The following is a 55,743-nucleotide window of genomic DNA, read 5'->3' as shown; positions in this document are numbered from 1 at the left end:
GCCCGGGTTCTCCGACAGCAGCTTCAATGTCGATCCGATGCCGGCCATCGTGGTGTCCACGCCGGCGCGGAAAAAGGTGCGCACATGCGGCGCCGCCGTGCCGGGGTCGAACTCGCCCGCATCCTCCGCCAGGTAGATCTTCTCGCCGAAGCCACCGGGCAGCATGTACTCGCGCTGCAGCACCTGCGCGTACCACTCCATGATCGGCGCCGTCCGCTCCGTGGCGCGTTTCAGCCGCTCGTTGTTCGGCCCGAGCTGGTTGAAGTTGAGCTCGCCGGTCTGCTTGATGCGCTCGGGCGGCACGTCGACACCCAGAACTTCGGGGAAGGCCTGCAGCACGAACGCTTCCGAAATGTCGGCCACGCCATCGACACGGCCCTTTGCCACCGCGCGCTCGGCCACTTCTTCGGCGCGCTGGGCGAACTTGTCGCGCCAGGTCTTGACCACCAGCGGCGACAGGATTTTCTGCAGGGCGGCGCGCACCCGGGTGTGGTCCGGCGGGTCGATCTCGGTGATCGGGCTGCGCGGCCGCCAGGCGCCGGGCTTGCGGATGTCGCTCAGGCCGACGCCTCCGGTCGTGCTGAAGCGCGCGTAGTCACTGGCAACGATACCGGCCTCCTCGTGCCGGCCCACCGCGTAATAGCTATGGGGCTGGATGAAGACGGCGGGCGCCATTTCGCGCAGGCGCACGAAGAAAGGGTAGGGATTGGCGATGTTCTCGTCTGAAAACGGGTCTTCGTCGAGCACCGGCGCATCGGGCGCGGCTTGGGCTAGCGTGGCGGTCATGGCTTCTCCTGTTGTTGGGGGCGATTCATTTGCCGTCGGGCAGCACATAGACAGAGGCGTCGCAGATGCGCCAGCCGTCGGCGGTGCGGCGAAACCGCAGGTCATAGTGGCCGAACATGGCGAACTTGCCGGGGCCTTCGCGCCAGTCGGTGATCAGAGCGCGAGCGTGGCCCACCGCGTCGTCGGCGTTCTCGCCCGGTTCGACGTAGAAATCGGTGAACTGGTGGTGCATGCGCTGGCGGAACTTCTTCTGCATCACATCCACCATCAGCTTGCCCAGCACCTCGCGGCCGCGCATGGTCTCGCGCGGCAGGCCCGAACCGCCCATCGAGGCGGGCGGCGAGTTCTCGCGGGTCCAGGTGGCATCGGGCGTGAACAGCTCGACGAACAGCGGGTCGCCGGCATCGGCCAGGTGGCCGTAGCGCGCAAAGAGGGAGCGGATCTCCAGTTCGTCGTCGACCGGCAGTCTCGGGAATCGCATGGTTTTGTCTCGATGAAAAAAATGGGCCTACCAGGTCACCATCAGCCGGCGCAGCGCGCGGAACGAGGTGTTGGGCGTGTAGGGGAATTCCTGGCCGGGCACAAGTGCGAGGCCGGGCAATCGCGCGGCCACGGCTTGCAGCATCACTTCGAGCTCGAGCCGCGCGAGCGGCGCGCCGAGGCAGAAATGGGTGCCCGCGCCGAATGACACCTGCTGTAGCGCATTGCGACGGCCGGGCGTGAATGTGTCCGGCGAGGGGAACTGATCCGGGTCGTGGTTGGCCGAGGCAAATGCGAGCAGCAAGCGGGCGCCGGCGGGGATCGAAACACCGTCGAGCACCACCGCCTCCTTGGCCTGGCGGCGCCAGGCCTGCACCGGTGGGTCGATCCGCAGCGCCTCCTCCACCACTTGGGCGAGCGGCTGCTCGCCACGGCAGACCTTGTTCCACAGGTTGCGGTCGGGCAACAGCACCTTGAACATGTTGATCGCGGCGCTGGACGTGGTCTCGTGGCCGGCGAACAGCAGGTTGAAGGCGACAGCCGCGATCTCATGCAGCGTGGCCTGGGCATCATCACCGGCGCGCAGCCGGATGAGATCGCTCAGATAATCGTCGGTTGGGTTCTCGAATTTCTGTTGAACCAGCGCTTGGGCATAGCGGTAGTACTCGACGGCGCCGGTGGACAGGGCGACCTGCTCGGCCTCGGTCGGGCGGCCCCAGGTCATGACCACGCGGCTGGAGGCCCAGTTCTTGACCTGCTGCACGTCTTGCGCCGGCACGCCCAGCAGCTTGAACAGCACCAACGCGGGCACGTCCCAGGTGAGGCCGGTCACGAGGTCGGTCGGCTTTGCGCCGGCGGCCAGCCGCCCCACATAGCCGTCGACCGTTTCCTGGATGAAAGGCCTCAAGGCCTGGATGCGCTCGCGCTGCAGCGGCGCGCCGAAGAAGGCGCGGTAGTGGGTGTGCGAGGGCGGATCGTTGTTGACCAGCAGTGGCGGAACGTTGAAGCCGGAGTCGGCGATGATGGCGCGGGCGTGCGGGCACAGCGGCGTCAGCGGGTCCGAGGCAATCTGGGCCGAGTAGCGCTGCACGTCGCGCAGCACGGCCTTGACCGTCTCGAACCGTGTGACCACCCAGGAACCGATGCGCGGCGAGAAGAACACCGGCTCGCTCTCGCGCAGCTCCGCCAGGATGGGATAGGGATCGACCACGTAGGTCGGATCGAACGGGTCGAAGCTGTCACTGGCCGGCGTAAGGGGTCCCTGCGCCTGGGATGAAGCTTCGGTGGAAAGCGGCCGCAATTGGAACTCCTTGGCCCAGGGGCCGGTACGGGTGCGTCCAGACTAGCCAGGGGCGGCCCGGCGGTCAGTCCCCCTCCCGGGGACGCGGGGGGAAACCCGTCCCACCCCAAGGGGACATACCGGGAGCCGCTGCCCTCCTATCCTGCCCCCATGCTGATGCAACAGATACTCAACGGAATTGTCGTGGGCAGCGTCTATGGCCTGTTCGCGCTCGGCTTCACCCTGCTGTTCGGCGTGAACCATGTCATGAATATGGCGCACGGCTCCGTGTTCATGTGGGGCGCGTTCGCCGGGTTGTACGCCGTCACCGCGCTGGAGGTGCCGATCGCCGTGGCCCTGCTGATCGGCATGCTGGCCGGCGGGCTGATCTCGGTGGCACTGGACATCTTCGCCTTCCGCCCTTTGCGGCGGCGCGGCGCGCCCGAGTTCTCGGCCATCGTGTCGTCCATTGGCGCTGACCTGATCCTGCTGGCGTTGGCGCAGAAGATTTCCAACACCGCCGTGATGCGCTTCCCCTTCGATGCATTCCCGGTGATCGTCTTCACCGTCTTCGGCCTGCGCATTCAGCTGCTGCAACTGGTAATCATCGCGCTGGTGGTGCTGATGGTGTTCGGGTTGGTGTTCTACCTGTACCGCACCAGCTTCGGCCAGCGCATCCGCGCCGTTGCCCATTCGGAGCAGACTTCGCGTCTGCTGGGCATCAACCCCGGCCCGGTCAACATGCAGGTGTTCTTCATCTCGGGCGCGCTGGCCGGCATGGCGGGCGTGCTGATCGGCCTGGTCTTCAACTCCGTCCACTTTGCCATGGGCGAGCCGCTGCTGCTACGCGCCTTCGTCATCATCATCCTCGGCGGGTTGGGCAGTATCCCCGGCGCGCTGATCGCCGGGCTGGCGATCGGCATCGTGCAGACGCTGAGCGTCGCCTACATTTCTTCCGGCGTCTCCGAGGCGATCGTTTTCCTGGCCCTCTTCGTCGTCATCGTGGTGCGCCCCACCGGGCTCTTCGGCCAGCCCACGGCGGCCATGCGGGTGCAGCGCGCATGATGAATTTTTTCTTCACTTACCAGTCGCTGTTCGACCACATCCTGGTCAATGCGCTGCTGGCCATGAGCCAGTACGTGGTGCTGCGCGCCGGCGTCTTTTCGCTGGGCAGCGCCGGCTTCGCCGCGCTCGGCGCCTACTGCACCGCTATCCTGATCACGGCGGCCGGCTGGCCGCCGGCTGCCGCTATCGCCGCCGGCACGGCGCTGGGCACCGCCGCGAGTGCGCTGCTGGCATTGCCGCTTGCGCGGCTGCGCGGCGTGTTCCAGGCCGTGGCGACGCTGGCCTTCGTGCAGATCGTGCTGTCGGCTACCCAAAACTGGGAGAGCCTGACCCACGGCGCACTCGGCATCAATGGCATTCCGCACGTCGCCAACACGCCCACGCTGCTTGCGGTGGTGGCGCTGGTCGTGGTGCTGCTCGTGAGCATGGGCCGCTTCAGCCTGGGCCGTGCGCTCGACGTCATCCGTGAGGACGAAACGGTGGCCGTCTCGCTCGGCATCTCGGTGCCGCACTACCAGCGTTTCGCCTTCATCCTTTCCGGCGCGCTGGCGGGGCTGTCGGGCGGCCTGCACGCGACCAGCAGCTACGCCATCACTCCCAGCGACTATGGCTTCGGCCTGCTGGTGGCGGCACTGGCCATGGTGGTGCTGGGCGGCCGCACCACCGTCTGGGGTGCCCTGGTGGGTGCCGTCGTGCTGGTCTCGCTGCCCGAACTGTTCCGCGTCTTCGCCGACTACCGCAACGTCGTGCAGGGCATCCTGCTGATGGTGGTCATCGTCTACCTGCCGCGTGGTGTGGCCGACACGTTGATCGCCACGATGCGCGACCGCCGATTGCGGCGCGCCGCGGCCCGTGCGCCGGTGCAGTCCGCTGCGCCGCCCGATCCGGGACCCGCGCCGCACCCCGGCCTGGCCCCCACGCGAGCGGGAGTGCGGCCATGAGTGCAACCCTGGTATTGGAAAACGTGGCACGCCATTTCGGTGGCGTGCCGGCCGTCGATGGCCTGAGCCTGTCCGTGCCGGCCGGACAGATCACCGGCCTGATCGGCCCCAACGGCGCGGGCAAGACCACGGTGGTCAATCTCATCACCGGCTTGCTGCACCTGACCTCGGGCCGCGTGCTGCTGGACGGCAAGGACGTGTCGCGCTGCGAGGCGCCCGAACTGGCGCGCGCCGGCGTGGCCCGCACCTTCCAGAACATTCGATTGGTCCCCGATGCGAGCGTGCTGGACAACGTGCTGGCGGGTTTCCATCGCCATGAAAAGACCGGCCTGTGGGCCAACCTGCTGGGCCTGCCGTCGGCGCGGGCCGAAACCAGGCGCCTGAAGGACGAAGCGATGACGCTGCTGGAGCGCTTCGGCATGACGGCCCTGGCGCAGTACCGCGCCGGCGGCCTGTCGTATGGCCACCAGCGGCGCATCGAGATGATGCGCGCGCTGGCGATGCGGCCGCGCCTGCTGCTGCTGGACGAGCCGGTGGCCGGCATGAACGACGCCGAGGCCGAGAGCCTGGCCGGGATTTTTCGCAGCGTGGCGGCCGATGGCGTGGCGGTGCTGCTGATCGAGCACAACATGCGCTTCGTGATGTCGCTATGCTCCCGCCTCTATGTGGTGGCTGCCGGCCGCCTGATTGCCGAGGGCGAGCCCGAAGCCGTGGGCCGCGATCCCGTCGTGGTCGAAGCCTACCTGGGAGCCTGACTGTGCTGGAACTACGCAATGTCGACGTCCACTACCGCGGCATACAGGCGCTTCGCGGCGTCAGCCTGACGGTAAAGCAGGGCGAGATTTTCGCGCTGATCGGCCCCAACGGCGCGGGGAAGTCGAGCCTGGTCAACGCGCTGTCGGGCATCGTGCCATACGGCGGCGAAATCCTTTTCGAAGGCCAGCCGCTAGGCAAGTTGCCCGCCCACAAGCGCGCGCGGGCCGGCATCATCCAGGTGCCCGAGGGCCGACGCGTGATCGCGCCGCTGTCAGTGGCGGAGAACCTCGAGCTGGGCCGCCAGGCTGCCGGCGTGCGGGGCAGCGACGCGGGGGACCTGGAGCGCGTCCACACGCTCTTCCCCGTGTTGGCGGATCGCCGCAACCAGACGTCCGGATCCCTGTCCGGCGGCCAGCAACAAATGTTGGCGATCGGCCGGGCGCTGATGGGCCGCCCCAAGGTGCTGTTGCTGGACGAACCCAGCCTGGGCCTGGCGCCGGTGATCGTGAAGGAAGTGTTCAAGGCGCTGCAGCGCCTGAACCGCGAGGGTATGACGCTCCTGCTGGTCGAACAGAACGCGAAGCTGGCGCTGCAGACAGCCCATCGAGCGGCGGTGCTGGAGCAGGGCCGTGTCGTGCACGAAGGCGATGCGGGTGACCTGGCCAGCGACCCGGTGATTGCCGACCACTACTTCGGGCGCGCCGGCGCCATTGCCTGAAACTGCCGGTCTGACGCGGCGGTTCAGCTGTCCGCGTGGTAGACCGCGCTGCTGGCGCCGCCATCCACCGCCAGGACCTGCCCCGTGATGAAGCTGGCTTGCGGGCTGCACAAAAACAGCGCCGCCTGCGCCACCTCATCCGGCTGCCCCGCGCGACCCAGCGGCGTGGGGCCCACCGTGCGCGCATGAAAGCGCGGATCGGCCAGCGCAGCTTCGGTCAGCGGTGTGGCGATCACCCCTGGTGCGATGGCGTTCACACGGATGCCGTCGGCTGCGTAGTCAGTGGCGGCGTTGCGCGTCATGCCGACCATGCCGGCCTTGGCGGCCGAATACGCGCCATGGCCGGGGTAGCCGCGCAGGCCCAGCGTGGACGTGATGTTGAGGATGCAGCCGCCTGTTTGGGACAGTGCGGCATGCGCGTCGCGGCACAGGCGAAAGGCGCTAGTGAGATTCAGTGTCAGCCAGCGGTCCCATTCGGCGTCGCTGGTTTGCGCCAGTGGTGTGGGCGGGCCTTTGCCGGCGTTGTTGACCACGATGTCCAGCCGGCCGAACGCGGCCAGGGCGGCATCCACCATGGCGCGGGCGGCACCGTCGGCGGTGACGTCTTGCACCAGTGTCTGCAGGGCAGGGCACGTGGGCAGCGCGCCCGGCAGTGGGGTCGCACGGTCCACCGCCAGCACCTGCGCGCCCTCTTGCACAAACAGCAACGAAATGGCGCGGCCAATGCCCGACCCCGCGCCGGTAACGATGGCCGACTGGCCTGCAAGCCGACCCGCAGCCATCAGTGCACCCGGCGGGCCTGACCGGCCCAGAACGGCTCGCGCAGCACACGCTTGAGCAGCTTGCCCGAGGGGTTTCGCGGCAGCGCTGGCGCGAAGTCGACGCTCTTGGGACATTTGTAGGCGGCGATCTTGCCGCGCGTGAAGGCGATCACTTCTGCTTCGGTCAGCTGCTGGCCGGGGCGCACCACCACCACCGCCTTGACGGCCTCGCCCCACTTCGCATCGGGCACGCCGATCACCGCCGATTCGGCTATGGCGGGATGGTCGCCTAGCGCACGCTCGACTTCGGCGGGGTAGATGTTTTCGCCGCCCGAGATGATCATGTCCTTCATGCGGTCTTGGATGAACAGGTAGCCGTCGATGTCGAAGTAACCCACGTCGCCCGTGTGGTACCAGCCATCGCGCAACGCGTCGGCGGTGGCTTCCGGACGGTTCCAGTAGCCCTTCATGATGGCCGGGCAGCGGATCAGGATTTCACCGGACTGGCCGGGCAGTGCCTCCCGCCCTTCGAGCGTGACGATGCGGACGTCGATGCCCGGCAGCACACGTCCGCACGATGACAGCCGTTCGGGCAGCGCGGGATTGTGGTCGGCCGGCTGCAGCGCGGTGCCGAGCGTGGTTGATTCGGTCATGCCGAACATCTGCAGGAAGACGGGGCCCATCACTTCGACAGCCCGCCGCAGCAAGGCGGGGGGGATCGGCGCGCCGCCGTAGGTCACTGTGTCCAGGTTCGAGAAGTCGGCCCCGGCGCAGCCGGGATGGTCCAGCAGGAACTGCATTACGGCTGGTACGAGGCCCAGCTTGGTCACTCGATGCTTCGCGAGTGCGTCCAGGATGAGCTGCGGCTGTGCCTCTCGCAGGATCACGAGGGTCCCGCCGACGTATGGCGTGTTCATGCCGTAGCTGACGCCGCCCGCGTGAAACAGCGGCAGCGGCACGACGCACACGTCGTTTTCGTTCCAGCGGCCCAGGTGGCCCGCCGCCGCATAGGAGAGCGCGGTGAGCTTATTGCGGTGGGTGAGCTCTGCACCTTTGGGCAGGCCGGTGGTGCCCGACGTGTAGAGTTGCAACGCCACCTCGTCCATGTCGGCGGGCAGATTCGGGTCGACGGCGCTGCTGCGGTCGCGCCAGGCGACAAAGTGCTCGCAGCCGTCCTGCGGCATGTCCATGGCGAGCACCGTCTGAAGGCCGGGCACCGCCTTGCGCAGGCCTTCGACGAGCGGCATGTAGTCCGCGCCGACGAACAGCACACGAGCTTCCGCGTCTTTCAGGATGAAGGCGATCTCCTCGGCGGCCAGCCGCCAGTTCACCGGCACCAGCACCATGCGCGCCTTCGCCGCGCCGAGATAGACGTCGAAGAAGCGGTCGCAGTTCTTGCCCAGGTAGGCCACCCGGCTCTGGGTCGGCAGGTTCATGGCCAGCAGTGCGTTCGCGACCTGGTTGGTCTGGCGGTCGAATGCCGCCCACGTGGTGGTGCGGTCCTCGAAAACGAGCGCGGGGTGGTCCGGCCGGCGTGCCGCGTGCACGCGGCAGAGATCGCCGAGGGTGCGGAAGCGCGAGTCGATGGTGGGAATGCTTGCGGTCATGCGGTCGATTTCAGCAGAGTTGAAGTGCGGGTGTCGTGTGCCAGCGCTTGCGCGGCCTGAGCGTACTCGCGTGCGAGCCGATCGACAAGGGCTTGGGTGTCCAGCACCTCCCGCACCGCGGCGATGCCCTGGCCCGCGCCCCAGATGTCGCGCCACGCTTTCGTGCCGTTCAGGACGCCGGGTTCGCGGGCGATGCCGTCCAGCTGGTCGGGGTCGAGTCCCTGCGCACGCACCGAGGGTCGCAGATAGTTGGCATGCACCCCCGAGAACAGGTCGGTGTAGACGATGTCGTCGGACGTTCCGTCCAGGATCATCTGGCGGTACTCGGGCGAGGCTTGCGCCTCGTGGGTGGCGATGAAGGCGGAACCGATGTAGGCGAAGTCCGCGCCGATGGCACGGCACGCCAGCATGCTGCGGCCCGTGGCGATGGCGCCGCTCAGCGCCAGCGGCCCGTCGAACCAGGCGCGGATTTCCTGCACCAGCGCGAAGGGGCTGCGGGTACCGGCGTGGCCGCCCGCGCCGGCCGCCACGGCGATCAGCCCGTCGGCGCCCTTGTCGATGGCCTTGCGCGCGAAGCCGTTGTTGATGACGTCGTGCAGCACGATCCCGCCCCAGGCGTGGACCGCATCGTTGATCTCCGGGCGTGCGCCCATGGATGTGATGACGATCGGCACGCGATGCTTCTCCAGCATGGCGAGGTCGTCGTCGAGCCGTGAGTTGCTGCGGTGCGCGATGAGGTTCACCGCCAGCGGGCCGGCAGGAGCGACGGGATGGTCATCGGCAGCGAGGGCGTCGCCAATCTGCGCCAGCCACTCGTCCAGCTGCGACGTGCTTCGCGCGTTCAGTGCCGGAATGGAACCCACGATGCCGGCGCGGCACTGCGCTATCACGAGCCGGGGCGAACTCACGATGAAGAGGGGCGCGGCGATCGCGGGCAGGTGCAGCCGGCGCAGAACCGATGGCAGGGGCGGACGTGGCTGTGTCATAGGTTCTCGGTCGTGGTTGCGGCGTCGTCCGGCCAGCCGGAGGGCAGGTTGCGCGACAAGGTGTCGGGAAACACGGCTGCGCGCTTGGCGAGGAAACTCGCGACGCCTTCCTGGACGTCGGCGCTGCGCGCGCGCGACACGAGCAGCGAGCTTTCGATGCGATGCGCTTCCTCGGGGCAGGTTGCTGCACCCATGCGCCACAGCAGTTGCCGCGTGAGCGCCACCGAGACAGGCGCCGTGGCGTCCGCGATCGCCCGGGCATGGGCCATCGCCTCGGGCAACACATCGGCCGGCGCATGCAGCGAGCGGACGAGCCCCGCGGCGAGTGCCTCCTGCGCATTGAACGTGCGACCCGTCAGGCACCAGTCCAGCGCGCGGTCCATGCCGACGACGCGCGGCAGGAACCAGCTGGAGGCACTCTCGGGCACGATGCCGCGTCGCGTGAAAGGCAGGCTGAAGCGCGCACCGTCGGCCGCGAAGCGCGCGTCCATGGCGAGCGTCATGGTGACGCCCACCCCGGCGGCCGAGCCGTTGATGGCAGCGAGTACCGGCTTGCGGCAGCGATGGATGCGCAGGGTGAGCACGCCGCCTGCGTCGGGCTCGGGCTGGTCCGTCGACACCCGCTCCGTCGTGGAAGCGAACGGGCTGTCGCTGCCGGACAGGTCGGCGCCCGCGCAGAACGCACGCCCGGCGCCGGTGACGACGATGACGCGCACGCCGTCGTCGTTGTTGGCCCGGTCGATCAGCGCCACGAGTGCGTGGATCATGGCCAGCGTCATCGCATTGAGCTGGTCCGGGCGGTTGAGGGTGACCGTGGCCACCCGGTCATCCACCTCGTACAGCAGCGTGCCGTCGCTCATGTCGCGCGCGTCACGCTTCGCGGTAATGGCCGCCCGTGGCCGCGAGTTCCCGCAGCGCGGGGGGCACCGCGAAACGCTCGCCATGGCGCCGGGCGAGTTCGTCGCATCGCTGGACAAAGCGCGCCGGACCCACGGTGTCGATGTAGCCGAGCACGCCGCCCAGCACGGACGGGAAACCCCAGCCGAGGAGCGAGCCCACATCGGCATCGCGCTCGGTGACGATGCCTTCGGCCACGCAGCGCGCCGCCTCGAGCGACTGCGCCATCATCAGCCGGTCGCGCACTTCATCCACCGTGGGTTGCTCTTTCGCTAGCGGGAAGTGTTCCGCCAGGCCGGGCCACAGGCGCTTCTGCCCGTCGGCCGGGTACTCGTAGAAGCCCTGGCCGGCCTTGCGGCCGATGCGCCCCAGCTTCTCGACCATCGTGTCCATCACCGCGTCCTGAGGCTGGGGCCGGTACGCCGCGCCCTGGTCGATGCGCGCCTGCTTCAGCGCCTTGTGCAGCAGTTCGACCGAGAACTCGTCGATAAGCGCCAGCGGCGGCATTGGCATGCCGGCCATGCGTCCCGCGTTCTCGATCAGCGCGGGTTTGACGCCTTCGCCAAGCAGCGTCATTGCCTCGTAGGGAAACATGCCGAACGCGCGGTTGGCGTAGAAGGCCGGGCAGTCGTTCACCACGATCGGCGTCTTGCGGATGCGCTTGGCGAAGTCGAGCGCCTGCGCGATGGTCGCCTCGCTCGTCTTCGTGCCGCGGATCACTTCCACCAGCGGCATCTTTTCCACCGGCGAGAAGAAGTGCAGGCCGACGAACTGCGCCGGCCGCTGCGACACCTCGGCGAGCCCGGTGATGGGCAGCGTGGATGTGTTGGACGCGAAGATCGCGTCCGGGGCCATCGCAGCTTCGGCGCGGCGAGTGACTTCCGCCTTCACCGCTCGGTCTTCGAATACCGCCTCGATCACGATTTCGCAGCCGGCGAGATCGGCGTAGTCGGTGGATGCCTTCACGCGTGCCAGCGTGGCGTCGCGCTTGTCCTGCGCCATGCGGCCCTTCGCCACCTGCGCATCCATGATCTTCGCGCCATAGGCCTTGCCTTTTTCGGCCGCGTCGAGCGTCGTGTCGAGCAACACCACCTCCAGCCCGGCGACCGCGCTCACGTGCGCAAGCCCAGCGCCCATCATGCCGGCGCCGAGGACCGCCACCTTGGTGTACTTGCGCACCGGCACGTCCTTCGCGCGGTCCGCCAGCCGGTTCGCTTCGCCCATGTCGTAGAAGAGCGTGCGGATCATGTTCTTGGTGGACTGCGACGTGGCGAGCCGGGCAAACTGCCGCTGCTCGATGCGCAGGCCCGTGTCCAGGTCCACCTGGCAGCCGTCGTACACGCAGGCCAGGATCGCCTCGGGCGCCGGAATCAGGCCCTGTGTCTTGGCCAGCAGCGCACCGCCCGCAGCGAAGAAAATCTGGGTGGGTCCGGGGGTCTGGGGGCCGCCACCGGGGAACTTGAAGTTCTTGCCGTCCCAGGGCTTTTGCACCGCCTTGACGCCGTCCGCCAGCAGCCAGGTGCGGGCGCGTTCCAGCAACTGCGCGGCGGGTACGACCTCGTCGACGATGCCAGCCTCGAGCGCCTTGGCCGGATCCGCCTTGCGGCCTTCCAGCAGGTAGGGCAGGGCATTCTTGATGCCGATCATGCGCGGCAGGCGCTGCGTGCCGCCCGCGGCCGGAAGCAGGCCGAGCGTCACTTCCGGAAGGCCGAGCTGGATCCCCGGATCGTCGGCGACGATGCGTCGATGGCAGGCCAGGCAGATCTCCAGCCCGCCGCCGAGCGCGCTGCCGTTGATCGCCGCGACGAAGGGTTTGCCGGACGTCTCCAGCAGGCGCAGCGTCTTGCTGAAGGGGCCGCCCGCCGCAAACGATTCTTCCGCCGTGCGGATGTTGCGAATGAGGTCGAGGTCGCCACCGGCGACGAACTCGGGCCGCGAGGAGGTGACGATCACGCCCTTGGCCGCCGGGTCGGCGATGGCTTTCTTCACCGCGGCGTCGAAGGCCGCGATGGAGGCGTGGTTCAGGACGTTCATGGGCCGGTCGGCCACGTCGATGGTGAGCGTCACGATGCCGTCGGCGTCGATGTGGTAGTCGATCATTGCGATTCCTTGTCTTGCCGCGTCACACGCGCTCGATGATCATCACCGAGCCCATGCCGCCGCCCACGCACAGGGTGATGAGGCCGGTGGCGAGATTGCGGCGTTCCAGTTCTTCGAGCACCGTTCCCAGCAGCATGCCGCCGGTGGCCCCCAGGGGATGTCCCATGGCAATGGCGCCGCCATTGACGTTGACCTTTTCGTGCGGTATGTCCAGTACGTCCATGAAGCGCAGCACCACGGCGGCGAAGGCTTCGTTGCACTCGAACAGATCGATGTCGCGCGGTGTCATGCGGGCACGCGCCAAGGCGGCCTGAGCCGCCGGCGCGGGGCCCGTGAGCATGATGGTGGGCTCGGTGCCCACGGTGCCGAAGCTACGCACGCGTGCACGGGGCTTCACCCCCAGTTTTTTCGCCATGTCGCCGCTGCCGATCAGCACCGCCGAGGCGCCGTCCACGATGCCGGACGAGTTGCCGGCGTGGTGCACGTGCTCGATGGCGGCGAGTTCGGGGTAGCGCTGCAGCGCCATCGCGTCGAAGCCCATGCGCTCCCCCATCACGGTGAATGAGGGCTCGAGCTTGGCAAGAGATTCCATCGTGGTGTCCCCACGCACGTGTTCGTCGCGCTCCAGCACCGTCAGGCCGTTGACTTCACGCACGGGTACGATGCCGCGCGCGAAGCGGCTCTCGGCCCATGCGGCGGCGGCGCGACGCTGGCTTTCCACCGCGTACGCGTCCACGTCGCGGCGGCTGTAGCCGTACAGCGTGGCGATCAGATCGGCGGACACGCCTTGCGGCACGATGCGGTTGGGAATGGTGATCTGCGGGTCCGTGACCCAGGCGCCGCCGCCCGCGAACATGGGCACGCGCGACATGCTTTCCACGCCGCCGCCGATCATCAGCTCGGCCTGGCCCGCCATGATCATGGCCGAGGCGAAGTTGCACGCTTCGAGCCCGGAGCCGCAGAACCGGTTGATCTGCACGCCGGGCACGTGCGAGAAGCCGGGCGCGGCGAAGGTCACGGCCTTGGCCACGTCGGAGGCCTGCTCCAGTGAGGGTTCCCCACAGCCGAGCAAGACGTCGTTCACCAGCTCGGGCGCGAAGCCGTTGCGCTCCTGCAGGGCAGTGAGCAGTCCGGCCGCGAGGCGAGCCGGGCCGATTTCGTGGAGGGCGCCGCTCGCGCGGCCCTTGCCGCGCGGCGTGCGCACGGCGTCGAGAATGAAGGCTTCTGTCATGGCGCGACTGTGCCCGGCAGACGCAGGAGAGTCATCGTCGGGAACGACGATTTGGAAGGGCGCGGCGGACTAACCGATCAGCCCAAGCCTGCGTGCCGCGGCAATCGCCTCGACCCGGCTTCGGGTATCGAGCTTGACGTTGATGTTGCGCAAATGCGTGCGTACCGTCGTCTCGGCGACGAAGAGGCGCTCCGCAAGTTCGTCGTTGGTCAGGCCTTCGGCCGCGAGCCGCAGCACCTGCAGCTCCTTGCGCGTGAGCAGTTCGGTGGCTGCCACGGACGATTCGGGCCTTCCATCGGGCGCGACAGCCGGCGTGGGCGGCGGCGGTGCGCGCAGCAGCCGGTCGATGAACGCGAGCGCCTCGTCTCCATGGCCGTCCTCTCGCACGAGGTCGGGCATGGCCCGCAGTTCGCGCAGGATCACCATCAATAGCTCGCCTTCGTCCTGAAACGCCCGCACATACCCCTCGGCCCATGCCAGACGCACCGCACGCGCCAGCATGCGCACGGCCTTGTTGCGCTGGTCGTCGCGGTACAGCGCCTGCGCGAGCAGCAGTCGCAGCGTGAGTGCACGGCGCTCGCGCTGCACGCGCTCCGCCGCCTCGAGCTCGGTGCGCAGCAAGCGAATTACTTCGCCGGCGTGTCCCGTGCGCACGGACCAGCGTGCCAGCGCCACGTCGTAGGTCTCGACTTCGTTCGCGCGCAGGGAGAGCCGCGCCACGCGCGCCCACAAGTCCTTGTCGCCGCAGCGGTCGAGTTCGCTGCGCGCCTGCGCCAGCCGGTCTGCCATCAGGAGCAGCCGCACGCGCTCCAGCCTGGCCGTGGCCACCACACGCGGCAGCCCGTCGCGGTGGCCGATGTGTTCCAGCTCGGCGAGCATCCGTTCGGCGCGTTCCGCATCGCCCCGGTCGGTCGCAATGCGTGCCATCACCACGTGGCCGATGATGAGCTCGTCGGGAATGCCCACGCCGCGGATCAGCGGCAGGTACACCACCAGCAGCCGTTCTGCCTGTTCGAGCTGCCCGGCCTCGTACAGCGCCAGCGCAAGGGGAATGCCGGCGAGCGCATTGCCGTTGGTGGGCTGCGTCGCGTCGATGGCGCCGGCGCTAACGGCGACGCGCAAGCCCGCGATCGCCTTGCGCAGCCGCCCCTGCGTCATGTCGACGGCGGCCTCCGCGGCTTCCGATAGCGCGAAGTTGAATGGACTGCGGTGCGCCGGCTGGCGCGAGCGTGCCGCGTCTGCAAAGCGCAGCGCGTCGTGGTAGCGCCCGGCGATGAGTGCCAGATTAGCCATGTTGACTTCGAGGAAGCCGCTCACGAAGGCGATGTCGCCCGGGATCTCCTCGAGCGCTGCTGCCGCAAGTGGCAGCGCTTCCTCGATCTGGTCGGTCAGCGACAGGAAGAGGGGGCGCATCGCGAGGCGGTGCGCGCGCACTTCGCGGTCGGGATGCGCGCTTCGCTCCAGCCGATCAAGCAGGGTGGCGGCAGCGCGCGGTCCGCGTGCGAAGCACACCGCCCAAGCATGCACGACCTGCAGCATGGGATAAGCGTCGAGCGCACCCGCCTCCAGCAAGGGATCGAGCCAGCGCGACAGCAGGCGCACCCGGCCTTCCTCGAGCAGTGCCGGCGCATGCCGCGCCAGGGAGGGCAGCGCGTAGGGGAGATCGCCCGCGGCCAGCGCATGCTCGATGGCGGGCACGGGGCGGCGATGTTCGTCGTACCAGCGCGAAGCCGCGCGATGCAGACCCGGAATCTCGGCCGGGTGCTGGCGGGCCAGCTCGGTGCGCAGGAACTCCGCGAACATGCCGTGGTAGCGGTACTGGCTGTGGTCGCCCTGCAGCGGGATGAGGAACAGGTGCGCCTGCTCCAGGCAGCGCAGCATCTGCGCGCTGTCATCGCGTCCACACACCGCGTCGCACAACGGTGCGTGCAGCTCGCCGAGGAGGCTGGTGCGCAGCAGGAAGCCGCGCACGTCTTCGCTCTGCCGCGCCAGCACGTCCTCGACCAGGTACTCGACCACAGCGGCATTGGAGCCGGAAAAGCCCGCGATGAAACGCCCGGGATCGTCGCGGTTTTCGAGCGAGATGGAGGCAAGCCATAGCGCGGCAGCCCAGCCTTCAGTACTGCGGTGCAGGCGGCGCACGTCGTCCGGCCCGAGCACCAACCCCCGGCGCTGGCGCAGGAAGGCATCAGCCTCGCCCTCGGTGAAACGCAGTTGCGCCGGCTCCACCTCGAGCAGCCGGCCACGCGCGCGCAGCCGGCCGAGGCCGAGTTCCGGCACGCCGCGCGAGCCGACGATGAGCTGCGCACCGCGCGGCAGCTGCTCGATCAACTCGCTGACGATGCCGATGGCTGCGGGGTTCTGCAGCGCTTCGAAATCGTCGAGGAAGAGTGCGAAGGGCGCCGGGTGCGCGGCCACCCGGTCAATGACGGCGAAGGCCAGCTCATCGGGACCGATGACACCTTCATGCGGCGTCGCAAGTTCGGGAATGAGCCGCGACAAAGTGGCGGTCAACCCGGCCAGGAAGCGCACCACGTCGTTGTCGGCACGGTCGAGTGTGAGCCAGGCGGCCGGCAGGCCGGTCTGCACGAAGCGTTCGTGCACCTGCAGCATAGTGGTGGTCTTGCCGAAGCCCGCGGGGGCGCGGAGCAGCACGAGTTTTGCCGCGCCCGCTGCGAAGATGCGTTCGCACACGTCGGTGCGTGCAATCTCGAAGGCGGAGGGCTGCGGCGGGATGAGCTTCGCGCCGAGCGCGGCAGTACGGGGCAGGGCAGCACGCGCCGCATCCGCGCGCGGCGCGTTGGCCGCGGCGCGTTCGTGGGAACCGGCAGTTGCCGAATCGTTGTCGTGCTGCATGTCCAGCCCTGCGGGCATGGCGATCCTTCGCAAAACCACCGCGGCGGCCCGCCGCGGGCCGCTCAGGCCCGCTGGTAGAGGGTAACGACGCAGGCGCCGCCGAGACCCAGATTGTGCTGCAGTGCGAGCCGGACGTCTGGCACCTGCCGCGCGCCGGCCTGGCCGCGCAGCTGCCACACCAGCTCGGCGCACTGGGCGAGCCCGGTGGCGCCGAGCGGATGACCCTTGGAGAGCAGTCCGCCGGAGGGGTTGGTGACCACCTTGCCGCCGTAGGTGTTGTCCCCGTCCAGAATGAACTTCTCGGCGCCGCCCTCGGGCGCGAGGCCCAGCGCTTCGTATGTAATCAGTTCGTTCGCGGTGAAGCAGTCGTGCAGTTCCACGACCGGGATGTCCTCCGGCCCGATGCCCGCCGCTTCGTACACGGTGGTGGCCGCGCGGCGCGCCATGTCGTAGCCGACCAGCTTGCGCATGTCCTTCTCGTCGAAGCTGCTGTTGCCGTCGGTGGTGAGCGCCTGCGCGGCGATCCAGACGTCGGTCTTCAGGCCGTGCCGCTTCGCGAACTCGGGCGAGCACACCACGGCAGCGGCGCCGCCGCAGGTGGGCGGGCAGCACTGCAGGCGCGTCAGCGGCTCGAAGACGGAGGGCGACGCCATGACCTCGTCCAGCGTCAGAGGCTCGCGGAACAGCGCATGCGGGTTGTTGGCGGCGTGGCGGCGCGCCTTCACCGAGATGCGGGCGAAAGTGTCGGCCCGCGTGCCGTAGAGCTGCATGTGCATGCGCCCGGCGCCGCCGAACAGCTGCGCCGCCACCGGCACGCCGGGCGCCTCACCCTGGATCGCGTGCATGGTGTCGATCAGCCGCTGCGAGGGGTCGGGCCGGTCGGTCCAGTGCGCGGCGATGGCACCACGCTGCATCTGCTCGAAACCCATCGCCAGCACGCACTCCGCCGCGCCGCTGGCCACCGCCTGGCGTGCCAGGTAGAGCGCGGTCGAGCCGGTGGAGCAGTTGTTGTTGACGTTGATGACTGGCACGCCCGTCAGGCCCAGATGGTACGCCGCGGCCTGGCCGCTGCACGAGTCGCCGTACACATAGCCGGCATACACGGTCTCGATCGACTGGTAGTCGATGCCCGCGTCGTCCAGCGCCGCGCGCGCCGCGCGGGCCCCGAGTTGGTGATATGGTTCGCTCGCGCCAGGCTTGGAGAACGGCACCATGCCGACTCCCGCCACGTGGACCTTGCGTGTCATTCGGAACTCCTTGCGCCTTGCCGCCTGTCGTGCCTAGCGTGCGTCTGCCGCGTAGTCGTACACCACTTTCCAGCGGCCGTCCTGCAGTTGGGAGATGCGCGACGCGCGCGAGCCGATGTGCCTGGTCGGGGAGAAGGTCAGCTTCGGGCTGCCGAAGATGTCGGGCGGGATCGCGATCGACTCCATCGCCTTCACGAAGCTGTCGGCCGTGAGATGGGCCCCCGCCTTCTGCAGGCCTGCGGCGAAACGGTCCACGGTCATGTAGCCATAAGCCGCGAATACCGTCGGGTCATTGCCGAACTGGGTCTTGTACTTGTTGGCCCAGAAGCGCACCGGCTGCGACGCGTCATCCATGTATGGGATCAGCGCGAACATATCGGCGTAGAGCCCGTCCATGGCTCTGCCGCCAATGCGGGGGATGAGTTCGGTATAGGCCGACGAGGATCCCATCAGTGTCGGGTTGTAGCCCAGCTTGCGCATCTCGGCGATGGAACCTACCGTCTCCCGCAGCTGCGTGCCCAGCACGATGAAGTCGCAGCTCGCCTGCCTCAGCCGCAGTACCTGGGACGAGAAGTCCGTCGCTCCGCGCTTGTACGTGGTCTTCTCGTGGATCTCGGCGTTGATGCCCTTCAGGCCGGCCTCGGCGCCCTTGAGCACTTCGTGGCCGAACTCGTCGTCCTGCAGCAGCGCGCAGGCTTTGGCCGACTTCGTCGCCTGGTAGACACGCGGCGTGCTGTTCATCATGCCGTCGTAGTTGGGCGTGGTGAAGCCGAACTTCAGCTTGTGCGGAGGATCGAACATTTCGCGAGCATTCGACATCGGCATGAAGCTGATCACGCCCTTGTCCACGATAACCGGCATGGCGGCGATGGCCGCGGCACTGCCCATCAATCCCAGCATGGCGAAAATCTTTTCCTGGTTCACCAGCTTCTGCGTGGCGAGCACCGTTTTCTTGGGGTCGTAGCCGTTGTCCTCGATCAGGAGTTTCAGTTTGCGGCCGTGGATGCCGCCCTGCTCGTTGATCTCGACGACGCGTAGCCGCGCGCCGTTCGCGTAGTCCTTGCCCCAGGCCGCGATCGGTCCGGACAGGTCGGTGGCGGTTCCGATCACGACTTCGGTCTTCGACACGCCCTGTTGTGCGTGCAGCGGCGTGGTCAGTGCCGCGGCGGCCAATGCCGCCGCGGCGAGGGACAAGCGGTTCATGGAGTCTCCTTGGTGATGTCGCGTCATCGTTGCTCGTTCACTGCTTCGGATAGTCGAAGACCACCTTCCAGCGGCCGTCCTGCAGCTGCGACACGCGGGACGCGGTGGAACCGATGTGCTTGGTAGGCGAGAACGTGAGAGTGGGGCTGCCGAAGATGTCGGGCGGGATCGTCATCGTCTCCATCGCTTTGACGAACGCATCGGTCGTGAGGGCGGGACCGGACTTCTGCAGCGCGGCCACCAGGCGGTCGGCGATCAGGTACCCGTACACGCTATAAACCGTGGGGTCGCCGTTGAACTGCGTCTTCCACTTGTTGGCCCAGAAGCGCACGGGCTGCGATGCATCGTCGACATAGGGGAACTGCACGAACATGTCGCCATAGACGCCGTCCATGGCCTTGCCGCCCAGCTTGGGGATCTGGTCGGTGTAGACCGTCTGCGGGCCCAGGAAGACGGGGTTGAACCCGAGCTTTCGGGCCTCGGAGACGGCACCCACGGTTTCGCGGATCAGCGTGCCGAGCAGCACGAAGTCGCAGCCGGCGCTTTTCAGGCGCGCCACCTGCGACGAGAAGTCCGTGGCGCCGCGCTTGTAGGTGGTCTTCTCGACGAACTCGACCTTGATGTCCTTCAGCCCGGCCTCGCCGCCGCGCGCGACCTCGAGTCCGAAGTCGTCGTCCTGGTACAGGGCGCAGGCCTTGGTCGACTTGGTGGCCTGGTACACGCGCGGTGCGCTGTTCTTCATGCTGTCGAAGTTGGGGGGCGCGAAACCGAACTTGAGCTTGTGCACGGGCTCGTACATCTCGCGCGCGCTGGACATCGGCATGAAGCTGATGACGTTCTTCTCCAGCAGGATGGGCATGGCGGCAATCGCAGCGGAGCTGCCCATCAGGCCCATCATCGCGAAGATCTTTTCCTGGTTCACCAACTTCTGCGTGGCGAGCACCGTCTTCTTCGGGTCGTAGCCGTTGTCTTCGACCAGAAGCCGGATCTTGCGGCCGTGGACGCCGCCTTGTTCATTGACTTCGGCGACGCGCAGCTTCATGCCATTGAGCACGTCCTTGCCCCAGGGCGCGAGCGGCCCCGAAAGGTCCTGCGCCGTGCCGATCACGACTTCGGTCTTCGTCACTCCCTGCTGCGCGAGCGCAGGGGCGGTGGCGAGGACCATGGCCGCGCCCGACAGGGCGGCCGCGAGTAGGGTGCGTTTCATGCTGTCTCCTTGATAGTGCTGGCGGGATCTGGTTTCACTGGGACTGGTACATGGCTTCGATCTGGGGCGCGTACTTCTGCTGCACGAGCTTGCGTTTCAGCTTCATGGTGGGCGTGAGTTCCTCGTCCTCGGCGGAGAGTTGTGTCTCCAGCAGGTAGAACTTCTTGATCTGCTCCACGCGCGCGAACTTGGCGTTCACCTTCGCGATCTCGCCCTCGATCAGCGCGCGCACTTCGAGCGCCCGCGTGAGGCTGGTGTAGTTGGAGAAGGGAACATCGTTGTCCTGCGCGAACTTCTCGACGTTCTCCTGCTCGATCATCACGATGGCGGTGAGGTAGGGGCGCCGGTCGCCGATCACCACCGCGTCCGTCACGTAGGGGCTGAACTTCAGCTCGTTCTCCCACTCGCTGGGCGTGACGTTCTTGCCGCCCGCCGTGATGATGATGTCTTTCATGCGGTCCGTGATGCGGAAGAAGCCCGCTTCGTCGACCGCTCCGACGTCGCCGGTGCGCAGCCAGCCGTCCTGGCCGATGGTCTCAGCCGTCTTCTCGGGCTGGTTGAGGTAGCCCATGAACACGTTGGGTCCTCGCACCAGCAGTTCCCCGGTGGCCGGATCGATGCGCACTGCGTTGTAGTCGCGCGCCTGGCCGATGGTGCCCAGGCGGATGGAGTGCGGTGTCATCGAGGTGGAGATGCCGGCTGTCTCCGTCTGGCCCCAGCACTCCAGCATCGGAATACCCAGCGCGAGGTACCAGCGGATCAGGTCCGGCGCGATCGGCGCGGCGCCGGTGACGAGGAAGCGGCAGCGGTGAATGCCGATGAAGCGGCGCACGTTGTCGAGCGATGCGATGCCCGCCAGCCGGTACTTCAGGCGCAGCCAGTGGTTCACCGGTCGGCCCGTCAGCACGCGTTGCGCCACCTGTTGACCCACGCCGATGGACCACCCATAGAGCTTCTGCTGCACCGGACCGGCTTCTTTCACGGCGATGGTCACCGCGGAATAGAACTTCTCCCACAGCCGTGGCACACCGCCGAAGACGGTGGGTGCGATCTCGCGCACGTTCTCGGGCACGGTGTCGGGGTTCTCCACGAAGTTCATCTTCGTGCCGGTGTAGAGCGAGGCGTACAGGCCGGTGACGCGCTCGGCCACGTGGCACAGTGGCAGGAAGCACATGCGCTCGTCGCGCTCGTCCTGCGGCAGAAACTCGTTCTGGCCCTTCAGCACCGTGAGCAGGCCGCGGTGCGAATGCATCGCGCCCTTGGGCCGACCCGTGGTGCCTGAGGTGTAGATCAGGATCGCGAGGTCTTCGGCGCCGCGGGAGGTGACACGACGGTCGAACTCCCCGGGATGCGCTTTTTCGTATGCCGCGCCGCGCCGCCGCACCTCGTCGAGCGTCAGGACCATGGGGTCGCTGAAGTGGGCCAGCCCCGTCGCGTCGATCAGCACGATGTGGGTGAGCGCGGGCAGGCGGTCGCGCACCGCAAGCGCCTTGTCCAGCTGCTCTTCGTCCTCGACGACGAGCACCACGGTGTGCGAGTCCTCGCACAGGTAGTGCACTTGTTCGGCCGCATCGGTCGGGTAGATGCCGTTGGATACCGCGCCCGCGCTCAGCACGGCGAGGTCGCACCACACCCATTCGACGCGCGTGTTCGACAGGATGGAGACGCAATCGCCCGGCCGCACGCCAAGCGCGGCGAAGCCCATTGCGATCTCGCGCACGGTGGCGCCTACGTCGCGCCAGCTCCAGCCGCGCCAGATGCCAAAGTCCTTCTGGCGCATCAGCACGCGGTCGCCGCGTGCGGCCACCCCGTTCCAGAACATGGCGTGGATGGTGTCGCCGGGCAGCGTCGCTTCGGGACGCGCACGGAAGGAGTCGAGGTTCCAGAGGTTTGGGCTCATCGCTGTCTTACCGCCACGTTTTCTTTTTCTTCCATCGCCGCTCGCCGCGCACGCCGGCCTCTTTCATGCCGAGATAGAACTCCTTGATGTCGTCCTTCTCGCGCAGCCGCTCGCAGGTGTCTTCCATGACGATGCGGCCGTTCTCCAACACGTAGCCGTGGTCGGCGGCGTTGAGTGCCATGTTGGCGTTCTGCTCTACCAGCAGGATCGTCGTGCCGCGTTCGCGGTTGATCCGCACCACGATCTCGAAGATCTCCTTCGTGAGCTTGGGCGAAAGGCCCAGGCTGGGTTCGTCCAGCAGGATCAGCTCGGGCCCAGCCAGGATGGCGCGCGAGATGGCCAACATCTGCTGCTGTCCGCCCGAGAGCAGCCCAGCGTCCTGGCTGGCCCGGTCCTTCAGGATCGGAAAGTAGCGGAACACCGCATCCATGTCGGCGGCCACGGCGTCGCGGTCGCGCCGGGTGTAGGCGCCCATGAGCAGGTTGTCGCGCACGGACAGCAGCGGAAAGACCTCGCGGCCTTCGGGAACATGCGACAGGCCACGGCGCACGATCAGCGCCGGGTCGGTCGCCGTGATGTCCGCGCCGCGGAAATGCACGCTGCCCTTGCGTGGGTCGAGGATGCCGGAGATGGTCTTGAGGATGGTCGTTTTGCCGGCGCCGTTGGAGCCCAGCACGGCCACGATCTGACCGGGCTGCACATCCAGGCTGACGCCGCGGATGGCCTTGATGGGGCCGTACACGCTTTCCACGTTGTTGAGGCTCAACATCGGCCCGCTCATTGCACGGCCTCCGTCGCAGGTTGCAGCACGCGGGCAGGTTCGGCGCCCCGCGCAAGGGCGCCGCTTCGGCTTGCGGCAGGCACGCTGCCCGGCGGCCGCCGCAACGACGTGACGTCGTCCACGGTGCCGAGGTAGGCCTCGATCACGGCCGGATTCGACTGCACCTCGGAGGGCGAACCCAGCGCCAGCACCTCGCCCTGGTTCATGGCCAGCACCCGGTCGCTCACCTTGGAGACGAGGCCCATGTCGTGTTCCACCATCAGGATCGTGATGCCCAGGTCACGCTGGATGTCCTGGATCCAGAACGCCATGTCGCCGGTTTCCTCCACGTTCAGGCCGGACGAGGGCTCGTCGAGCAGGAGCAGGCTGGGCTCGGTGGCGAGCGCGCGGGCGAGCTCGACGACCTTGCGCACGCCGTACGGCAGGCCGGCGACGAGCTGGTCGCGGTAGTGCTGGAGTTCGAGCAGATCGATCACCTCCTCGACCTTGCGCCGCGTTTCACGTTCTGCGGCGCGCACCCCAGGCAGGAACAGCATCTCCGACCACACGCTGGTGCGGCGATGCACGTGGCGGCCGATCAGGAGGTTCTGCAGCACGGTCGCATGCTCGAAGAGCTCGATGTTCTGGAAGGTGCGTGCAATGCCGAGCGGGGCGATGCGCGAGGGAGCCACCGTCGCGAGATTCCGACCCATGTACGTCAGCGTGCCGCCGCTCGGGTTGTAGATTCGGCTGATCAGGTTGAACACTGTCGTCTTGCCGGCGCCGTTGGGCCCGATCAGCGTGAAGACTTCGCCGCGTTTCACGTCGAAGCTGACCTTGTTGACGGCCACCACACCGCCGAAACGGACAGTGAGGTCGCGTGCCGAGAGCAGCACGTCGGAAGCTGGGATCTTGCTCATTTCAGGCGGTCGGATTTCTGGAAGCTTTTTTGGCGCTTGAACATGCCGCGCCGGTAGAAGGGATACAGCTCCAGCCAGGTGCGGATCTTCGTCCAGCGCCCGTACAGGCCCATGGGCTCGAGCATCACGAAGGCGATGAGCAGGCCGCCGTAAATGACGCCCTGCAGGCCCGCGGCCTGCCCGATCACGGGCGGCAGCACGTCCTTGCCCAGCGAGATGAGCTGCGGCATGCCGATCAGGAAGGCCGCTCCGAGGAAGGCGCCGTGGATGGACCCCAACCCGCCGACGACCACCATCAGCAGCAGGTCGATCGACTGGATGATGCTGAACTGCTCGGGCGAGATGTACTGCATCTTGTGCGCGTACAGCGCGCCGCCCAGTCCCGCGAGTGCCGCCGAAATGGCGAAAGACATCGACTTGTAGACCGACAGCGTGATGCCCATGCTCTGCGCGGAGATCTCCGAATCGCGCATGGCCACGAACGCGCGGCCGGTCGGCGAACGCAGCAGGTTCATCACGAGCAGCGTGCTCACCACCACACAGGCGAGGCACAGCAGGTAGAACTGCTCGGCGCTGGCGATCTTCCAGTCGCCGATGGCGGGGGTGGGCACGGAGCGGCCGGCGTTGCCACCGGTGACGCTTTCCCAGCGCGCCATCACCTCTTCCACGATAAAGCCGAACGAGAGCGTCGCGATGCCGAGGTAGAGGCCTTTCACGCGCAGCGCGGGCAGGCCGACCACTATGCCGACTGCAGCGGAGAGGGCGACGGAGGTTGCCATCGCAGCGGGAAACGCCCAGCCGCGCGAGGTGAGGTAAGCCTCTGCGTACGCGCCCACGCCCATGAAGGCGGCGTGGCCGATGGAGAACTGCCCCGTGTAGCCCGCCAGCAGCATCAGGCCGACACCGACGGTGGCATAGATGTAGATGAACGTGAGCTGCGCGAGCCAGTACTCGGGCAGGACCCAGGGCGCGGCGAGCACGGCGACGCCGAGCAGGCCGTACCAGAAGCGCTGTCCGTTGTGGCGGGCCAGGTCGATGTCCTGGTCGTACGAGGTCTTGAAGACGAATTGCATGGCGTCAGACTTTCTTGCGCACGCGTTCGCCGAAGAGGCCGGTGGGCTTGATGGTCAACATGATCAGGACGACCACATAGGGCATCACGTCCTTGAAGCCTTCGGGCAGGTAGAAGCCGGAGAGCGACTCCACCAGTCCGATGACCAGTCCGCCCACGATGGCGCCGGGCAGGCTGCTGAAGCCGCCCACGATGGCCGCCGGAAACGCCTTCAGGCCGATGAAGCCCATGTTGGCATGCACGAACGTGAAGGGGGCGAGCAGGATCCCGGCAGCGGCGGCCACGGCGGCGGCGAGGCCCCACACCAGGCCGTTGAGCCGTTGCACGGGAATGCCCATGTAGTAGGCGGCCAGCTGGTTCTGCGACGAAGCCTGCATTGCGATGCCGATGCGGGTGAAACGGAACGCCATCCACAGCAGCAGGCACAGCGCGCCCGTGCAGCCGATGATGATCATCTGTTCGGCCGCCAGCACGACACCGCCCGCCTGCAGCGTCGCGCCCTTGTAGGGCACGGCGAGCGCGTGCGTGTCGGTGCCGATGCCGGGCACCATCGTCACGCCGCCGCGCGCGATGTAGCCGAGGCCGAAGGTGAGCATCACGATCGAGAACGCGGGCTGGCCGAGCACCGGCCGGATCACCGCGCGCTCGATGCCCAGGCCCACCAGCGCCATGGCAGCGACGGCGAGCATCGATGCAAGCCAGAATGGCAAGCCGAAAAGCCCCATGCCCGCGAGCGCGAAGAATGCGCCCAGCATCATCAGCTCGCCCTGCGCGAAGTTGACGGTCTCGGTGGCCTTGTAGATGAGGACGAAGCCGAGCGCGACCAGGCCGTATACACAGCCTTGCGCGATGCCCGCCAAGATGATCTGCAGTTGCAGCAATGCCTGTCTCCTGTGGCCGCGGCAGCTTGCGGCCGTCGGCTCGTTGAATGGGAAATGGCTCTTCGCCATCTGTCAGCGGAGATTAAGGTTGGCCCTGCGCGGGACCTATCGTCGTATCCGACGAATTCGCATCATCTCCGGGATACCCTTCGGCGCCACGATCGCCCCGCTCAGCGGCCATCACGCGCTGGTAGGTGCTGTAGTTCGGCTGGTCGACGGCGACCTTGTCCAGCGTCACGCGCCAGAGATGGTCCAGCAGCCCGGGGTCGTCCAGCGCCAGCGCACCGGATTCGATGCGCTCGCACAGCAGCCCATTGAGCACGGCGAGGTCGGCCGCGTTGCTGTCGAGCAAGGCGCGCAGGCTGTCGCGCTCGGCCTCGTCTCGCGCCGCCGGGCGCGCCAGCTGGCGTTGCACGGTCGCCAGCAAGCTGGCCGCGATGCGCGTGTCGTAGGCCGCGCGGCCGTCCAGTCGCGGCAGCGCTGTGTCGCGCAGGAAGCGGATTACGCCTTCGAGCAGTTCGTGCGGAACGGGAGAATCCTGCATGATGTTCAGCGCCGGGGTGCCAGCAGGTGCAACAGCTCGATCTCGGTCTCGGAGGCGCGCCGCCCGATTGCGGCACGCTCTAGCGAGGGGTCGGTGCCGTCGAGGAAGGCGCGACCCATGCTCTCGCAGGACACGCCCCACTTCAGCGTGCCGAACACCTCCCACCAGTGCACGCGCGCGGCATCCACCCGTGCGCCGCTGACGGCGGCATAGCCGTCGAAGAACGCTTCGCGAGAACCGAAGCCGCCCGCCGGCGCGTCGATGTTCCCGAATCGCCAGGCATTCATGCAAAAGAGGCCGAGATCCTCCATGGGATCGCCGAAGTGCGCGAGCTCCCAGTCGAGCACACCGCGCACGCCTTCGGGGCCAACCATCAGGTTGCCGTTACAAAAGTCGGCGTGCACCAGTTTCGGCTCGCCCGCCGGTGGCGGCGCGTTCTCGCGCAGCCAGCGAAAGGCCCAGGCGAAGACCGGCCTCGCGCTGCCCGCGGCGCGGTGCCGCCCGGCCCAGTTCAGCGACTCGTCACGCGCGAACGCGCAACGCAAGGGCGGCAGTGCCGCGGGGGATAGCGCGTGGATGCGCGCGAGGATCGCGCCGCACTGGGCGGCAAGCCGCGGCCGCAGCTCGGCGAATGCCGGATCCCGCAGCAGGCGCGGCCCACGTGTCTCGCCTTCGAGACGCTCCATGACATAGCCTTCACCCAGACCGTCTTGCGGCACAAGTTCGCCGCGGACTGCGGGCACCGGCACACCGCCCGCAGCCGCTGCGCGCAGCAGCGCCGCCTCGGCCGCCATGCCCGCGCTGCTGGCCTGCATCTCCGCGCTCCAGAGGCGCGCGCAACGCGCAACCAGTGGCAGGGCGCCGCGGGGTGTCACGGCATCGAAGGCCCAGAGCGCCTGGCTGGCTCCGCTGGTGATTTCGCGTACGCCGGTGACCTCCTGCGTGCCGGGGATGCAGCGTTTCGCCACGCGCATCAGCCTATCGGCCACGTCGTTCGCCGGGAGGGTTGTCTCGCTCATGCGTTTGCCTCGCTTGCCGCGCCCAGGGACGTCAGCAGGACAGTCTTGCCGAGCGCGCGCCGGTCGGCCAGCGCGCGCAGTGCGGTCGCCGCATCGGCCAGCGGCAGCCGGGTCGTGATCGCCGGCTGCAGTCGTCCCTCGCCGACCCACGCGAGCAGCTGCTGCATGAGTGCGGCGTTTCGCGCGGGCTTGCGTTCCATGAAGGCGCCGTAGAACACGCCGACAATGGCGCAGCCCTTGAGCAGCGTCAGGTTGAGTGGCGGCTGCGGAATGGTGCCGGACGCAAAGCCGATGACCAGCAGCCGTCCGCCCCAGGCCATGGCGCGAAGGGCGGCCTCGGTGAGCGCGCCGCCGACGGGGTCGTAGACAACGTCCAGCCCGCGGCCCCCCGTCAGCGCCTTGAGCGATCCGCGCAGGTCCGCGGCAGATGAATCGACCGTCTCGTCGGCGCCAAGCCTGTGGCACAGTGCCAGCTTGTCGCGGGTCGATGCCGCTGCGATGACGCGTGCACCCATCAGCTCGCCTAGCTGAATGGCGGCGGCACCGGTGCCGCCCGCCGCGCCCAGCACGAGCAATGTCTCTCCGGGCTGCAGTGCCGCGCGGTCGCGCAGCGCGTAATACGTGGTGCCGTAGGTTGCGGCGAGCACCGCCGCCGATTCCATGGGAACGCCGGCGGGCAGGGCAACAAGCGCACTGGGGCGCGTCGCCACTTCCTCGGCAAAACCGCCCCAGCCGCACAGCGCAAGCACCGGGTCACCGGGTGCGAATCCCGTGACACCCTTGCCAACGCGCGCCACGGTGCCGGCCACCTCGCTGCCGGGCGAGAACGGTAGTGGCGGCTTGAGCTGGTAGCGGTTCTCGATGATGAGTGTGTCGGGAAAGTTGACGCCGGCTGCGTGCACGCTCACCACCACTTCGCCTTCACCTGCGTCCAGTGGCGGCAGCTCGGCGAGCTCCAGCGATTCGGGCGGCCCGTGGCGGCGGCACAGCACGGCGCGCACGCGCTCAGCTCCAGCCGAGGCGGTGCGAGATGGGAACGCCGCCGGTCACCACATCGCAGAATTCCGACATGCCGAGCGTGGTGCGCCCGTCGCAGCGGTACTCGGTCATGGCCTCGGTGATGCGCGTGAAGCTGCCGGGCTGCGCGCCCGCGGCGGGCTTGTGTCGCAGGGGGATCAACGAGCGGACCAGGCCTTCCAGCGTGTAGCTGCGTCCACTCGCATTGAAGCTGGTGGTGAACCCCCGGTGCATGAACTCGCTGTCCCACTCGGTGTGCATGCGCAGCTCGCTCACGGGCTGCAGCAGGCCGCCCTGGAACACGTGGCCGATGATGAAGGGCTCCTGCCCCTTGCGCCCCATGATCGACAGCAGCACACCGAAGTCCCGGTCGAAGGTGACCGGCAACCAGCGGTACCAGAAGAAGTTGTGCCAGTGGCGCGGTCCCCACGACTTGTCGCGGTAGCCGGTGCCTGCCGCGATGGGGTAGCGCCTGCCATCCACCGTGATGTGGCCTTCGGCAGCGAGATGCTGTTCAGTGTGGCCGCGAAAGACCGCGTTCGCCGGGTCCAGCACGATGGGCTGTCCATCCATGGTGACGATCTCGCCACCGTGGACCGGCGCGACGCCCTCGAACTCAAGCTCGATTGCCGCCGCACGCTTCGGGTTCGACTTGAACGCGGCGCTCGGGTCTGTCATGTCGAGCGGCCGCTTCATCAGCAGCAGCTCGCCCTCGTAGCGCACCTTGAAACGCTTCCACGGCTCCAGCACCTCGAAGCGCAGGGGACCCGCATTCATCTCGCGGTTGTGCGAGATGGCCAGGCGGCCGTACATGAAGCCCACCTGACCGTCAGGCAGGTGCACGCAGCAGGTCATCTCGGCATGGCCCTCGTTCGGGCGGTTGCCGATGCGCATCCACGCGCCCATGCCTTCCTCCCGGCTGAAGGCATTGAAGTACATGCTCTCGTTGTAATGGGACGCGGACTCCGGCTCGTGGGTGTAGTCGTCGTGCGGGTCCAGCTTGAGGCGGGTGCCTTCGGGGATGATCATGCCGTGGCCGCCTTGTCCTGTTCGTGTTCCCACACTTGGTCCCATTCGCGCTGGGACAGGATTTCGACCATCGCGCCGTTGGTGGCGCGTGGGCTCAGGATCAGCCGGTCATCGCCGCGCCCCGTGGACGTGGGACGTGCGGCGAAGCGCACGCCCTTGGCCTCGAGTTCACGTGCCACGGCGCCGGTGTCTTCGTCCACCATGCAAAGGTGCAGCATGCCTTCGCCGTGATCGCGCAGGCGCCGCGCTACGGGGTTGCCGGTGTCGGCTTCGTCCACCACCTGCACGAGCTCCACCATGAACTGGTCCGGCGTGCCGTCGCGTGACAGGAACACCGAGCGCAGGCCCTCGGGCGGTACCTCCATGCGCTTGATCTCGCGGTAGCCGAACAGCCCGCTCCACTGGGCGATGGCGGCGTCGAGGTCGTGCACCAGCACGCCCACGTGAGTAATTTTCTTCATTGCGGTGTCTCCTGTTGTGTCACTGGCCCTGGAACACCGGCGCCCGCCGTTCGAGGAAGGCCTTCACGGCTTCCTTGTGATCCTGCGTCCCGGTGGCGTGGATCTGCTGCACGGCCTCGTACTCCAGAAGCTCGGCGAAGCCGCGCGATTGCGACGCAAGCAGGTTGCGCTTGATGCCGGCCTGCGCCAGCACGGGGCCGGTTGCGAAGCGGCTCGCCCATGCCAGGGTCTCCTGCGCGAGCGCGTCGTCATCGACCAGACGTGTCGCGAGCCCCATCGCATCGGCCGCGGCGGCGTCGAAAATGTCACCCGTGAGCATGAGTTCCCGCGCGCGCGCTTCGCCCACGATGCGCGGCAGCTGCCATGACACACCGAAGTCGGTCGAAAGCCCGATCTTCACGAAGGCGAGGCCGAAGCGTGCCGAGCGCGCGACGATGCGGAAGTCGCAGCACAGGGCCATGCCCAGGCCCGCGCCCATGGTGGCGCCCTGGATGCTCGCGATGGTGACCTTCGGGCAGCTCGCCATCGCCAGCGGAACGCGATGGCCCCAGCGCACCCAGTCCAGCTTCTGCTGCGGCGTGCGGGGATCGGGAGTCGCCATCGCCTTCACGTCGCCGCCCGCGCAGAACGCGCGGCCGGAAGCGGCCAGCACGATCGCGCCGACCTTCGGGTCGCGGCCGAACCGGTCCAGCGCGGAGAGCAAGGCCTCGATCATCGGATCGGACAGGGCATTCAGGCTGTCGGGGCGATTCAGGGTGAGGGTGGCGACGCCCCCCTCAATGGATTCAATGAGGTCAGCCATCATGCGGCGCCTTTCTTTGCGGGTTGGAAGTAGGGACGGGTGCGGCCCTCGGCGTCCTGCGCGAAAGTAACCTGCACCGGCTGGCCGATGCGAACGTCGGAGGGAGGGCAGCCCACGATGTTGGTCAGCATCATCGGACCCTCGGCGAGCTTCACGTAGGCCACCACATAGGGTGGCTCGGCGCGGCTCGCGATGCTGTAGCTATAGACTTCGCCACGGCCGCTGGCATTCGTCCATTCCGTGGCCGCGCTGAAGCAGAAGGGGCAGTGGCTGCGGGGGGTGTAGTGCACGCGTCCGCAGTCCCCGCACGTCTTCAGCAGCAGGCGCTTGTCATTGACCGCGTCCCAGTAAGTTTGCGTCTCGAAGGTGGGCATGGTTCAGACCCTTTCCAGGATGAGCGTCGCCGACTGGTGGAGCTGGCCGAGCGAGCCGCCGGTGCCGTGCGCCACGACGAGGTCGCAGCCGGGCACCTGCACACGCGGGTGCGCCTCGCCTCGCGCCTGGCGAACGGCCTCGATCACCTTGGTGACGCCGCCGCGGTTGCCGGGATGATTGCTGCACAAGCCGCCACCGTCCGTGTTGAACGGCAGCCTGCCCACGCCGGAGATCAGCCCGCCGTCGGCGACGAAACGCCCGCCTGCGCCGCGCTCGCAGAAGCCGAGGTCTTCCAGCTGCATGAGCACGGTGATGGTGAAGCTGTCGTAGAGCGACGCGTACTTGATATCGCCGGGCTTCACGCCCGCTTCGGCGAACGCGGCCGCGCCCGACACGCCGCCGGCTGAGCTCGCGAGATCAAACATGCCGCCGGAGAGGATCTTCACCGCCTCGCCCGCACCGCGGACCTTCACCAGTGGCCGCTTGAGTTCACGCGCGATCTCCGGATGCACCACGAGGATCGCGCCGCCCCCGTCGCTGATGACGCAGCAGTCGAGCCGGTGCAGCGGGTCGGCCACCATCGGTGAAGCGAGCACGTCCTCCACGGTCACCACCTTGCGCAGCATCGCATTCGGGTTGTGCTGCGCATGGTGCGAGGCGGCCACCTTGATCCAGGCAAGCTGTTCGGAGGTGGTTCCGTGGTCGTGCATGTGGCGGCGCGCCACCATGCCGTAGCCGTGCGCGAGGTGGCACCCATAGGCGAAGTCGAACTCGTCATCCGGCGTCTCGGGATCGACCGGCATGCTGGGGCCCACCCCCGCGGCGCGCGGCCGGCCGCACGACGTGATGAGCGCGACACGGCACTTGCCGGCCGCGATGGCCTCCGCCGCGTGTCCCACATGCAGGATGGGGGCCGAGCCGCCGGATTCCGTGGTATCCGTATGGCGCAGCTTCAGGCCCATGTAGTTGGCGAGTGTGAGCGCGCCGAAGCCGGGCACGCCGCCATCGCAGTAGAACGCGTCGACGTCGTCCTTGGTCAGGCCGGCGTCCTCGAGCGCCCCGCGCGCGACTTCAGCGTGCAGCTGCACCAGGCTCCTGTCGGTGGCGAGCCGGGTCGGGTGTTCATAGATGCCCGCGATGTACGCCTTGCCGTTGATGCTCATGCGGGGCTCAGTCGAAGTAGAGGAAGATTGATTCGGCGACGAGCGCGGGCTTGGTCTGGCCCTCCACCTCGATCGTTGTCTCGGTCACGCACTTGCGACCGCCTGGCGCTGGCTCCACGGCCTTGAACGCGATGGTGGCGCGCACACGAGCGCCGGCAGACACGACGTTCAGGAAGCGCAAACGGTCCGACCCGTAGTTCAGCACGCGCGATGTGCCACGCACGTCGTATAGCGGCGGCATCAGCCGCCCGAGCAGGGCGAGCACCAGAAAGCCGTGCGCGATCGTCTTGCCACCGGGCATCTCGCGCGCCGCGCGCTTTGTGTCCACGTGAATCCACTGACGGTCGCCTGTGAGTTCGGCGAAGGCGTCGATCATGCGCTGGTCGACAGTGAGCCATTCGCCGGGGCCAACGGTGGTGCCCACCATGTCGGCGAGCCTGGAAGGGGGTTCGATGATCAGCATGTGAGCCGTAAGTCAGGCTGCGGCGCGCTGCGGCGCGGTGAGGGTTGCCAGGCGCTGCTGGTGGTGGTCGGCATTGCCGAAAAGAGTGTCGAGCATCAGCAGACGCTTCATGACGTGCCCGATGGCGAGCTCGTCGGTCATGCCCATGCCGCCGTGCAGCTGGATCGCTTGGTGGCCGATCCAGCGGCCCGCGCGGCCGATCTGGACCTTGGCCGTGGCGGACGCGCGCGCGGCCACCGCAGCGTCACCGTCGGCGCAGAAGGCGGCGTGCAGAGCCAGAGAGCGGCTGCATTCGAGTTGCACGCGCATGTCTACCACGCGGTGGCGCAGCACCTGGAACTCGGCGAGCGGCTGGCCGAACTGCTTGCGCTGGCGCAGGTAATCGACGGTCTGCGTGATCGCGGTTTCCATCGCGCCACAGGCTTCGGAGGCCACAACGGCCAGTGCCTGGTCGACTACGCGACGCACCGCCGGCAGCGCCGCTTCGACGTCGCCCAGCACAGCCTGCACCGGTGCGGAGTCGAAGCGCACGTGCGCGCCCGGCCGCTTGTCGACCATGGGGAAGCGGCGGAGGGTGACGCCCGCCGCGTCGCGCGGTACGAGGAAGAGGCCGATGCCGCCTTCATCGAACCGGCCGCCGCCGCTGCGCGCCAGCACCACCAGCATCTCGGCATCGGGCGCGTCCCAAACGCTGACCTTTTCGCCGTCTATCTTCCAGCCCGTCGCCGTGCGTGTGGCGCGGGTCTGCACGTCGTGCAGGTCGAAGCGCGACTGCGCCTCGGCCTGTGCGAACGCGAAGCGCGTTCGCCCCTCGGCGATCGCCGGCAGCCATTCGGTTTGCTGCGCCGCGCTGCCCGCAGCCTGGATGAGGCCGGCGCCGAGCACCACGGTAGAGAGGAACGGCTCCAATAGCAGCGAGCCACCGAAGGCTTCGGCGAGCACCGCCGCGTCGGACGTGCCGCCGCCGAGTCCGCCATGTAGCTCCGGCAGCGGTGCGGCGAGCCAGCCCATCTCGGCCAGAACGTTCCAGAACACCGGTGCGCCCGCGTGGGCGCCGCAGGCGACCTGGCGCCAGACGGCGTGAGGGTATTCCTTCGCCAGCCAGGCCTGCACGCTGGAGCGCAAAGCCCGCTGGTCTTCGTTGTATGCGAGTTTCAAAAGTGTCGCTCCCGGTTTCAAGTGCCGAAGATCAGCTTGGCGAGAATGTTGCGCTGCGTCTCGCTCGAGCCCGCGTAGATGGTGGCGGCACGGCGCAGGAAGTAGTCTTCGACGCGGCCGAGTGCGCAGTCGGGCGCCCCCGGTGTCTGGCTCGATCCATCCCCCGCGTCTTCGTACGGCATGACGGAGGGGCCGAGCGCGTCCAGTGTGAGCTCCGTAATGAGCTGCATCACCTCGGAGCCGCGCAGCTTCATCATGCTGGCCGCGGCCATGGAGTCGCCTTCGTAGGCGTCGTCCAGCAGCAGCCGCAGGTTGGTGAGTTCCAGCGCATCCAGCTCCACCTGTGCGCCCGCGAGCCGCAGCGCGAAATGCGGGTCCTCGGCCAGCGGCCGACCGCCCGACTCCATGGTCGCCGCTATCTCGCGCAGCAGCACCATGCGCCGCTTGGAGCGGCTCACCTCGGGCGTTGCGGATCGTTCATGGCCGAGCAGGAACTTCGCATAGGTCCAGCCCTTGTTTTCTTCGCCGACGAGATTCGTGCGCGGCACCCGCACGCTGTCGAAGAAGACTTCGTTGAGCGTGTGGCCACCGTCGATGGAGATGATCGGCCGCACCGTGATGCGCGGCGTCTTCATGTCGATCAGCAAGAAGGAAATGCCCCGCTGCTGGCGGGCGTCAGGGTCGGTGCGCACCAGGCAGAACATCCAGTCCGCTTTGTGCGCATCGCTCGTCCAGATCTTGCTGCCCTCGACGATGTAGTCGTCACCGTCCACTTCCGCGCGCGTGCGCAGGCCCGCCAGGTCCGAGCCCGCGCCGGGCTCGGAATACCCTTGGCACCAGTGCTCCGTCATCGCCACGATCGCGGGCAGGAAACGCTGCTTCTGCGCCTCGCTGCCGAAGGTGTAGATCACCGGGCCCACCATGTTGATGCCGAACATCGACAACGGCGGCGCATCGGCGAGCGCGCACTCGTCCTCGAAGATGAATCGCTGAACCGGCGTCCATCCGGTGCCGCCGAACTGCGCGGGCCAGGATGGCGCGCCCCAACCCTTGCGATGCAGGATATGGTGCCAGGCCACGACGTCTTCGCGTGGCAGGTGCGAATGGCTGCGCTGCTGGCGGGCCAGCCGGGGCGGCAGCTTTTCCCGAAGGAACTGGCGAACCTCCAGGCGGAAGGCGCGGTCCGCCGGCGTCAGGTAGGCATCGATCATGGCAGTACCGATCAGAGCAAGATGCCGACCGTGGCGAGGCGCGCGGGCATCTGCCCGAGCACGCCGGGTGCCGTCGGCTTTGCGGTGCCAAGATCGGTGAGCCGGCCCACGGCGTCGGCGAACATGTCGACGGTGATGGGTTTGCGCGGGTCGAACTGCACACCAGCGGTCTCGAAGAACTGCACGCGGCCGAAGCCACCCGCGGCGGCGGTGATGATGTTGGCGCTGAAGTCGCAGTCTTCGCTGGCCATGTACGCGACCGCTGGCGCCACGTGCGCCGCCTGCATCAGCTCGTCGATCTCGCTGGACACCGCGCCCAGGCCCTGCGTCATGCGCGTCGTGGCGCCGGGGCTGACTGCATTGACCTTGATGTTCGCTTTCGCGCCCTCGACCGCCAGCACGTTCATCAGGCCCAGCAGGCCCATCTTGGCCGCGCCGTAGTTGGCTTGGCCGAAGTTGCCGCTGGTGCCCGCGACCGACGTCGTCATGATGACGCGGCCGTACTTTTGTTCGATCATCAGCGGCCATGCCGCCTTGGTGCAATACGTCGAGCCGAGCAGGTGGATGCGCAGCACGGCCTCGAAGTCCTCGAGCGCCATCTTGGCGAAACTCTTGTCGCGCAGGATGCCGGCATTGTTGATGAGCGCATCGACGCGCCCGAAGCTCTTGACCGCGGTGTCGATCAGGCGCTGCGCGCCTTCGGGCGTGGCGACCGAGTCGTAGTTGGCGACTGCGTTGCCGCCCGCGGCCCTGATCTGCGCGACGACCTTGTCGGCCGCGGCGTTGTCGCCGCCCGCGCCGTTGACGGAGCCTCCCGGGTCGTTGACGACGACGCGGGCTCCTTCACGTGCGAGCAGAAGTGCGTGTTCGCGACCCAGTCCATTGCCAGCACCGGTGACCACGGCCACCCGACCTTGCATGCGCATCTTCGTGTCTCCTGTGGGCTGCGCGCCCCTGTGTTACATGGAGACGAAGATCGCGCAAAGCGCGAGTCCGCGAATCGTCGCTTCCGACGAATCTGGGACGAGGCGCTATTCGGCCTTGATGCCCCGCTCGCGGATCACGCTGCGCCAGCGCACGGTTTCCGCCTGGATGAAGCTGCTGAATTGCTCGGGTGTTCCGCCGACGACGTCGATTCCCGCGTCCGTCAGCTTCTTGCGAATCTCGGCGGGCGCGATCGCTTTCTGGTAGGCGACGCCAAGACCTTTCACCACGACGTCGGGTGTGCCCGCGCGCACCATGAAACCCTGCCAGCCTTCCACGTCGAAGCCCTTCACGCCTTGTTCGGCTATGGTCGGCACGTTCGGGTACGCAGCGATGCGCTTGCTCCCCGCGGCGCCGATCGGGCGCAGCTTGCCCGATTCGATGTGCGGGCGAGCCGAAGCGCGATCCAGGAACATCAGGCCGACCTGGCCGCCAAGCAGGTCTTGTACGGCCGGGCCGCCGCCCTTGTAGGTGATCGCAACCAGCTTCATGCCGCTCTCGCGCGCCAGCAGCTCGGCGGCGAGGTGATGGGTGGTGCCGTTGCTGGGCGACGCGTAGCTGATGCCCTCCGGCGTGCGCGCTGCCAGGGCCGTCAACTCGGCCACGTTGTTCACCGGCAGCACATTTGGGTTCACCACCAGCAAGAAGTCGAACCTGGCAGTCATCGTGACCGGTGCCAAGTCCTTCAGCGGGTCGTACGTGAGTTTCTCGAACAGGCTCGGGTTGACTGCATAGGTGGTCATGTCGCCGAGCAGGAAGGTGTGGCCGTCGGCGGGCAATTGCTTGGCCACTGCAGTCGCGCCGATGATGCCGGACGCACCGGGGCGGTTCTCCACGATCACCGGCTGGCCCAGCGCCTGGCTCATGCCGGGCGCGACCTGCCGTGCGAAGAAGTCCGTGCCCCCGCCAGCCGGGTAGGGCACGACCAGGCGAATCGGCTGGCTGGGCCAGGCGGCTTGCGAGTGCGAACGCCCGGCGAGAGGTGCGAGGGCGGATGCGCCCAACAGGGAAAGCAGGGTACGACGATGCATTGAGAGTCCTCTCTTCGTTCAGGTGGCGTTGACCAGGTCGCGCCGCAGGATGCGGCCTAGCGCCGCTGCCAGCACGGCTCGCGGATCGCCGCGGCGACCCATCGATCGCCAGCCCACATGCTGGTCGGGCCGCACCAGGATCGCGCCATCGGCGGAAACCTCGCGCAGGTTGCGCCAGTTGCGGTCGATATCGCGCACATCTGCGTCATCGGAAACCTCGACGACGTCGATGCTCACGCCGCTGGTCTTCGCGAGCGCGCCAGCCGCCTCGGCCCAGCCGGACTTCCCATGGCCAGTGATGAGCACGAAGTTGCCAGGCCGCACCAAGTCCAGCGTGGATATCTTCTTGGCGTTGCGCTCCAGCCAGGCGTGCGGCAGCCGGTGGCCCGGCCGCGTGGTAGGCACATAGGTCTGTCCGAGCGGATCGCGTTCAGGCGTGGGCGTGCCGTCGGGCATCACCGCGCCGATGTCGTAGTGGTAGCCCAGCTCGATATCGTGGGCCTGCCACTCCATGCGTTGCACTTCCATGATCTGCGCCAGTCGCGCGCGGCGCGTGCGGCCTTCCTGGTTGTCGGCGAAGTAGCGGCGGAAGTTGGCCACGCTGGCCTCCGCGTTGCCGCGCACCAGCCCGATTCCCGCGTCGGTGAGCTGGTGGTTCTGGAATGTCATCAGCGCCCACTGCACGTTGCTCGCGGCTACCGGCCGGCGTTCGGCTTCGTAGCTGTCCAGCAGGCTGTCGGGGGCCTGGCCCTTGATCACGGCGGCCACCTTCCAGGCCAGGTTGTGCGCGTCCTGGATCGCCGAGTTCAGGCCCAGGCCGGTAGTGGGCGGATGACGATGCGCGGCATCGCCGGCCAGCAGTACGCGGCCCCAGCGGTAGCGGTCGGCCAGCACGCCTTCGACGGTCCAGTGGCCGATGCCGATGATGTCGGGCTGGAGGTCGGGGATCTTCAGCAGTTCGCGCATGCGCGGCAGCAGCGACGCTTCCTCGAAGCGTGACGGATCGTCGGGCCGGAAGCTGAAGTGGAACATCCACTCCTCGGAGTGGCGGCCGAACTTCGTGGGCCCCAGCTGTCCCAGGACGCCGCTGGCCCAGGAGCCCCCTTCGGGGTTCACGAACCATGTCGTCATCGAGTAGTCGTCGTCCCAGTACTTCGACAGGTCCGCGCGGAAGTACACGGTGACCATGTGCGCCAGGTCCGTCTGGCCCTCGATCTTCACGCCCACGGCCGGGCCCACCGTCTTGCCGCCGTCGGCGCCGATCAGGTAGCGGGCGCGCACGCGGATTTCCTTTTCCGTGGCGCGGTCCTGCACGACTGCGGTGACCCCGCCTTCGTCCTGCTCGAACGACACAAGCTGGTGGTTGTAGAGCACCTGGGCCTGCTTCTGCGCCGAGGCCAGCTCGCGCAGTAGCGGCTCCATCCGCACCTGCGGGAACAGCGTCGACTCGCAGGGGCTGTCCTTGGCGTAGTGGGCGAGCGAGCCGCCGCCGAAGGACTCGATGCGGTAGAAGGTGCGTCGGTCCAGCTCGCCGTCGCCGGCCAGCGTGGTGCACCAGCGGATGTGCGAGATGTGTTCGAGCGGCATCGAGCGCTCGTACACCCGGTCGGCCACTTCGAACTGGCGCAGCAGCTCCATGGTGCGCTGGCTGATGTAGCGGGCTTTCGGCAGCCGGCCCGGTGCGGGATGACGCTCGATCAGCAAGCTGGTTACGCCTTGGCGCGACAGGAACAGCGACGAGGCCAGGCCGCAGCCGCCGCCGCCGACGACGAGGACGGGAACTTCGATCTCTTGCAGGGTCATGGTCGTTAAGTAGGAAGTTGGTTCGAGACGATGCGGTCGAACAGTTCGCGGTGGCCGCGTGTCATGGACCCTTCCAGTGCGCCGCGCTGGCGCGTGAACGCGGCGTCCAGTTCGCTCCAGTCCTCGGCCGAAAGATAGTCCATCGCCACCGGCAGCACATAGCTCTCTTCGACCTCCATGTGGCCGAGGTAGCCTTCGATGTAGGCGCCCAGCATCAATTCGAAAGCTTCGCGGCGCTCGTCACCCATGACCTGCCAGGCCATCAGGCTGTGCTCGAGGTCGCGCACGGCGGACTCGCCGCGGCCATGTTCCGCCAGCAGCCGGTCGAGAACCGGCCATAGCGCGGGGCAGCGCTCGCGGATGAGCGGAAACAGCAGCTCGCTCTCGTTGGCATGGTGCACGCGCGCGGCCATCTCGTCCATGTAAAACAGCATGGCACGCAGCTCGTCGAAATCCGGCGGCTCGCCCGACTTGCGCGCCTTGTCCACCGATCGGCGCAGGGCGCGCAGCACGGTGGCCAGGGCGCGGTGCTCCTCGATGATCAGTGTGACGGCCTGCGGCTGCATGGGCGTGGCGTAAGCATGCTTCTATTGGCGCATCGCGGCGCCGCGCGGTCAGTCCCCGCCACGGGGGACACCCTTTCAATGCAGCGCGGGGGAGGGGGAGGCCGTTGCTTCGAAGCGCTGGCCGATCCAACCGCTCCAGCGCGTCAGGTACCAGGTGAGTAGTTCGCGTTCGCTGCCGATCGCCAGGCGCTGATAGGCGCGCTTGCGGTAAGTCTTCACGGTTTCTTCGCTCACCGAGAGGTCCAGCGCGATGCCGACGGACGAGAGCCCGTACAGGATGCGCGCACAGACCTCGGCTTCACGCCGCGGCAGGTTGCTGGTGGTGACGATGCAGCTTTCGATGTCCGGCAGTTCTGTCAGCGCGCGAGCCACGTTGGGCCGGCTCTGGCAGACGTCGGCATGTTTGCCCAGCACCGCGACCAGCAGGTCGCCGCACTGGCTGAGTTTGGCGATCGCTTCGCCGGCAAAGGGCGTGTGCGGATCGGAGCGCAGCACGCTCAGGCCGATCGCGCCGCTCGCGCTGCGGCCGCACAACAGGATGCGGTCGCGTACGTGCGGGTAGACGCGCGGGCGCAGGTCGTTGTAGCCGTCGTCGCTGAAGTCCACGTGGATGATGCTGCTGGGCGCGGGCCCGCTCACGCAGCGTTGCGCCTCGGTCATCGCCGGGTCGCGCCTCCACCAGCCCTGTTTGACGTAGCTTTCGACCCGATCGCGCGCGGTGCGCTCCGGCTCGAAGCAGCAGGCCGCGACTTCGCGCAGTTCATCCTGCCCCAGCCGGAAAGCTGCGAAATGGTCGGCGCCGCACAGGTCGTGCAAGAAGTAAGCGAGCGCTGGCCCGAAATGCTTATGGCCGATGGATTCCACCAACTGCGCCATCGAACTGTTCGGGGTAGTGCCGGGCGTCGCCGGGTCCTGAACCATCACGGTCATCATGTGCTTGTCTCCTGAGATGCTTGGGGCTGCGAGGCCCTCCCCGGCTCGGACTCGATGGGTCCGTTGGAATATCCGATAACGGAATCAGATTACGCTTAACGTAATTTCTAGAGACTGGGGAAAACCCGTACTTCCGACGGGCGGCAGGTTCAGGCCCAGCCCATCCGTCGTGAAACCTCTTCGGCGCGCGCTGACAACGTGGCCGCGATGGGCCCGTCCAGGTCGGTGTTGATCAAACCGGCCGACCCCATCACGGTCAGCACGCCGACGATCGCACCGGCGTGGTCGAGGATGGGGGCGGACAGGCCATGCAGGCCCGGATTGACGTCGCCCCGGACCTGCGCGAGTTTGTGTTGACGCACGCCCTCGAACAGGGTTTCCACCTCGTCCAGTTCTATCTTCCGGTTGGAGGGTGTGGCACCGGGATGCGGCGTGCCCGCCAGTTCCTTGCGAATGTAGGGTTCAGTGACCGAACGCGGCAGGTAGGCGCCGAACACGCGGCCGGTAGAAGACGTGAGCAGCGGCATCACGGAGCCGGGGCGGCCGCTGATGATGAGCGCATCGTTGGTCTCCTCGAAGCGGACAAAGGTCGGGCCGGCGCCGCCCCACACCGCCAGGCCGGCCGTGAAGCCGAGTTCGTCGCGCAGCGTCGCCAGCGTGGGTGATGCCACCTGCACCACGTTGAGGTGCCTCAGCGCGGCCAGTCCCAACCGCACGGCGAGTGGTCCCAACCGGTAACCACCGGTCGCCGCATCCCGTTCGGCCAGGCCGCTGCGGCAGAAGCTCACCAGGTAGCGGTGCGCCTTGGGCGGCTGCATGTCGGCGCGCTCGGCCACAGTCTTGAGCATCAGCGGTGCGCCCATGTCGATCAGCGCCGAGAGCACGCGCACGGCCGTGTCCACCGCCTGCACCCCGCCTGCATCGTCGTCGCCGTTGCCGCCTTCGTCGCTCATCGCATCATCTTCGCGAGCTTGCACCATGGACTACTCCAGTGCCGCGGGCTGTCGAACCCCGGCGGCGCGAGCCTAGCATGACTCAGGCCGCCATGGCGGGTTCCGGCTCGCGCGCGGCGGCCAGGATTTGTGCGAAGCGCGCGATGCGAGCGCCCTGGTGGCGAGCGGCTGCCAGGACCAACTCGGGTAGGGGCTGGCCGCGGCCGTCATTGAAACTCGTGCCGTAGGGGTTGCCGCCGGCCGCCTTCACCGACGCGTCGGTGTAGCCCACCGGCACGATGATCGAGCCCCAGTGGTAGAACATGTTGTGCATCGCGAGCAGCGTCGACTCCTGGCCGCCATGCAGGTTGCCCGCGCCGGTAAATGCGCCCGCGGCCTTGTCCTGCAGCTTGCCTTGCGCCCAGAGTGGGCCCAGCGTGTCGATGAACTGTTTGAGCTGCGCGGCCGGCAGGCCGAAGCGCGTGGGCGAGCCGAACACATAGCCATCGCACCATTCGATGTCGGCCGGCGTGGCCTCAGGCACATTGCGCGTCGCGTCCAGGTGCGCCTGCCACGCCGGCTTGGCGGTAATGGTTTCCGGCCCGGCGAGTTCGCGCACCTTGCGCAGCCGCGTCTGCGCCCCGGCCTGTTGCGCGCCCTGCTCGATCGCGCGCGCGGTCTCCCAGGTGTTGCCGGTGCTGCTGTAGTAGACGATGGTGACTTTGGTCATGAATAGGTTGTGTTGAGGGAGGGGCTACACCGTGATCACGATCTTCCCGAAATGCTCGTTGGCGCTCATCCGTGCGAGCGCGGCGCCGGCATCGGCCAGCGGGTAGCTGCTGTCGATCGGCAGGCGCAACCGGCGCTCCGCGATGGCCTGGCCCAGGTCCGCCAGCATGCGCGCGTTCAGCACCCGGATTTCCTCGACGGAGCGGGTGCGGAAGGTGACGCCGATGTAGGTGAGGCGCCGCAGCGCGTGCAACTGGAAGTCGAAGTCGCCGCCGGCGCCGCCCAGGCGGCCGAGGTTCACGATGCGGCCGCCAATCGCGGCTGTCTGCATGGTCTGCGCGAATTGCTTGCCGGTGACCTGGTCGACGATCACTTCCACGCCCTTGCCGGCGGTGGCTTCCAGGATGTGCTCGTGCCAGCCGGGCTGCGACGGGTCGAGCGCCAGGTCGGCGCCGAACTCGCCCAGGCGCGCACGCCGCGCGGCATGCGTGGACGTGCCGATCACCTTGCCCGCGCCCAGCAGGCGCGCGATCTGCAAACCCATCAGGCCGACGCCGGAGCTGGCGCCGTGGATCAGTACATCGTCGCCACGCTTGAGCTGCCCCTGCGTGGCGAGCGCGTCGTGCATGGCCTGCAGCGCGAGCGTGAGCACGGTCGCTTCTTCGTAGGGCAGCGACGCGTCGGGTATCTTGCAGGCGCGCCCGCCGTCGGTGACGGCGTACTCAGCATAGGCGCCGGCGCCGGTACACATGACCCGGTCGCCGGGTTTGAACGGCCCCGCTTGCGGACCGGCCTCGATCACTTCTCCGGCCCATTCCATCCCGATGACCTTGCCGTCCTTAGCCGCCAGCCCGGCCAGGTCCGCACGGTTCAGGCTCGCGGCTTTCACGCGCACCAGAATTTCATGGGGTTGGGGCTGCGGCGCCGGCACATCGGCCAGCCGGGCGCCGTCGGGAGTCGAGACAATGGCTTTCATGCGGCCAGCATAGGCGGCGCCCCGGCACGCGTATGCCCCCCTCGGATGGGACAGACAGAGCGCGCGAGGCGGCTATGGTGAATGACCTTCGCATCGAAAGATACCAATGATCTACGAGCTGCGCCTGTATTCCGTCGCACCCGGCCGCATGGCCGACGTGCACTCGCGCTTCAACGACCACCTGCCCGCGCTGTTCAAGCGCCACGGCGTCGACTGCGTGGGCCGCTGGATCGCATTGGCCGGTCCTGACGCGCCGCGCTTCGTCTATTTGATGGCCTACCGCGACTACGCGCAACGCGAAACCACTTGGGCCGCTTTCTACCAGGACGCCGACTGGTGGCGCATCCGTGCCGAAACCAACGCCGGCCATGAGATGGTGGAGCGGCACGATCTGTTCTTCATCAAGCCCAACGCGGTGTGGGCCGCACTCGCCGGTGCCGCAGCGCAGGAAGCGATCGGCGGATTGCACGAGCTGGTGCAGCAGCAGGTCGCGCCGGGCCAAGCGGCCGCGGTCAATGAATTCATGAAGCAGACATGGCTGCCGCGCCTGCGCGAAGCGGGTGCCCGCGTGCTGGGCGTGTTCGACATGGCTGCCGGCTCGGGCATGCAGAAGGTGGTGCTCTTGTACGCGTGGCCGGATGCGGCCAAATGGCACGCGGGCCATCGCCAGCTCGAAGCCGACGAGTCGCTGCGTGCCGAGCTGGCCGCGCAACGCAAGAAGCTGGGCACCACGCTGTTTCAGCGTAGCGAGGTGAATCTACTCGAGCCCGCCCCGGGCATGACTATTCATGCTGGCCTGGGCCGGCACTGACGCCCCATTCCCTGAACACCCATGATGACCTCTCGCAATTCCCGAACGCTTCCATGAGCGGCGTGCCCCAAGCCCTCGAGTCTCGCTTCATTGGTTCGATGCGGATCGAGGTGGAGAGGTCCGTTCATCTCGGTGTCACACGTTCGGGGTCTCGGCGCTTCGATATTCTCAAGGGTGGCAGCTTCGAAGGGCCGCGCGTGCACGGGACGATTCTTCCAGGCGGGAGCGATAGTCTGCTGCAGCGCTCGGATGGGTCCTACCATCCGGATGTTCGCTTGGCAATGGAAAGCGACGACGGTCAGACGGTGCTGATCACGTACCGGGGCATCCGCACCGCCAGCGAAGCAGTCAACTTTCGACTAATGGCGGGCGAACACGTTCCTTATACCGAGTTCTACTTGCGCAGTGCGGTATTCTTCGAGACCGCTTCCGAAAAGTACGACTGGCTCAACCGCATTGTGACCGTAGGGGTGGGTCGGCGCGAAGGTGCCACGGTCGTCTACGAAGTGTTCGAGATCCTTTGAGCGGGTGCTGCCATTGGGCTGATGGCGGCGCGGCGGCGTAGTCTGAACGCGAAGACAGCGCCCAACAGTGCCAGGCCGACGCTGCAAACCAGGAACAGCGGTCGGTAGCCGATGCGGTCCACGCCCAGGGCGGTGATCGCGACGCCGGCGGAGATGCCGGTGAACATCGCCGACGCATACAGGCCCACGGCCGTGCCGCGCACCGCGGGAGCCATCTGCGTCGCGTGCGTCGTCAGCGTGTTGTGCAGCATGTAGTAGCCGATGCCGGCCAGCATGCAGGCGGGCATTGCGGTTTGCCAGAGCGGCACCAAGACCAGCAGCGCCCATGACAGGCCCAACAGGCCGCCGCCAGCCAGCGCCTGGCCCGCTTCGCCGAGGCGCGCGAGCAAAGGCTTGGCGGCGAACGAATACACCATCCCGCCGACGCCATACAAGGCGACCACTGCGGCGGCCCACGAGATGCCAAGTCCGAATTCGGTAACCAGAAAAGCGGGCAGAAACGCCATCACCGAGAACGCGAAGGCGCCCTCGAAGGCGACGGCGATAAGGATGACACGCGCCCACGGGCGGCCCAGCACATGGCCGATCTGGCGCAGGTGCCCGCGGCCCGAAGGCGCGGGCGGCGATTCGCCGCGCACTTCGGCATTCAGTGAGATCACGGTGCCGGCGCCGCAGAACAGCAGCGCCAGCGCGGCGAACACGGTACGCCACCCGAACAGGTCCGTGAGCAGGCCGGAAACCCACTGGCCGGCGATCATGCCCATGATCGACGCGCTCAGGAAGCGCGCCAGCACCGCTTGCCGCTCCTTATAGGGCACGGTGTCGCCGATCCAGGCCAGCACCAACGGAATGATGCCGGCCGCCGCGGCGCCGGCCAGCACGCGTGCGGTCACCAACATCTCCAGGCTCATGGCGAGGAGCGCTGCGACGTTGCCGGCCACGCAGGCCAGCGCCGCAAAGCCAATCACACGGCGCTTGCCCCAGCGGTCGCCGAGCGGGCCGAAGACCAGTTGCATCAGGCCGTAGGCGATGGCGTAGCACGACACCGTGAAGGCGGCTTGGCCGGTGGTCACGTTGAAGTTGCTGGCCAGGGCCGGCAGCATGGGATCGCACACGCGCATCATCGCGCTGCTGCCGAAATACGCCGCCAGCAGGGGCAGCAGCATGGAAGGCCGGAGGGCGGCGGTCACGCCTGCTGCGCGTCCTGCTTCTCGAAACCGGGGCGCGGGATCAGCGTGAGCCACGCGGTGGACAGGCCGCCGTCGACCAGCACGTCCTGGCCGCTGACGTAACCCGAGCGCGGACTGGCCAGGTACACCACGACCTCGGCGATATCGCGCGGGCCGCTGATGCGGCGGGCCGGCACGATCTGCTCGCGCTTCTTCAGGACCTCGAGGTTCTGGTAGATCACTTCGCTCATCGGCGTGCGGACCATCGCGGGGCTGACCACGTTGCTGCGGATGCCGTGCTCTCCCAACTCCACCGCGAGCAATTGCGACAGCATCTTCACGCCCGCCTTGCTCACGCTGTACGGGCCGCTGTAGGGCTGCGGGACCCGGCCGGAAATCGATGCGACGTGCACCATGCTGCCGCCGCCCCCGGCAATCATCTGGCGCCCGAAGGCCTGCGAGCACAGCAGGAAGCCGCCCAGGTTGACGGCCATCAGCTGGTTCCATTTGGCCAGGTCGATGTTCATCAGCGCGTCGGCGTAGATCGCCGCGGCGTTGTTGACCAGCACGTCGCAGCGCCCAAGGGCGCGCTCCACCGCCTCGGCGGCCCGGTCCACGCTGGCCTTGTCGGTGATGTCGCAGCCGACCGCGATCGCCTCGGCGCCGCTTTCGGCGATTGCCGCCGCGACCTCGATCGCGCCTTTTTCGTCGCGGTCCAGCAGCGCCACCTTGGCGCCCACGGCGGCGAACTCGCGCGCGATCTCCGCGCCGATGCCGCCGGCCGCGCCGGTGACGACGCAGACCTTGTCTTCGAGCTGAAGCCAGCTGGCCGGCTGCGCGGGAGTGGTCATGAAATGATCCTGGAAAAAGATGGAATCAGACTTGCGGGTCGGCGATGCGCACCACGATGCCGGCCAGCTGCTCGTTCATCACGATCTGGCAGGCCAGGCGGCTGTTGGGCTGGCGCCCGGCGGCGGTGAAATCGAGGATCTGGTCCTCGTTGGGCTCCATCGCGCCGAGGCGATCGAGGAAGCGGTCTTCCACGAACACATGGCAGGTGGCGCAGCTCATGGCACCCCCGCAGTCGCCGACGATGCCTTCGATGCCGCTGTCGCAGGCGGCGCGCATGAGGTTGGAGCCAATGGCAACGTCGACGTCGCGGCGCGAACCGTCAGTACAGATGTAGGTGGCCTGGGTCATGGGGACTCCTTGGTCTTCTCTTGCCGTCACTGTCGGTCGGCTCGGCCCTGGTGTCAGTCCCCTCGTCAGGGGACGGCCGATCCCGCCGAGCGCGGGCACACTGGCCGCATTCACCTTCCGGAGACGCCATGACCGCCGCCGCCTTGCTGGCCGAGCCGCCCGTGCTCGACACCGACCCCTTCACGGCCGAAACGCTGATCGACCCATACCCCTTCTTCGAAGCTCTGCGCGAAGCCGGGCCGGTGGTACGGCTGGCGCGCTACGGCATTTACGCCACCGGCCGTCATGCGGAGACGGCGACCGTGCTGTCGCAATGGCAGCGCTTCACCAACACCGGCGGCGCCGGCTTGGCAGACATCCGCCAACCCGGCAACTGGCGGCCGGCCAGCGTCATCCTGGAGTCCGACCCGCCGCAGCACACCGAAGTGCGCGCGGCCTTACAAAAAATCCTGTCGCCCATCGTGGTGCGGCAGTGGCGCGAGCGCTTCTCGGCACGTGCCGAAGCAATGGCCGATGCCCTGGTCGACCAACGCGAGTTCGACGGTATGCGCGACGCCGCCGAGGCCTTCGTACTATCGGTGTTTCCGCCGGCGGTAGGCATCAACATTCCGCGCGAAAACGCCCAGGCCATCGGCGACATGAACTTCAATGCGATAGGCCCCAACAACGAATTGACGCAGGCGGCCGTGGCGCGCGCTCAGCCCTACATGCAGTGGTATGAGGACAGCATGAAGCGCGATGCGATGCTGCCCGGCGGCTTTGGCGAACTGATCTATCAGGCTGAGGATGCGGGTGCCTTGCAGAAGGGCTTCGCCGCCAACCTGACCCGCTCCTTCCTGCGTGGCGGCATGGACACCACCATCAGCGGCATCGGCGCCGCGCTGCAGGCGCTGGCGCGCGACCCGGGGCAGTGGGAGCTGCTGCGCGCCGACCCCGCGCTTGCGCGCAACGCTTTCGAGGAGGCGATCCGCTTCGAGTCGCCGGTGCAGGTGATGTTCCGAACCACCTGCGAGGGCGCCGAACTCAGCGGCATGGTGCTGGAGCCCGGCACCAAGATCGCGGCCTTCATGGGTGCAGCCAACCGCGACCCGCGCAAGTGGCCCGATGCCCATGTGTTCGACTTGCGGCGGCCGGCGGGGGGACAGCTGGCTTTCGGCCATGGCGCGCACCTGTGCATCGGCCAGATGATCGCGCGGCTGGAGGCCGAATGCCTGATCGGTGCGCTGGCACGGCGCGTGCGCTCCATCACCGTGGCCGGCGAGCCGGCGTACCGGCCGATCAACACCTTGCGCATCCTGGACCGCTTGCCGCTGCGCGTCGAACCTGCCTGAAAGCACCTCAAGGGGCTGAGGGGCTCGCTCGACCTGTACCGCCGCGGGGGGACTGAGCCCGGGCAGGTTCACGGCTACAGTGAACCATGACCTCTACCACCCCATCGAACCTGCACACCGAGTGGGTGCACATCCAGTACGAGGAGCGTTCGGCCTTCACCGAAACTTACGGCTTCGCCGGCAACCAGGGCGCCATCAACCTCGAGGGCATCCGCTTCCGCCCCGAAGGCAAGCCCTCGGATACGCTGATGGTGTTCATGCACCCGGCTTCCACGCTGCAGCTGCTGCCGGTGCCGCGCGCCATGGCGGCCATGGGCGCGCACGTGCTGTGCGCGGGCAGCCGTTACCAGCGCAACGACACCGCGCTGATCATGGAGAAGGTGTTCCTGGATCTGGGCGCCTACATCAAGCACGCCAAGCGGGTGTGGGGCTACAAGCACGTGGTGCTGGTGGGCTGGAGCGGCGGCGGCGCGCTCGCCGTGAGCTACCAGGCGCAAGCCGAGAACCCCACGATCACCCACACGCCCGCGGGCGACCCGGTCAACCTGAAAGATGCGGGGCTCATTCCCGCCGACGCCGTGATCTACCAGGCCGCCCATCTGTCGCGGGCGCACCTGCTGGCAGAAGCGATAGACCCCTCGGTGCGCGACGAACTCAACCCCGACGATCGCGACGTGGAACTGGACATCTACGATCCGCGCAACCCGAACCAGCCGCCTTACTCGCCCGAGTTCATCATTCGCTACCGCGCCGCGCAGCTTGCGCGCATGCGCCGCATCACCGCCTGGGCGAAGGACAAGCTGGCTGAACTCAAGGCCCGCAACACCGGCGAGATTGAGCGCGGCTTCATCGTTCACCGCACGCTGGCCGACCCGCGCTTTCTCGACCCCACGCTTGATCCCAACGACCGCAAACCCGGCTGGTGCTACATGGGCAACCCCGAAACGGTCAACACCGGCCCGGTGGGGCTGGCGCGCTTCAGCACTCTGCGTTCGTGGCTGTCGCAATGGTCGCTCGACGACTCCTGCGGCAACGGGCTGGAGGGTGCGAAGCGCATGCGTGTGCCGCTGTTGGTGATCGAGAACAGCGCCGACGATGCCGCACCGCAGACTCACCCGAAGATGCTGTTTGCCGCCGCCGCGTCGCCGGACAAGACCTTCCGCATCATCAAGGGTGCGACCCACTACTACGCCGGCCAGCCCGAGCTGCTGGCCGAGGCAACAGCATTGATTTGCGGCTGGCTCCGGGAGCGCAAGCTGCTGGAATCCTGATGCAGGAAGTCCCGCAGCCACTATGAACCTCTTCAGCCTGCTCGATCACACTGCCCGGCGCTGGCCCCATGCGGGCGCCGTCTACCTCGGCGATGAGTGCGTCCAAACCTGGGCGCAATTGCGCGGCCGCGCGCTGTCGCTGGCCGCCGCCCTGGGTGCTCGTGGCGGCACCGGCGCCCGAGTGGCGATCGCCACCGAGAACTGCCCCGAGTACCTGGAGCTGATGTTTGGCGCCTGGGCCGCGCAGGCGGCGGTGGTACCGGTCAACTACAAGTTGCATCCGCGCGAGATGGCGCAGATCGTCGAAGATGCGGATGCCGCATGGGTGTTCGCATCGCAAGAGCTGGCCGAGGGGTTGCGCGAGGCACTGCGCGCGCCGTTTCGCGAACGCATCGTCATCATCGGGTCGGACAACTACCGATCGCTTTTCAGCGCCGAGCCCGCCGAGCTGCCGTCCACCGATCCGCAAGCGCTGGCCTGGTTGTTCTATACCAGCGGTACCACCGGCCGCAGCAAGGGCGCGATGCTTTCGCACCGCAACCTGATGGCGATGACGCTGGCGCACCTGGCGGATGTCGAATCCATCGATGAAGATTGCAGCCAGATCCATGCGGCACCGATGTCGCACGGCTCCGGCCTCTATATCCCGGCTTATGTCGCGCGCGGCGCTCGGCAAGTGGTGCCGGCCTCGCAGGGCTTCGAGCCGCCTGAGTTCCTGGATCTGTGCGAAAGTCATCCGCGTTGCGGCGCGTTCCTGGCACCCACCATGGTGCAGCGCCTGCGCCTGGCCGCGCAGGCTGCGGGCCGCAAGCCGGGAGGGCTGCGCACCATCGTCTATGGCGGCGGCCCGATGTATGTGGAGGAACTGAAGAAGTCGCTGACGGTGTTCGGCAACGTCTTCGTGCAGATCTACGGCCAGGGCGAATCGCCCATGACCATCACTTGGCTGCGCCGCGAGGATCATGCGACGGACGATGACGCCATCCTCGGTTCGGTCGGCCTGCCGCGTACCGGCGTCGAGGTGCGCGTGGTCGGGCCCGATGGCCAGGCGCTGGCCGCGGGCGAAATCGGCGAGATCATTTGCCGCGGCGACGTGGTGATGTCCGGCTACTGGAACAACGCCGCAGGCACCGGCGAGGCGCTGCGCAGCGGCTGGCTGTACACCGGCGACATGGGTTCGTTCGACGAGCGCGGATACCTGACGCTGCGCGACCGCAGCAAGGACGTGGTGATCAGCGGCGGCTCCAACATCTATCCGCGCGAGGTCGAGGAGACGCTGCTGGCCCACCCCGGTGTGGCCGAGGCCTGCGTAGTGGGCGAGACCGATGCCGAATGGGGCGAGGTGGTGGTGGCCTTCATTGTCGCGGTACCCGGCGCGCCGGTGTCCGCGCAGGCGCTGGACGCGCACTGCCTGGACCGCATCGCGCGCTTCAAGCGGCCCAAGCGCTACCACTTCATCGACGGCCTGCCCAAGAACAGCTATGGCAAGGTGCTCAAGCGCGAACTGCGGGAGCGCCTGGCCCGGGCGGAGGACCGGCGCTGACCGCCGCTGCCGCTGCATCGCGCACCTCACAGGCGATGGGGCCGGCGCTGGTCGTGACCATGGTGACGCTGCTGACGCTGGCGCAGCCCCTGGCCACCGACTTGTACCTGACGGCGCTGCCGGCGATCCGCAACGAGTACGGCGCGCCGGTCAGCGTAGTGCAGCTCACCCTCTCGGTGCTGGTGCTCAGCTTCGGGCTGAGCCAACTGCTGTGGGGTCCCGCGGCCGATCGCTTCGGCCGGCGGCCAGTGATGCTGGCCGGGCTGGTCGCCTACGGCGGCGGCGCGCTGATCGGCGCGGCAGCGCCCACCATCGAAGTGCTGATCGGAGCGCGCGCCGTCCAGGGCATCGGGCACGCGGCCTGCATGGTGTGTGCTCGCGCCCTGGTGCGCGACCTGTTCAAGCCGCAGCAGGGTACGCACGTGATGGCTCAGGCGATGTCGCTGCTGGCGCCGGCGACCATGGCCATCCCGGTGATCGGCGCCTTTATCACGCAGTACCTGGGCTGGCGCGCCACCCTGTTGGCCATGACGCTGTTTGCCCTGGCGACACTGACGCTGGTCGTGCTGCGGATCCCGGAAACGGTGGCCATGCGGCAACCCGACGCGCTCAATCTCAGGCAGCTGTTCCGCACCTACGGCCGCATAGCACGCAACCCGTCCTTTCTCTCCTGGACAGCGCTCAACTGCACCGGTTACGCGGCCATCTTCGGCTTCTTCTCCAGCTCGGCCTACCTGTTCATCGAGACCTACGGCGTTGCCCGGATCAACTTCGGCCTGGTGATAGGCGGTGCCTCAGTGGCCTACCTGGCGGGCACCTTCCTGTGCCGGCGCTGGATCGCCCGGTTGGGCATCACCGGCTCGGTCCGGCGGGCGGCCTGGATGGCGCTGGCGGCCGCCGTCATCTTTATCGTGCCGCAACTGGCCAACGCCCACACCCCGGTGACGCTGACGGCCGCCTTGTGGCTGATGCTGCTGGCCTACGGCGTGCACCAGCCCTGCGGCCATGTCGGCCAGGCCTCGGCGTTTCCGCTCAATGCCGGCGCCGCGTCGGCACTCGGCGGCTTTTCATTCGCGGCCGCGGCCTTCCTGTCCGGCACCTGGCTGGGCTTGATGTTCAAGCCCGGCAGTTCGGCCGTGCTCGCGCTGTCCATCGGCCTGCTATCGGCCGCCACCGGGATCATTGCGCTGACGCTGGTGCAGCGGCACGGCAAGCCGCCCGCCCTCTGACCAGCGGCCCCTTCATCCGTCCACGTTCCAGGAGAACACGCCATGACTCACAACGCGCATATCGTCGGCTGGGGCCACACGCCCTTCGGCAAGCTCGACAACATCGAACTGGAGCAGCTGATCCGCGACGCGGTGCAACCCGCCCTGGACAGCGCGGGCCTGGAGCCCAAGGACATCGACGGCATCTTCGTTGGCCACTTCAATGCCGGTTTCGTCGGCCAAGACTTCACCGCTTCGCTGCCCGCCGTCGCGATGCCCGAGTTCCGCCATACGCCATCCGTGCGCATGGAAAACGCCTGTGCCACCGGCTCAGCCGCGATCTGGGCAGCGATGGATGCCATGGCCGCCGGCCGCATGAAGCGCACGCTGGTGATCGGCATGGAGAAGATGAACGGCCTCACCACACCGGAAGTGGCGGCCACGCTGATCAAGTGCTCGTACGTGAAGGAAGAGGGCGCCGACCCGGCAGGCTTCGCCGGCATCTTCGGCGGCATCGCCACCGAGTATTTCCGCCGCTTCGGCGACCAGTCGGACGCGCTGGCGGCGATCGCGGCCAAGAACCACAGCAACGGCATGCACAACCCCTACGCGCACATGCGGCGCGACCTGGGCTTCGACTTCTGCCGCAACCCCTCCGACAAGAATCCCTTCGTCTCCGGGCCGCTGAAGCGGTCGGACTGCTCGCTGGTGTCCGATGGCGCGGCGGCGCTGGTCCTTTCCGCCGAGCCGCTGTCCGGCGCCAAGGTGCCCGCGATCCGCTGGCGCTCGCGCACCCATATCAACGACTTCCTGCCGATGTCGCGGCGCGACCCGACCCGTTTCGAGGGCGCGGCGATGGCCTGGCAACGCGGGCTGGCCGCTGCTGGCGCGCAATTGGGCGATCTTTCCTTCGTGGAAACGCACGATTGCTTCACCATCGCAGAGATGCTGGAGTACGAGGCCATGGGCCTGGCGCCGCACGGGCAGGGCGCGCGCATCATTCTCGATGGCATCACGCGCAAGGACGGCAAGCTGCCGGTCAACCCGTCGGGCGGACTGAAGTCGAAGGGCCACCCGATCGGCGCCACCGGCGTGTCGCAGCACGTGATGGCGGCGATGCAGCTGTCCGGCACGGCGGGCGGCATGCAGGTGAACGACGCCCGCCTCGGCGCCGTGTTCAACATGGGCGGCTCCGCCGTCGCCAGCTACCTGAGCTTGCTGGAGGCCGCCTGAACCCAGCCCAGGCGATGCACCTGGGTTCGCGGCGGGCTACTTCATGAAGCGGCCGCCGGAGCTGATGATATTCAGATCCACATAGCGCGAGCCGCTTCGGTTCGCAGTCCCATAACCGACCTCAAAACCGCCCAGCTGCAAGGGGCGCATCGATTCCGCCGCCGCGACCAGCTTTGCTCGCGTCAAATCCTTCCCGGCACGGCGAATGGCTTCGACCAGGACTCGGGTGTTGATGTAGCTCTCGAGACTGGTGAACGAGAATTCGCCCACGCCGATCTTTTGCATCGCATCCTGGTATTCCTTGACGATGGGCACCCCCGATGCCCACGGAAAAGGAACGACCGAAGAAACGATGACGCCCACGCCGTCTTGCCCCAGCGCCTGGACGCTCGCGTTCGTTCCCATGATCGACAGCGCGTAATACTGAGTGCCCTTGGACGGCGCGTTGTACGCTTTGATGAAATCCACTGTGGTCTTGCCCGCGGTGAGCAGGATGATGGCCTCGGGCTGCGCCTTGGCGGTCGCGTTGACGACTCGGTCGACATCCTGCCCGTCTGGGCGGATCGTGCTGATCGAAACAGGTTTGGCGGGCCAATGTGCCATCTCGTCCAGGATCGACTGCAGTTCGTTTGAAAACGAAGATTCGAAGAACACCACTGCGACCTTGCGCGTTCCGATGGTTTTCAGGTGGGCCACGATCTTCAGGATCTCGTCCTTGTAGCTGGCACGGACGTTGAAGACATGGCGCCGTGGCGGTTGGCGCACTACTTGTACGCCCGTCCATGGCGCGAACAGGGGCACGCCCACCGCTTCCGCTTGCCGTACCGCTTCCAATGAGATGGCCGTGCCCATCACACTGAGCAGCGAAAACACTTTTTCGCCTTGGATCAGCCTGGTAATGTTCTGGACGGCTACGTCCGTCTTGTACTGGTCGTCGAGGGTGACCAGGGACAGCTTGCGTCCATGGATGCCGCCGGCCGCATTGATGCGCTCGAGACAAGCTTTGGCGCCGCTGGCGATGTCCCGGCCGAACTCGCCAAGCGGCCCCGACATGGCCACCGTTTGACCGAGGAGGACGCTGCTGTCAGTCACACCGGTCTCGGCGGCGCGGGCGGGGTCCGATAGCATGGAGACGATCAGAGGTGCTGCGCGGAGAAAGGTGCTGCGTTTCATGGCGATTCCGGGACTTGGTTAGAGGTGAGAGTGCAGTTCGGGAACTGCCGTGAACAGATCCGCTTCCAGCCCGTAGTCGGCCACCGAGAAGATCGGCGCTTCCGGATCCTTGTTGATCGCCACGATCACCTTGGAGTCCTTCATGCCGGCCAGGTGCTGGATGGCGCCGGAGATGCCCGCGGCGATGTACAGCTGCGGGGCGACGATCTTGCCGGTCTGGCCGACCTGCCAGTCGTTGGGCGCGTAGCCCGCGTCCACCGCGGCGCGGCTGGCGCCGAGCGCCGCCCCGAGCTTGTCGGCCAGCGGCGTCATCACTTCGTTGAACTTCTCGGCCGAGCCCAGCGCCCGGCCGCCCGAGACGATGATCTTGGCGGCAGTCAGTTCCGGCCGGTCGGTCTTGGCGATCTCGTTGCCCTCGAACTTGCTCTTGCCGCTGTCGGCCACGCCCGTCACGGTTTCGACGGGAGCTGAGCCGCCGGTAGCCGCCGCCGGATCGAAGCCGGTGGTGCGCACGGTGATCACCTTCTTCTCGTCCAGGCTCTGCACGATGGCGATCGCGTTGCCGGCGTAGATCGGCCGCTCGAAGGTGTCGGGGCTGTCAACCTTGGTCACGTCGGAGATCTGCCCGACGTCCAGCTTGGCGGCCACGCGCGGGGCGATGTTCTTGCCACTGGCGGTGGCCGGGAACAGGATGTGGCTGTAGTTGGCGGCGATGGCCAGCACCTGGGCGGCCATGTTCTCTGCCAGGCCATGGGCGAAGTGCTCGCCTTCGGCGTGGATCACTTTGCTCACGCCGGCGATCTGTGCGGCTGCCTTGGCGGCTTCACCGGCGTTGTGGCCGGCGATGAGGACGTGGACGTCGCCGCCACATTGCGCGGCTGCGGTGACGGTGTTGAGGGTCGCGCCCTTGATGGTGGCGTTGTCGTGTTCGGCAATAACAAGAGATGTCATGGATGGCTTTCGTATTTGGTTGTCATGCCGGACTTGATCCGGCATCCATCGGGGCGCGCCAACATGGATTGCGGGTCAAGCCCGCAATGACAGCCGTTCGTTAAATGACCTTGGCCTCGTTCTTCAGTTTGGCGACGAGGGTCACGACATCAGGCACCTTGATACCGGCCGAGCGCTTGGCCGGCTCCATCACTTTCAGGGTCTTCAGGTGGTTCTTGATTTCCACGCCCAGGTCGGCCGGCTTGAAGATCTCCAGCTGCTTTTTCTTGGCCTTCATGATGTTGGGCAAGGTCACGTAGCGCGGCTCGTTCAGGCGCAGGTCGGTGGTGATGATGGCCGGCAGGCTGATGGAGACGGTCTCCAGGCCGCCATCGACTTCGCGGGTGACACGGGCCTTGCCGTCGGCGATTTCCACCTTGGAGGCGAAGGTGGCTTGGGGCAGGTCGCACAGGGCGGCGAGCATCTGGCCGGTCTGGTTGC

General features: G+C 67.5%; 54 protein-coding genes (1 of these 54 only partly in view). 11 read left to right on the top strand and 43 right to left on the bottom strand.

Annotated features, from left to right (window positions below):
* The 3 genes in view from HNE04_RS25990 to HNE04_RS25980 are tightly spaced (at most 27 nt apart) and all read right to left on the bottom strand, a layout consistent with a single transcriptional unit that may run on beyond the window.
* On the bottom strand, positions 1–786 hold the 5' portion of the coding sequence (locus HNE04_RS25990) for a cytochrome P450 (RefSeq protein WP_172226232.1). 423 nt of this gene lie to the left of the window's left edge; only the first 786 of its 1,209 coding nucleotides appear in the window; its start codon is at positions 784–786; the stop codon falls past the left edge of the window.
* Between the two features lie 25 nt (positions 787–811).
* The gene (locus tag HNE04_RS25985) at positions 812–1,267 is read right to left on the bottom strand and encodes a nuclear transport factor 2 family protein (RefSeq protein ID WP_172226229.1); all 456 of its coding nucleotides are present in this window, start codon (positions 1,265–1,267) and stop codon (positions 812–814) included.
* 27 nt (positions 1,268–1,294) lie between these two features.
* On the bottom strand, positions 1,295–2,566 hold the full coding sequence (locus HNE04_RS25980; protein ID WP_172226226.1) for a cytochrome P450: 1,272 nt from the start codon (positions 2,564–2,566) through the stop codon (positions 1,295–1,297).
* A gap of 150 nt (positions 2,567–2,716) precedes the next feature.
* Here HNE04_RS25980 and HNE04_RS25975 point away from each other — a divergent pair, with 150 nt between their 5' ends.
* Genes HNE04_RS25975 through HNE04_RS25960 form a run of 4 tightly spaced genes read left to right on the top strand, consistent with a single transcriptional unit; the run spans position 2,717 to position 6,025 of the window.
* Complete coding sequence (locus tag HNE04_RS25975) at positions 2,717–3,610, top strand: branched-chain amino acid ABC transporter permease (RefSeq protein ID WP_172226223.1); 894 nt, start codon at positions 2,717–2,719, stop codon at positions 3,608–3,610.
* Positions 3,607–4,551, top strand: a complete 945-nt coding sequence (locus HNE04_RS25970) for a branched-chain amino acid ABC transporter permease (protein WP_172226220.1) — start codon at positions 3,607–3,609, stop codon at positions 4,549–4,551. Before HNE04_RS25975 ends, HNE04_RS25970 begins: the two co-directional genes overlap by 4 nt.
* Positions 4,548–5,306 (top strand): ABC transporter ATP-binding protein, encoded by a 759-nt coding sequence (locus HNE04_RS25965; RefSeq protein ID WP_172226217.1) that lies wholly within the window; start codon positions 4,548–4,550, stop codon positions 5,304–5,306. Before HNE04_RS25970 ends, HNE04_RS25965 begins: the two co-directional genes overlap by 4 nt.
* Positions 5,307–5,308: 2 nt before the next feature.
* Entirely contained in the window at positions 5,309–6,025 is a 717-nt protein-coding gene (locus tag HNE04_RS25960; RefSeq protein WP_328700417.1) for an ABC transporter ATP-binding protein, read from the top strand.
* Positions 6,026–6,048: 23 nt separating this feature from the next.
* Here the strand turns inward: HNE04_RS25960 and HNE04_RS25955 are convergent, their stop codons facing one another.
* The 34 genes from HNE04_RS25955 to HNE04_RS25790 form a co-directional block, all read right to left on the bottom strand.
* Complete coding sequence (locus tag HNE04_RS25955; protein WP_172226211.1) at positions 6,049–6,807, bottom strand: SDR family NAD(P)-dependent oxidoreductase; 759 nt, start codon at positions 6,805–6,807, stop codon at positions 6,049–6,051.
* A complete protein-coding gene (locus HNE04_RS25950) occupies positions 6,807–8,393 on the bottom strand; it encodes a fatty acid--CoA ligase (RefSeq protein ID WP_172226208.1) in 1,587 nt (528 codons plus the stop codon). The genes HNE04_RS25955 and HNE04_RS25950 overlap by 1 nt, the downstream gene beginning before the upstream one ends.
* Positions 8,390–9,379: an NAD(P)H-dependent flavin oxidoreductase gene (locus tag HNE04_RS25945; RefSeq protein WP_172226205.1), complete on the bottom strand. Its 990-nt coding sequence runs from the start codon at positions 9,377–9,379 to the stop codon at positions 8,390–8,392. The genes HNE04_RS25950 and HNE04_RS25945 overlap by 4 nt, the downstream gene beginning before the upstream one ends.
* On the bottom strand, positions 9,376–10,239 hold the full coding sequence (locus HNE04_RS25940; protein WP_172226202.1) for an enoyl-CoA hydratase-related protein: 864 nt from the start codon (positions 10,237–10,239) through the stop codon (positions 9,376–9,378). The genes HNE04_RS25945 and HNE04_RS25940 overlap by 4 nt, the downstream gene beginning before the upstream one ends.
* A gap of 10 nt (positions 10,240–10,249) precedes the next feature.
* Positions 10,250–12,376, bottom strand: coding sequence for a 3-hydroxyacyl-CoA dehydrogenase NAD-binding domain-containing protein (locus tag HNE04_RS25935; RefSeq protein WP_172226199.1), 2,127 nt, complete (start codon positions 12,374–12,376; stop codon positions 10,250–10,252).
* A 22-nt stretch (positions 12,377–12,398) separates the two neighbouring features.
* Entirely contained in the window at positions 12,399–13,607 is a 1,209-nt protein-coding gene (locus HNE04_RS25930) for an acetyl-CoA C-acetyltransferase (RefSeq protein ID WP_172226196.1), read from the bottom strand.
* 69 nt (positions 13,608–13,676) lie between these two features.
* Complete coding sequence (locus tag HNE04_RS25925; protein ID WP_172226193.1) at positions 13,677–16,463, bottom strand: LuxR C-terminal-related transcriptional regulator; 2,787 nt, start codon at positions 16,461–16,463, stop codon at positions 13,677–13,679.
* A gap of 62 nt (positions 16,464–16,525) precedes the next feature.
* Positions 16,526–17,710, bottom strand: coding sequence for a lipid-transfer protein (locus HNE04_RS25920; protein ID WP_172226190.1), 1,185 nt, complete (start codon positions 17,708–17,710; stop codon positions 16,526–16,528).
* Positions 17,711–17,743: 33 nt separating this feature from the next.
* Positions 17,744–18,913, bottom strand: coding sequence for an ABC transporter substrate-binding protein (locus HNE04_RS25915; RefSeq protein ID WP_172226187.1), 1,170 nt, complete (start codon positions 18,911–18,913; stop codon positions 17,744–17,746).
* A 37-nt stretch (positions 18,914–18,950) separates the two neighbouring features.
* Entirely contained in the window at positions 18,951–20,120 is a 1,170-nt protein-coding gene (locus HNE04_RS25910; RefSeq protein WP_172226184.1) for an ABC transporter substrate-binding protein, read from the bottom strand.
* A 34-nt stretch (positions 20,121–20,154) separates the two neighbouring features.
* Complete coding sequence (locus HNE04_RS25905) at positions 20,155–22,020, bottom strand: AMP-dependent synthetase/ligase (RefSeq protein WP_172226181.1); 1,866 nt, start codon at positions 22,018–22,020, stop codon at positions 20,155–20,157.
* Between the two features lie 7 nt (positions 22,021–22,027).
* Complete coding sequence (locus HNE04_RS25900) at positions 22,028–22,789, bottom strand: ABC transporter ATP-binding protein (protein WP_407926623.1); 762 nt, start codon at positions 22,787–22,789, stop codon at positions 22,028–22,030.
* Between the two features lie 8 nt (positions 22,790–22,797).
* On the bottom strand, positions 22,798–23,700 hold the full coding sequence (locus HNE04_RS25895) for an ABC transporter ATP-binding protein (protein ID WP_172226175.1): 903 nt from the start codon (positions 23,698–23,700) through the stop codon (positions 22,798–22,800).
* Entirely contained in the window at positions 23,697–24,773 is a 1,077-nt protein-coding gene (locus HNE04_RS25890) for a branched-chain amino acid ABC transporter permease (RefSeq protein WP_172226172.1), read from the bottom strand. Before HNE04_RS25890 ends, HNE04_RS25895 begins: the two co-directional genes overlap by 4 nt.
* Positions 24,774–24,777: 4 nt before the next feature.
* On the bottom strand, positions 24,778–25,653 hold the full coding sequence (locus HNE04_RS25885) for a branched-chain amino acid ABC transporter permease (protein WP_172226169.1): 876 nt from the start codon (positions 25,651–25,653) through the stop codon (positions 24,778–24,780).
* An 82-nt stretch (positions 25,654–25,735) separates the two neighbouring features.
* Complete coding sequence (locus HNE04_RS25880) at positions 25,736–26,197, bottom strand: DUF6285 domain-containing protein (protein ID WP_172226166.1); 462 nt, start codon at positions 26,195–26,197, stop codon at positions 25,736–25,738.
* 5 nt (positions 26,198–26,202) lie between these two features.
* Entirely contained in the window at positions 26,203–27,216 is a 1,014-nt protein-coding gene (locus HNE04_RS25875; RefSeq protein WP_235965425.1) for a phosphotransferase family protein, read from the bottom strand.
* Positions 27,213–28,217, bottom strand: coding sequence for an NADPH:quinone oxidoreductase family protein (locus HNE04_RS25870; RefSeq protein ID WP_172226163.1), 1,005 nt, complete (start codon positions 28,215–28,217; stop codon positions 27,213–27,215). Before HNE04_RS25870 ends, HNE04_RS25875 begins: the two co-directional genes overlap by 4 nt.
* Before the next feature lie 4 nt (positions 28,218–28,221).
* Positions 28,222–29,262, bottom strand: coding sequence for a DUF7064 domain-containing protein (locus HNE04_RS25865; protein ID WP_172226160.1), 1,041 nt, complete (start codon positions 29,260–29,262; stop codon positions 28,222–28,224).
* Positions 29,259–29,723 carry a VOC family protein gene (locus HNE04_RS25860; protein WP_172226157.1) on the bottom strand — a complete coding sequence of 155 codons (465 nt, stop codon included), beginning with the start codon at positions 29,721–29,723 and terminating at the stop codon, positions 29,259–29,261. Before HNE04_RS25860 ends, HNE04_RS25865 begins: the two co-directional genes overlap by 4 nt.
* 19 nt (positions 29,724–29,742) lie before the next feature.
* Positions 29,743–30,525 carry an enoyl-CoA hydratase/isomerase family protein gene (locus HNE04_RS25855; protein WP_172226154.1) on the bottom strand — a complete coding sequence of 261 codons (783 nt, stop codon included), beginning with the start codon at positions 30,523–30,525 and terminating at the stop codon, positions 29,743–29,745.
* Positions 30,525–30,899 (bottom strand): Zn-ribbon domain-containing OB-fold protein, encoded by a 375-nt coding sequence (locus tag HNE04_RS25850; protein WP_172226151.1) that lies wholly within the window; start codon positions 30,897–30,899, stop codon positions 30,525–30,527. The genes HNE04_RS25855 and HNE04_RS25850 overlap by 1 nt, the downstream gene beginning before the upstream one ends.
* A 3-nt stretch (positions 30,900–30,902) precedes the next feature.
* On the bottom strand, positions 30,903–32,063 hold the full coding sequence (locus tag HNE04_RS25845; protein ID WP_172226148.1) for a thiolase domain-containing protein: 1,161 nt from the start codon (positions 32,061–32,063) through the stop codon (positions 30,903–30,905).
* A gap of 7 nt (positions 32,064–32,070) precedes the next feature.
* A complete protein-coding gene (locus HNE04_RS25840) occupies positions 32,071–32,526 on the bottom strand; it encodes a MaoC family dehydratase (RefSeq protein ID WP_172226145.1) in 456 nt (151 codons plus the stop codon).
* Between the two features lie 12 nt (positions 32,527–32,538).
* On the bottom strand, positions 32,539–33,684 hold the full coding sequence (locus HNE04_RS25835; RefSeq protein ID WP_172226142.1) for an acyl-CoA dehydrogenase family protein: 1,146 nt from the start codon (positions 33,682–33,684) through the stop codon (positions 32,539–32,541).
* Between the two features lie 17 nt (positions 33,685–33,701).
* On the bottom strand, positions 33,702–34,895 hold the full coding sequence (locus HNE04_RS25830) for an acyl-CoA dehydrogenase family protein (protein WP_172226139.1): 1,194 nt from the start codon (positions 34,893–34,895) through the stop codon (positions 33,702–33,704).
* Between the two features lie 11 nt (positions 34,896–34,906).
* Positions 34,907–35,821, bottom strand: coding sequence for an SDR family NAD(P)-dependent oxidoreductase (locus HNE04_RS25825; protein WP_207717727.1), 915 nt, complete (start codon positions 35,819–35,821; stop codon positions 34,907–34,909).
* 105 nt (positions 35,822–35,926) lie between these two features.
* Positions 35,927–36,910: a Bug family tripartite tricarboxylate transporter substrate binding protein gene (locus HNE04_RS25820; RefSeq protein WP_172226136.1), complete on the bottom strand. Its 984-nt coding sequence runs from the start codon at positions 36,908–36,910 to the stop codon at positions 35,927–35,929.
* Between the two features lie 18 nt (positions 36,911–36,928).
* Positions 36,929–38,713: an FAD-dependent monooxygenase gene (locus HNE04_RS25815; protein ID WP_207717726.1), complete on the bottom strand. Its 1,785-nt coding sequence runs from the start codon at positions 38,711–38,713 to the stop codon at positions 36,929–36,931.
* Positions 38,714–38,718: 5 nt separating this feature from the next.
* On the bottom strand, positions 38,719–39,279 hold the full coding sequence (locus tag HNE04_RS25810; RefSeq protein WP_172226133.1) for a hemerythrin domain-containing protein: 561 nt from the start codon (positions 39,277–39,279) through the stop codon (positions 38,719–38,721).
* Positions 39,280–39,354: 75 nt separating this feature from the next.
* Positions 39,355–40,212, bottom strand: a complete 858-nt coding sequence (locus HNE04_RS25805; RefSeq protein WP_172226130.1) for a response regulator transcription factor — start codon at positions 40,210–40,212, stop codon at positions 39,355–39,357.
* A gap of 149 nt (positions 40,213–40,361) precedes the next feature.
* Positions 40,362–41,192: an IclR family transcriptional regulator gene (locus HNE04_RS25800; RefSeq protein ID WP_172226127.1), complete on the bottom strand. Its 831-nt coding sequence runs from the start codon at positions 41,190–41,192 to the stop codon at positions 40,362–40,364.
* A 55-nt stretch (positions 41,193–41,247) separates the two neighbouring features.
* The gene (wrbA, locus tag HNE04_RS25795; RefSeq protein WP_172226124.1) at positions 41,248–41,874 is read right to left on the bottom strand and encodes an NAD(P)H:quinone oxidoreductase; all 627 of its coding nucleotides are present in this window, start codon (positions 41,872–41,874) and stop codon (positions 41,248–41,250) included.
* Between the two features lie 24 nt (positions 41,875–41,898).
* Complete coding sequence (locus HNE04_RS25790) at positions 41,899–42,849, bottom strand: quinone oxidoreductase family protein (RefSeq protein ID WP_172226121.1); 951 nt, start codon at positions 42,847–42,849, stop codon at positions 41,899–41,901.
* A gap of 106 nt (positions 42,850–42,955) precedes the next feature.
* Here HNE04_RS25790 and HNE04_RS25785 point away from each other — a divergent pair, with 106 nt between their 5' ends.
* Together HNE04_RS25785 and HNE04_RS25780 are read left to right on the top strand one after the other, a co-directional pair.
* Positions 42,956–43,660, top strand: a complete 705-nt coding sequence (locus HNE04_RS25785) for an NIPSNAP family protein (protein WP_172226118.1) — start codon at positions 42,956–42,958, stop codon at positions 43,658–43,660.
* A gap of 53 nt (positions 43,661–43,713) precedes the next feature.
* On the top strand, positions 43,714–44,184 hold the full coding sequence (locus HNE04_RS25780) for a DUF3237 domain-containing protein (RefSeq protein ID WP_172226115.1): 471 nt from the start codon (positions 43,714–43,716) through the stop codon (positions 44,182–44,184).
* Here HNE04_RS25780 and HNE04_RS25775 read toward each other — a convergent pair.
* Genes HNE04_RS25775 through HNE04_RS25765 form a run of 3 tightly spaced genes read right to left on the bottom strand, consistent with a single transcriptional unit; the run spans position 44,160 to position 46,553 of the window.
* A complete protein-coding gene (locus HNE04_RS25775; protein ID WP_328700416.1) occupies positions 44,160–45,374 on the bottom strand; it encodes an MFS transporter in 1,215 nt (404 codons plus the stop codon). The genes HNE04_RS25780 and HNE04_RS25775 overlap by 25 nt on opposite strands.
* Positions 45,371–46,204 (bottom strand): SDR family NAD(P)-dependent oxidoreductase, encoded by an 834-nt coding sequence (locus HNE04_RS25770; RefSeq protein ID WP_172226112.1) that lies wholly within the window; start codon positions 46,202–46,204, stop codon positions 45,371–45,373. Before HNE04_RS25770 ends, HNE04_RS25775 begins: the two co-directional genes overlap by 4 nt.
* A 25-nt stretch (positions 46,205–46,229) precedes the next feature.
* Positions 46,230–46,553, bottom strand: a complete 324-nt coding sequence (locus HNE04_RS25765) for a 2Fe-2S iron-sulfur cluster-binding protein (protein ID WP_172226109.1) — start codon at positions 46,551–46,553, stop codon at positions 46,230–46,232.
* Positions 46,554–46,681: 128 nt separating this feature from the next.
* Here HNE04_RS25765 and HNE04_RS25760 point away from each other — a divergent pair, with 128 nt between their 5' ends.
* The 5 genes from HNE04_RS25760 to HNE04_RS25740 all read left to right on the top strand — a co-directional run bounded on the left by HNE04_RS25760 (position 46,682) and on the right by HNE04_RS25740 (position 53,139).
* A complete protein-coding gene (locus HNE04_RS25760; protein ID WP_172226106.1) occupies positions 46,682–47,884 on the top strand; it encodes a cytochrome P450 in 1,203 nt (400 codons plus the stop codon).
* A gap of 86 nt (positions 47,885–47,970) precedes the next feature.
* Positions 47,971–49,155: an alpha/beta hydrolase gene (locus HNE04_RS25755; protein ID WP_172226103.1), complete on the top strand. Its 1,185-nt coding sequence runs from the start codon at positions 47,971–47,973 to the stop codon at positions 49,153–49,155.
* A 22-nt stretch (positions 49,156–49,177) separates the two neighbouring features.
* Positions 49,178–50,698 carry an AMP-binding protein gene (locus HNE04_RS25750; RefSeq protein WP_172226100.1) on the top strand — a complete coding sequence of 507 codons (1,521 nt, stop codon included), beginning with the start codon at positions 49,178–49,180 and terminating at the stop codon, positions 50,696–50,698.
* A 35-nt stretch (positions 50,699–50,733) separates the two neighbouring features.
* Positions 50,734–51,927 carry a Bcr/CflA family efflux MFS transporter gene (locus HNE04_RS25745; RefSeq protein WP_172226097.1) on the top strand — a complete coding sequence of 398 codons (1,194 nt, stop codon included), beginning with the start codon at positions 50,734–50,736 and terminating at the stop codon, positions 51,925–51,927.
* A gap of 42 nt (positions 51,928–51,969) precedes the next feature.
* Entirely contained in the window at positions 51,970–53,139 is a 1,170-nt protein-coding gene (locus HNE04_RS25740; protein WP_172226094.1) for an acetyl-CoA acetyltransferase, read from the top strand.
* Between the two features lie 36 nt (positions 53,140–53,175).
* On the opposite strand, the gene HNE04_RS25735 is transcribed toward HNE04_RS25740, so the two are convergent.
* The 3 genes from HNE04_RS25735 to HNE04_RS25725 all read right to left on the bottom strand — a co-directional run.
* On the bottom strand, positions 53,176–54,312 hold the full coding sequence (locus HNE04_RS25735) for an ABC transporter substrate-binding protein (protein WP_172226091.1): 1,137 nt from the start codon (positions 54,310–54,312) through the stop codon (positions 53,176–53,178).
* A gap of 18 nt (positions 54,313–54,330) precedes the next feature.
* Positions 54,331–55,263 carry an electron transfer flavoprotein subunit alpha/FixB family protein gene (locus HNE04_RS25730; protein WP_172226089.1) on the bottom strand — a complete coding sequence of 311 codons (933 nt, stop codon included), beginning with the start codon at positions 55,261–55,263 and terminating at the stop codon, positions 54,331–54,333.
* Between the two features lie 100 nt (positions 55,264–55,363).
* The coding region (locus HNE04_RS25725; protein ID WP_172226087.1) for an electron transfer flavoprotein subunit beta/FixA family protein at positions 55,364–55,743 on the bottom strand (380 nt) is incomplete at its 5' end.

Source organism: Caenimonas soli (genome assembly GCF_013155545.1).
Lineage (GTDB): Bacteria > Pseudomonadota > Gammaproteobacteria > Burkholderiales > Burkholderiaceae_C > Ramlibacter > Ramlibacter soli.
Note: the sequence above shows the minus strand (reverse complement) of the source record. Positions and strands in the feature narration are given on the sequence as shown.

Bases quoted from the DNA above. Each gene is read 5' to 3' on its own strand.
- HNE04_RS25985 (WP_172226229.1), bottom strand. From the start codon at position 1,267: ATGCGATTCCCGAGACTGCCGGTCGACGACGAACTGGAGATCCGCTCC.
- HNE04_RS25975 (WP_172226223.1), top strand. From the start codon at position 2,717: ATGCTGATGCAACAGATACTCAACGGAATTGTCGTGGGCAGCGTCTAT.
- HNE04_RS25970 (WP_172226220.1), top strand. From the start codon at position 3,607: ATGATGAATTTTTTCTTCACTTACCAGTCGCTGTTCGACCACATCCTG.
- HNE04_RS25965 (WP_172226217.1), top strand. From the start codon at position 4,548: ATGAGTGCAACCCTGGTATTGGAAAACGTGGCACGCCATTTCGGTGGC.
- HNE04_RS25955 (WP_172226211.1), bottom strand. From the start codon at position 6,807: ATGGCTGCGGGTCGGCTTGCAGGCCAGTCGGCCATCGTTACCGGCGCG.
- HNE04_RS25950 (WP_172226208.1), bottom strand. From the start codon at position 8,393: ATGACCGCAAGCATTCCCACCATCGACTCGCGCTTCCGCACCCTCGGC.
- HNE04_RS25945 (WP_172226205.1), bottom strand. From the start codon at position 9,379: ATGACACAGCCACGTCCGCCCCTGCCATCGGTTCTGCGCCGGCTGCAC.
- HNE04_RS25940 (WP_172226202.1), bottom strand. From the start codon at position 10,239: ATGAGCGACGGCACGCTGCTGTACGAGGTGGATGACCGGGTGGCCACG.
- HNE04_RS25935 (WP_172226199.1), bottom strand. From the start codon at position 12,376: ATGATCGACTACCACATCGACGCCGACGGCATCGTGACGCTCACCATC.
- HNE04_RS25930 (WP_172226196.1), bottom strand. From the start codon at position 13,607: ATGACAGAAGCCTTCATTCTCGACGCCGTGCGCACGCCGCGCGGCAAG.
- HNE04_RS25925 (WP_172226193.1), bottom strand. From the start codon at position 16,463: ATGCAGCACGACAACGATTCGGCAACTGCCGGTTCCCACGAACGCGCC.
- HNE04_RS25920 (WP_172226190.1), bottom strand. From the start codon at position 17,710: ATGACACGCAAGGTCCACGTGGCGGGAGTCGGCATGGTGCCGTTCTCC.
- HNE04_RS25915 (WP_172226187.1), bottom strand. From the start codon at position 18,913: ATGAACCGCTTGTCCCTCGCCGCGGCGGCATTGGCCGCCGCGGCACTG.
- HNE04_RS25910 (WP_172226184.1), bottom strand. From the start codon at position 20,120: ATGAAACGCACCCTACTCGCGGCCGCCCTGTCGGGCGCGGCCATGGTC.
- HNE04_RS25905 (WP_172226181.1), bottom strand. From the start codon at position 22,020: ATGAGCCCAAACCTCTGGAACCTCGACTCCTTCCGTGCGCGTCCCGAA.
- HNE04_RS25900 (WP_407926623.1), bottom strand. From the start codon at position 22,789: ATGTTGAGCCTCAACAACGTGGAAAGCGTGTACGGCCCCATCAAGGCC.
- HNE04_RS25895 (WP_172226175.1), bottom strand. From the start codon at position 23,700: ATGAGCAAGATCCCAGCTTCCGACGTGCTGCTCTCGGCACGCGACCTC.
- HNE04_RS25890 (WP_172226172.1), bottom strand. From the start codon at position 24,773: ATGCAATTCGTCTTCAAGACCTCGTACGACCAGGACATCGACCTGGCC.
- HNE04_RS25880 (WP_172226166.1), bottom strand. From the start codon at position 26,197: ATGCAGGATTCTCCCGTTCCGCACGAACTGCTCGAAGGCGTAATCCGC.
- HNE04_RS25875 (WP_235965425.1), bottom strand. From the start codon at position 27,216: ATGAGCGAGACAACCCTCCCGGCGAACGACGTGGCCGATAGGCTGATG.
- HNE04_RS25865 (WP_172226160.1), bottom strand. From the start codon at position 29,262: ATGATCATCCCCGAAGGCACCCGCCTCAAGCTGGACCCGCACGACGAC.
- HNE04_RS25860 (WP_172226157.1), bottom strand. From the start codon at position 29,723: ATGAAGAAAATTACTCACGTGGGCGTGCTGGTGCACGACCTCGACGCC.
- HNE04_RS25855 (WP_172226154.1), bottom strand. From the start codon at position 30,525: ATGGCTGACCTCATTGAATCCATTGAGGGGGGCGTCGCCACCCTCACC.
- HNE04_RS25850 (WP_172226151.1), bottom strand. From the start codon at position 30,899: ATGCCCACCTTCGAGACGCAAACTTACTGGGACGCGGTCAATGACAAG.
- HNE04_RS25845 (WP_172226148.1), bottom strand. From the start codon at position 32,063: ATGAGCATCAACGGCAAGGCGTACATCGCGGGCATCTATGAACACCCG.
- HNE04_RS25840 (WP_172226145.1), bottom strand. From the start codon at position 32,526: ATGCTGATCATCGAACCCCCTTCCAGGCTCGCCGACATGGTGGGCACC.
- HNE04_RS25830 (WP_172226139.1), bottom strand. From the start codon at position 34,895: ATGATCGATGCCTACCTGACGCCGGCGGACCGCGCCTTCCGCCTGGAG.
- HNE04_RS25825 (WP_207717727.1), bottom strand. From the start codon at position 35,821: ATGCGCATGCAAGGTCGGGTGGCCGTGGTCACCGGTGCTGGCAATGGA.
- HNE04_RS25820 (WP_172226136.1), bottom strand. From the start codon at position 36,910: ATGCATCGTCGTACCCTGCTTTCCCTGTTGGGCGCATCCGCCCTCGCA.
- HNE04_RS25815 (WP_207717726.1), bottom strand. From the start codon at position 38,713: ATGACCCTGCAAGAGATCGAAGTTCCCGTCCTCGTCGTCGGCGGCGGC.
- HNE04_RS25810 (WP_172226133.1), bottom strand. From the start codon at position 39,279: ATGCAGCCGCAGGCCGTCACACTGATCATCGAGGAGCACCGCGCCCTG.
- HNE04_RS25805 (WP_172226130.1), bottom strand. From the start codon at position 40,212: ATGATGACCGTGATGGTTCAGGACCCGGCGACGCCCGGCACTACCCCG.
- HNE04_RS25800 (WP_172226127.1), bottom strand. From the start codon at position 41,192: ATGGTGCAAGCTCGCGAAGATGATGCGATGAGCGACGAAGGCGGCAAC.
- wrbA (WP_172226124.1), bottom strand. From the start codon at position 41,874: ATGACCAAAGTCACCATCGTCTACTACAGCAGCACCGGCAACACCTGG.
- HNE04_RS25790 (WP_172226121.1), bottom strand. From the start codon at position 42,849: ATGAAAGCCATTGTCTCGACTCCCGACGGCGCCCGGCTGGCCGATGTG.
- HNE04_RS25785 (WP_172226118.1), top strand. From the start codon at position 42,956: ATGATCTACGAGCTGCGCCTGTATTCCGTCGCACCCGGCCGCATGGCC.
- HNE04_RS25780 (WP_172226115.1), top strand. From the start codon at position 43,714: ATGAGCGGCGTGCCCCAAGCCCTCGAGTCTCGCTTCATTGGTTCGATG.
- HNE04_RS25770 (WP_172226112.1), bottom strand. From the start codon at position 46,204: ATGACCACTCCCGCGCAGCCGGCCAGCTGGCTTCAGCTCGAAGACAAG.
- HNE04_RS25765 (WP_172226109.1), bottom strand. From the start codon at position 46,553: ATGACCCAGGCCACCTACATCTGTACTGACGGTTCGCGCCGCGACGTC.
- HNE04_RS25760 (WP_172226106.1), top strand. From the start codon at position 46,682: ATGACCGCCGCCGCCTTGCTGGCCGAGCCGCCCGTGCTCGACACCGAC.
- HNE04_RS25755 (WP_172226103.1), top strand. From the start codon at position 47,971: ATGACCTCTACCACCCCATCGAACCTGCACACCGAGTGGGTGCACATC.
- HNE04_RS25750 (WP_172226100.1), top strand. From the start codon at position 49,178: ATGAACCTCTTCAGCCTGCTCGATCACACTGCCCGGCGCTGGCCCCAT.
- HNE04_RS25745 (WP_172226097.1), top strand. From the start codon at position 50,734: ATGGGGCCGGCGCTGGTCGTGACCATGGTGACGCTGCTGACGCTGGCG.
- HNE04_RS25740 (WP_172226094.1), top strand. From the start codon at position 51,970: ATGACTCACAACGCGCATATCGTCGGCTGGGGCCACACGCCCTTCGGC.
- HNE04_RS25735 (WP_172226091.1), bottom strand. From the start codon at position 54,312: ATGAAACGCAGCACCTTTCTCCGCGCAGCACCTCTGATCGTCTCCATG.
- HNE04_RS25730 (WP_172226089.1), bottom strand. From the start codon at position 55,263: ATGACATCTCTTGTTATTGCCGAACACGACAACGCCACCATCAAGGGC.